The organism is Paenibacillus sp. 01T424, assembly GCF_056398745.1.
In genome coordinates this window covers 1-57,671 of the sequence record NZ_JBFTPZ010000031.1, presented here as the reverse complement: position 1 = coordinate 57,671, position 57,671 = coordinate 1, and the positions used below count along the sequence as shown (strand labels likewise).

Annotated in this window: 52 protein-coding genes (1 of these 52 running past the window's edge); 6 read left to right on the top strand and 46 right to left on the bottom strand. The window is 46.1% G+C overall.

What is annotated here, in order from left to right:
• The 15 genes from AC1DPK_RS22465 to AC1DPK_RS22395 form a co-directional block, all read right to left on the bottom strand.
• On the bottom strand, nucleotides 1-529 hold the 5' portion of the coding sequence (locus AC1DPK_RS22465) for a sulfite oxidase-like oxidoreductase (protein ID WP_477511686.1). Its footprint begins 146 nt before the window's first position; 529 of the gene's 675 nt are visible here — the first part of the coding sequence; the start codon lies at nucleotides 527-529; the stop codon falls past the left edge of the window.
• A gap of 61 nt (nucleotides 530-590) precedes the next feature.
• The gene (locus tag AC1DPK_RS22460) at nucleotides 591-1,514 is read right to left on the bottom strand and encodes an ABC transporter permease (RefSeq protein WP_076270797.1); all 924 of its coding nucleotides are present in this window, start codon (nucleotides 1,512-1,514) and stop codon (nucleotides 591-593) included.
• Nucleotides 1,515-1,516: 2 nt separating this feature from the next.
• Nucleotides 1,517-2,566: an ABC transporter permease gene (locus tag AC1DPK_RS22455; RefSeq protein ID WP_076270798.1), complete on the bottom strand. Its 1,050-nt coding sequence runs from the start codon at nucleotides 2,564-2,566 to the stop codon at nucleotides 1,517-1,519.
• Entirely contained in the window at nucleotides 2,559-4,058 is a 1,500-nt protein-coding gene (locus AC1DPK_RS22450; RefSeq protein WP_475447458.1) for an ABC transporter ATP-binding protein, read from the bottom strand. The genes AC1DPK_RS22455 and AC1DPK_RS22450 overlap by 8 nt, the downstream gene beginning before the upstream one ends.
• Before the next feature lie 116 nt (nucleotides 4,059-4,174).
• A complete protein-coding gene (locus AC1DPK_RS22445) occupies nucleotides 4,175-5,212 on the bottom strand; it encodes a BMP family lipoprotein (RefSeq protein ID WP_477511685.1) in 1,038 nt (345 codons plus the stop codon).
• A 145-nt stretch (nucleotides 5,213-5,357) separates the two neighbouring features.
• Complete coding sequence (locus tag AC1DPK_RS22440; protein ID WP_076270801.1) at nucleotides 5,358-5,801, bottom strand: MarR family winged helix-turn-helix transcriptional regulator; 444 nt, start codon at nucleotides 5,799-5,801, stop codon at nucleotides 5,358-5,360.
• Nucleotides 5,802-5,997: 196 nt separating this feature from the next.
• Nucleotides 5,998-6,891 carry an urease accessory protein UreD gene (locus AC1DPK_RS22435; RefSeq protein WP_477511684.1) on the bottom strand — a complete coding sequence of 298 codons (894 nt, stop codon included), beginning with the start codon at nucleotides 6,889-6,891 and terminating at the stop codon, nucleotides 5,998-6,000.
• Nucleotides 6,891-7,619: an urease accessory protein UreG gene (gene ureG, locus AC1DPK_RS22430; protein WP_441912557.1), complete on the bottom strand. Its 729-nt coding sequence runs from the start codon at nucleotides 7,617-7,619 to the stop codon at nucleotides 6,891-6,893. The genes AC1DPK_RS22435 and ureG overlap by 1 nt, the downstream gene beginning before the upstream one ends.
• Before the next feature lie 25 nt (nucleotides 7,620-7,644).
• A complete protein-coding gene (locus AC1DPK_RS22425; protein WP_477511683.1) occupies nucleotides 7,645-8,337 on the bottom strand; it encodes an urease accessory protein UreF in 693 nt (230 codons plus the stop codon).
• 42 nt (nucleotides 8,338-8,379) lie between these two features.
• Nucleotides 8,380-10,095, bottom strand: coding sequence for an urease subunit alpha (gene ureC, locus AC1DPK_RS22420; protein WP_477511682.1), 1,716 nt, complete (start codon nucleotides 10,093-10,095; stop codon nucleotides 8,380-8,382).
• Nucleotides 10,092-10,460 carry an urease subunit beta gene (locus tag AC1DPK_RS22415; protein ID WP_477511681.1) on the bottom strand — a complete coding sequence of 123 codons (369 nt, stop codon included), beginning with the start codon at nucleotides 10,458-10,460 and terminating at the stop codon, nucleotides 10,092-10,094. Before AC1DPK_RS22415 ends, ureC begins: the two co-directional genes overlap by 4 nt.
• 93 nt (nucleotides 10,461-10,553) lie before the next feature.
• Nucleotides 10,554-10,856: an urease subunit gamma gene (locus tag AC1DPK_RS22410; protein WP_441875885.1), complete on the bottom strand. Its 303-nt coding sequence runs from the start codon at nucleotides 10,854-10,856 to the stop codon at nucleotides 10,554-10,556.
• 216 nt (nucleotides 10,857-11,072) lie between these two features.
• On the bottom strand, nucleotides 11,073-12,041 hold the full coding sequence (locus AC1DPK_RS22405) for a D-alanyl-D-alanine carboxypeptidase family protein (protein ID WP_477511680.1): 969 nt from the start codon (nucleotides 12,039-12,041) through the stop codon (nucleotides 11,073-11,075).
• 96 nt (nucleotides 12,042-12,137) lie between these two features.
• Nucleotides 12,138-13,232 carry a sensor histidine kinase gene (locus AC1DPK_RS22400; RefSeq protein ID WP_441875879.1) on the bottom strand — a complete coding sequence of 365 codons (1,095 nt, stop codon included), beginning with the start codon at nucleotides 13,230-13,232 and terminating at the stop codon, nucleotides 12,138-12,140.
• Entirely contained in the window at nucleotides 13,222-13,926 is a 705-nt protein-coding gene (locus AC1DPK_RS22395) for a response regulator transcription factor (RefSeq protein ID WP_339207922.1), read from the bottom strand. The genes AC1DPK_RS22400 and AC1DPK_RS22395 overlap by 11 nt, the downstream gene beginning before the upstream one ends.
• A 242-nt stretch (nucleotides 13,927-14,168) precedes the next feature.
• On the opposite strand from AC1DPK_RS22395, the gene ilvD reads away from it, so the two are divergent.
• Entirely contained in the window at nucleotides 14,169-15,854 is a 1,686-nt protein-coding gene (gene ilvD, locus AC1DPK_RS22390; protein ID WP_076270807.1) for a dihydroxy-acid dehydratase, read from the top strand.
• 176 nt (nucleotides 15,855-16,030) lie between these two features.
• Here ilvD and AC1DPK_RS22385 read toward each other — a convergent pair whose 3' ends face one another.
• Nucleotides 16,031-17,422, bottom strand: coding sequence for a polysaccharide deacetylase family protein (locus tag AC1DPK_RS22385; protein ID WP_477511679.1), 1,392 nt, complete (start codon nucleotides 17,420-17,422; stop codon nucleotides 16,031-16,033).
• 166 nt (nucleotides 17,423-17,588) lie between these two features.
• Between AC1DPK_RS22385 and ytvI the strand changes: the two genes are divergently transcribed.
• Nucleotides 17,589-18,752 carry a sporulation integral membrane protein YtvI gene (gene ytvI / locus AC1DPK_RS22380; protein ID WP_441875872.1) on the top strand — a complete coding sequence of 388 codons (1,164 nt, stop codon included), beginning with the start codon at nucleotides 17,589-17,591 and terminating at the stop codon, nucleotides 18,750-18,752.
• Between the two features lie 68 nt (nucleotides 18,753-18,820).
• Here ytvI and AC1DPK_RS22375 read toward each other — a convergent pair whose 3' ends face one another.
• The 15 genes from AC1DPK_RS22375 to cymR form a co-directional block, all read right to left on the bottom strand.
• Nucleotides 18,821-20,884, bottom strand: a complete 2,064-nt coding sequence (locus AC1DPK_RS22375) for a peptidoglycan D,D-transpeptidase FtsI family protein (RefSeq protein WP_477511678.1) — start codon at nucleotides 20,882-20,884, stop codon at nucleotides 18,821-18,823.
• A 208-nt stretch (nucleotides 20,885-21,092) separates the two neighbouring features.
• Entirely contained in the window at nucleotides 21,093-23,309 is a 2,217-nt protein-coding gene (locus tag AC1DPK_RS22370) for a methyl-accepting chemotaxis protein (protein ID WP_477511677.1), read from the bottom strand.
• Between the two features lie 198 nt (nucleotides 23,310-23,507).
• Entirely contained in the window at nucleotides 23,508-24,770 is a 1,263-nt protein-coding gene (locus tag AC1DPK_RS22365) for a peptidase U32 family protein (protein WP_339207918.1), read from the bottom strand.
• 175 nt (nucleotides 24,771-24,945) lie between these two features.
• Nucleotides 24,946-25,878, bottom strand: a complete 933-nt coding sequence (locus AC1DPK_RS22360; protein WP_441875863.1) for a peptidase U32 family protein — start codon at nucleotides 25,876-25,878, stop codon at nucleotides 24,946-24,948.
• Between the two features lie 55 nt (nucleotides 25,879-25,933).
• Nucleotides 25,934-27,040: an endolytic transglycosylase MltG gene (gene mltG / locus AC1DPK_RS22355; RefSeq protein ID WP_441875860.1), complete on the bottom strand. Its 1,107-nt coding sequence runs from the start codon at nucleotides 27,038-27,040 to the stop codon at nucleotides 25,934-25,936.
• 217 nt (nucleotides 27,041-27,257) lie between these two features.
• Complete coding sequence (locus tag AC1DPK_RS22350; RefSeq protein ID WP_054027280.1) at nucleotides 27,258-27,569, bottom strand: DUF1292 domain-containing protein; 312 nt, start codon at nucleotides 27,567-27,569, stop codon at nucleotides 27,258-27,260.
• Nucleotides 27,569-27,865 (bottom strand): DUF1292 domain-containing protein, encoded by a 297-nt coding sequence (locus tag AC1DPK_RS22345; protein ID WP_076270813.1) that lies wholly within the window; start codon nucleotides 27,863-27,865, stop codon nucleotides 27,569-27,571. The genes AC1DPK_RS22350 and AC1DPK_RS22345 overlap by 1 nt, the downstream gene beginning before the upstream one ends.
• 8 nt (nucleotides 27,866-27,873) lie before the next feature.
• Nucleotides 27,874-28,290 carry a Holliday junction resolvase RuvX gene (ruvX, locus tag AC1DPK_RS22340; RefSeq protein WP_076270814.1) on the bottom strand — a complete coding sequence of 139 codons (417 nt, stop codon included), beginning with the start codon at nucleotides 28,288-28,290 and terminating at the stop codon, nucleotides 27,874-27,876.
• A 121-nt stretch (nucleotides 28,291-28,411) separates the two neighbouring features.
• Nucleotides 28,412-28,678, bottom strand: coding sequence for an IreB family regulatory phosphoprotein (locus AC1DPK_RS22335; RefSeq protein ID WP_076270873.1), 267 nt, complete (start codon nucleotides 28,676-28,678; stop codon nucleotides 28,412-28,414).
• A 50-nt stretch (nucleotides 28,679-28,728) separates the two neighbouring features.
• A complete protein-coding gene (gene alaS / locus AC1DPK_RS22330) occupies nucleotides 28,729-31,362 on the bottom strand; it encodes an alanine--tRNA ligase (protein WP_477511676.1) in 2,634 nt (877 codons plus the stop codon).
• Between the two features lie 355 nt (nucleotides 31,363-31,717).
• The gene (locus AC1DPK_RS22325) at nucleotides 31,718-32,788 is read right to left on the bottom strand and encodes an AI-2E family transporter (protein WP_076270816.1); all 1,071 of its coding nucleotides are present in this window, start codon (nucleotides 32,786-32,788) and stop codon (nucleotides 31,718-31,720) included.
• 155 nt (nucleotides 32,789-32,943) lie between these two features.
• Complete coding sequence (locus AC1DPK_RS22320) at nucleotides 32,944-33,141, bottom strand: hypothetical protein (protein WP_054027275.1); 198 nt, start codon at nucleotides 33,139-33,141, stop codon at nucleotides 32,944-32,946.
• Nucleotides 33,142-33,154: 13 nt separating this feature from the next.
• The gene (locus AC1DPK_RS22315) at nucleotides 33,155-33,691 is read right to left on the bottom strand and encodes a PRC-barrel domain-containing protein (RefSeq protein ID WP_083682557.1); all 537 of its coding nucleotides are present in this window, start codon (nucleotides 33,689-33,691) and stop codon (nucleotides 33,155-33,157) included.
• Nucleotides 33,692-33,708: 17 nt separating this feature from the next.
• Complete coding sequence (locus tag AC1DPK_RS22310; protein ID WP_339207912.1) at nucleotides 33,709-34,863, bottom strand: cysteine desulfurase family protein; 1,155 nt, start codon at nucleotides 34,861-34,863, stop codon at nucleotides 33,709-33,711.
• 12 nt (nucleotides 34,864-34,875) lie between these two features.
• Nucleotides 34,876-35,295 (bottom strand): cysteine metabolism transcriptional regulator CymR, encoded by a 420-nt coding sequence (cymR, locus tag AC1DPK_RS22305; RefSeq protein ID WP_054027272.1) that lies wholly within the window; start codon nucleotides 35,293-35,295, stop codon nucleotides 34,876-34,878.
• A 201-nt stretch (nucleotides 35,296-35,496) separates the two neighbouring features.
• On the opposite strand from cymR, the gene mnmA reads away from it, so the two are divergent.
• Nucleotides 35,497-36,630 (top strand): tRNA 2-thiouridine(34) synthase MnmA, encoded by a 1,134-nt coding sequence (gene mnmA / locus AC1DPK_RS22300; protein ID WP_441875841.1) that lies wholly within the window; start codon nucleotides 35,497-35,499, stop codon nucleotides 36,628-36,630.
• 71 nt (nucleotides 36,631-36,701) lie between these two features.
• Here mnmA and AC1DPK_RS22295 read toward each other — a convergent pair whose 3' ends face one another.
• The gene (locus AC1DPK_RS22295) at nucleotides 36,702-38,042 is read right to left on the bottom strand and encodes a hemolysin family protein (protein ID WP_441875838.1); all 1,341 of its coding nucleotides are present in this window, start codon (nucleotides 38,040-38,042) and stop codon (nucleotides 36,702-36,704) included.
• Between the two features lie 376 nt (nucleotides 38,043-38,418).
• On the opposite strand from AC1DPK_RS22295, the gene AC1DPK_RS22290 reads away from it, so the two are divergent.
• Nucleotides 38,419-38,988 carry a copper resistance CopC family protein gene (locus AC1DPK_RS22290; protein WP_430057775.1) on the top strand — a complete coding sequence of 190 codons (570 nt, stop codon included), beginning with the start codon at nucleotides 38,419-38,421 and terminating at the stop codon, nucleotides 38,986-38,988.
• On the top strand, nucleotides 38,988-40,073 hold the full coding sequence (locus AC1DPK_RS22285; RefSeq protein ID WP_076270821.1) for a copper resistance D family protein: 1,086 nt from the start codon (nucleotides 38,988-38,990) through the stop codon (nucleotides 40,071-40,073). The genes AC1DPK_RS22290 and AC1DPK_RS22285 overlap by 1 nt, the downstream gene beginning before the upstream one ends.
• Before the next feature lie 97 nt (nucleotides 40,074-40,170).
• Here the strand turns inward: AC1DPK_RS22285 and AC1DPK_RS22280 are convergent, their stop codons facing one another.
• The 14 genes from AC1DPK_RS22280 to AC1DPK_RS22215 form a co-directional block, all read right to left on the bottom strand.
• Entirely contained in the window at nucleotides 40,171-41,478 is a 1,308-nt protein-coding gene (locus AC1DPK_RS22280) for a replication-associated recombination protein A (protein WP_076270822.1), read from the bottom strand.
• 317 nt (nucleotides 41,479-41,795) lie between these two features.
• Entirely contained in the window at nucleotides 41,796-42,551 is a 756-nt protein-coding gene (locus AC1DPK_RS22275; protein WP_430057769.1) for a tRNA threonylcarbamoyladenosine dehydratase, read from the bottom strand.
• A gap of 29 nt (nucleotides 42,552-42,580) precedes the next feature.
• Entirely contained in the window at nucleotides 42,581-44,401 is a 1,821-nt protein-coding gene (gene aspS, locus AC1DPK_RS22270) for an aspartate--tRNA ligase (RefSeq protein WP_477511675.1), read from the bottom strand.
• A 28-nt stretch (nucleotides 44,402-44,429) separates the two neighbouring features.
• The gene (hisS, locus tag AC1DPK_RS22265; RefSeq protein WP_339207883.1) at nucleotides 44,430-45,695 is read right to left on the bottom strand and encodes a histidine--tRNA ligase; all 1,266 of its coding nucleotides are present in this window, start codon (nucleotides 45,693-45,695) and stop codon (nucleotides 44,430-44,432) included.
• Nucleotides 45,696-45,882: 187 nt separating this feature from the next.
• The gene (locus AC1DPK_RS22260) at nucleotides 45,883-46,035 is read right to left on the bottom strand and encodes a hypothetical protein (RefSeq protein ID WP_179089913.1); all 153 of its coding nucleotides are present in this window, start codon (nucleotides 46,033-46,035) and stop codon (nucleotides 45,883-45,885) included.
• A 332-nt stretch (nucleotides 46,036-46,367) separates the two neighbouring features.
• On the bottom strand, nucleotides 46,368-46,538 hold the full coding sequence (locus AC1DPK_RS22255; RefSeq protein WP_477511674.1) for a hypothetical protein: 171 nt from the start codon (nucleotides 46,536-46,538) through the stop codon (nucleotides 46,368-46,370).
• 92 nt (nucleotides 46,539-46,630) lie between these two features.
• Nucleotides 46,631-47,074 carry a D-aminoacyl-tRNA deacylase gene (gene dtd / locus AC1DPK_RS22250; protein WP_477511673.1) on the bottom strand — a complete coding sequence of 148 codons (444 nt, stop codon included), beginning with the start codon at nucleotides 47,072-47,074 and terminating at the stop codon, nucleotides 46,631-46,633.
• Nucleotides 47,075-47,128: 54 nt separating this feature from the next.
• Nucleotides 47,129-49,309, bottom strand: coding sequence for a RelA/SpoT family protein (locus tag AC1DPK_RS22245; RefSeq protein ID WP_076270827.1), 2,181 nt, complete (start codon nucleotides 49,307-49,309; stop codon nucleotides 47,129-47,131).
• Between the two features lie 198 nt (nucleotides 49,310-49,507).
• Nucleotides 49,508-50,038: an adenine phosphoribosyltransferase gene (locus AC1DPK_RS22240; protein WP_076270828.1), complete on the bottom strand. Its 531-nt coding sequence runs from the start codon at nucleotides 50,036-50,038 to the stop codon at nucleotides 49,508-49,510.
• A 22-nt stretch (nucleotides 50,039-50,060) separates the two neighbouring features.
• Nucleotides 50,061-52,079 carry a single-stranded-DNA-specific exonuclease RecJ gene (gene recJ, locus AC1DPK_RS22235; protein ID WP_477511672.1) on the bottom strand — a complete coding sequence of 673 codons (2,019 nt, stop codon included), beginning with the start codon at nucleotides 52,077-52,079 and terminating at the stop codon, nucleotides 50,061-50,063.
• A 32-nt stretch (nucleotides 52,080-52,111) separates the two neighbouring features.
• Nucleotides 52,112-53,029, bottom strand: coding sequence for a cation diffusion facilitator family transporter (locus AC1DPK_RS22230; RefSeq protein ID WP_477511671.1), 918 nt, complete (start codon nucleotides 53,027-53,029; stop codon nucleotides 52,112-52,114).
• Between the two features lie 182 nt (nucleotides 53,030-53,211).
• Entirely contained in the window at nucleotides 53,212-54,126 is a 915-nt protein-coding gene (gene secF, locus AC1DPK_RS22225) for a protein translocase subunit SecF (protein WP_339207880.1), read from the bottom strand.
• Complete coding sequence (gene secD, locus AC1DPK_RS22220) at nucleotides 54,116-55,348, bottom strand: protein translocase subunit SecD (RefSeq protein WP_441912583.1); 1,233 nt, start codon at nucleotides 55,346-55,348, stop codon at nucleotides 54,116-54,118. Before secD ends, secF begins: the two co-directional genes overlap by 11 nt.
• Before the next feature lie 82 nt (nucleotides 55,349-55,430).
• A complete protein-coding gene (locus AC1DPK_RS22215) occupies nucleotides 55,431-55,670 on the bottom strand; it encodes a post-transcriptional regulator (RefSeq protein ID WP_076270832.1) in 240 nt (79 codons plus the stop codon).
• Nucleotides 55,671-55,891: 221 nt separating this feature from the next.
• Between AC1DPK_RS22215 and spoVB the strand changes: the two genes are divergently transcribed.
• Nucleotides 55,892-57,469, top strand: coding sequence for a stage V sporulation protein B (gene spoVB, locus AC1DPK_RS22210; RefSeq protein WP_477511670.1), 1,578 nt, complete (start codon nucleotides 55,892-55,894; stop codon nucleotides 57,467-57,469).
• The last annotated feature ends 202 nt before the right edge of the window (nucleotides 57,470-57,671 follow it).

Below are 57,671 nucleotides of genomic sequence, written 5' to 3'. Positions count from 1 at the left end.
CTCTAATCCACTTTGCGCTTTTCCAAAAATACAAATGAGGAACGAGCATCCGCATCGGCCAGCCATGCTTGTCAGTCAGCGGCTCACCGTCAAATCGATGCGCAAGCAGTACATTATCGTGCAATAAATCCTCAAGCGGCACATTCGTGTCATAGTCCTCATCTGCATGAAACATAACATATTTGGCATCTGGCTTAACACCCAGCAAAGGCAGCAAGTCCTTGAACTTAATGCCTTCCCATTCTGTGTCCAGCTTCGACCAGCGCGTTACACAATGAATGTCGCACTTCGTTTGGGTTTGAGGCATAGCAAGCAGCTCTTCGAAGCTGAACGTACGCTCCTCCTCTACCTCGCCGAATACTCGCAGCGACCAAGTGTTGATGTCATAGGAAGGAACCTCTCCCTCATGCAAAATCGGAAAACGCTCGGTCATCGTTTGACCAGGGGGAATCCGATGAGCGATCTCGGGAGCAAGCACCGTCTGTTTAATGCTATTCACTTTTTTGAGACGTTCTGCTTTTTTATGCATCTCGTATACCTCCAAATTCCATTCCTTGCTGATTCATTTCAAGCTATTAAGCATCTCAGCTCTACCTGGAGCTCTCATTCGACTTGCGAGCTTCCTGCATATAACCTTTATCTTTAAAGAACAACATAGCGAGAATCGTAACGATATAAGGCAGCATCATCGTAAAATGAGTTGGCAGCGCGAAGCCCTGCAGCCTGATGCTGAGTGCATCCATAAATCCGAACAGCAAGCTCGATGCCGCAACACCGATTGGATTGGATTGGCCTAACATCGTTGCAACGAGCGCAATGAAACCTCTACCGGAAGTCATTCCCTCTGTAAACATAGTGACATTGCCGAGCGACAGCTGCGCGCCTGCTAACCCGCACAGAGCGCCGCAGAGCAGCACTGCTCCATATTGAATGCGGGTTACCTTGATGCCTAAGCTTTTGGCTGCTGTTGGATTCTCTCCAGCTGCCAGCAAGCGAAAGCCCGTAACCGTTTTGAACAAAAACAGCTGCAGCACAATAACGAGAATGATGGACAAGTATACCAGCGGGGAATGCCCGGATAAAACTTCTCCGAACCATGGAATATCCTTTAACAATGGAATATCCCATTTAGGCAGACCAATCATATCCTTATTGTAGTATGCGCCTTTCACATCAAAGATCGCACGCAGTGAGAATGTCGTCAGTCCAAGCGCCAGAAAGTTAAGCGCAATACCAACAACGATAACATTCGCTTTCAGATGAATACTCATAAAACCGAACAACACTGAAAACAGGAGTGAGCATAATACCGCAAACAATACGGCTGCGAATACATTTCCGGTGAAGTGGTTGCCTACAATCCCAGAAAATGCACCGATCAATACTAAGCCTTCAAGGCCTACATTAAACAAACCAACACGCGCGCATATTGCGCCGCCGAGTGCCGCAAGCAGAATTGGTGTAACCATACGAAGCGTCGAGGCATACAGCGAGACATCTAATAAAAAATCCATACTTATGACCTCGCCTTCCTGCGTTTAATGAACGAATATGTGAACTTAGCAGAAACGAACAAAATGAGCACCGCTTGAATAATGCTGGATACCTCCAGCGGAACATCTGTATTCCGCTCCATGCCCATACCGCCAGTCTGCAGTGCAGCAAGCAAAATCGCTGCTACAGCCGTACCGAGCGGATGCGATCCGGCAAGCAATGTGGCCATGATACCCGACCATGCGTAACCTGGAGAAGTCAACGCGCCGTCCAAATAGCGGTACTGCGTGCCGAGCACTTCAACGGAGCCAGCTAGTCCAGCAAAACCTCCGCTGACGAACATGCTGATAAGCATCATTTTTCCACGCTGCACGCCGCCATAGCTCGCAAACAACGGATTGCCGCCAAGCATTCTAATTTCATAACCCTTAACGGTATAGCGCATGAACAAGAAAAGCAATATTGCTCCGACTACAGCGATAATAAATCCGCCATGAAGGCTCATTCCTTTAAACAGCTTCGGCAGCCATACGCTTTGATCAAGCATAACCGTCTGCGCCATTGCAGCAGAGCCTGTACGATCCTTGAGCGGATACGATACAATATACCCTGCAAACAACGTTGCAATATAATTGAGCAATAATGTGGTAATGAGCAGATTCATTCGAAATCTAGCATCGAGCCATCCTGCGAATGCCGACCATATTCCCCCGGAAATAATTCCAGCTATAATAGCAGCTACGAGCTTAAACCAACCTGGCCCCGGCAAATAGATTGCCGTTACCGCTGCGCTTAGAGCGCCTAATACCATTTGGCCTTCTGAGCCCATATTAAAAAATCCAGCACGGAATGCCAGCGCCACCCCTAGACCAATAAGGATAATAGGCGTTGCTCTACTGAGTGTATTCGTAAAAAAATAAAAGCTGCCGAAGGCGCCCTTCCACATTTCCGCGTATGTCTCCATTACGGAGCCTCCGACGATAACAATGGCAATCGCACCCGCTGCTAAACCGATGATAACAGCCAAAAGCGGCTGTAACAGCGAACGTCCGAATTGTACCAGCTTATCCAACCGCTTTTCCTCCCGCCATTAACAAACTAATTTGCTCTTCTGTAGCTTTGTCAGCATCCAGTTCCCCTACGATCTTACCTTCATACATGACCAACACCCGGTCAGATAGCTTTAAAATTTCAGTCAGCTCTGATGAAACAAGCAATATCGCTCCGCCTTCATCCCGCTTCTTTAGAAGCTCGCCGTGTATAATTTCCATTGCGCCGACATCAACGCCTCGCGTTGGCTCCGCTGCGATAAGAAACGGCGTCTTCTGCGCAAGTTCCCGTGCAACGATAAGCTTCTGTAGGTTTCCGCCGGATAAATACTGAGCTTTTGTAGATAAAGAGCCTGTTTTTATCCCAAAGCGTGTCACCCACTCGCCTACCATCTGACGAATGCTCGTCCCATTCAATACACCAAGCTTTTGATGCTTGTCAGCATGTCCCATCAAGCCATTCTCCGTAACGGTCGCATCCTTCGCAACGCCCCACTGGTAACGGTCCTCAGGAATATGAGCAAGCCCGCTTTCACGAATATCGCCAACTGGCGCACCGGTCACATCTTTACCCAGCAGCTTGATTGTGCCGGCTCCGGGTTTCATTAAACCAGATATCGTCTGCAATAACTCGGATTGACCATTGCCAGAAATACCCGCGATCCCCACAATTTCGCCTCCATTGACATGAAGGCTAATATCGCTAAGAAGCGGCTTCGCTTTGACACCAGGAATAGAAACATTCGATACCTCAAGAACAGGCTTGCCTCTGCTCACCTTATTTCGTGATATATGTACTAAATCCCGGCCTACCATAAGCCGTGACAAATGTTCCGCATTCGTGTCTTTCGCTTCGACTGTCCCCGTCACCTTGCCATCTCGAAGGACGGTAACACGGTCAGCAACTTCCATAATTTCTTGCAGCTTATGACTAATAAGAATAAAGCTTTTGCCCTGCGCGGCTAATCCTTTAATCGCAATGAGCAGCTCTTTCACTTCGAGCGGCGTCAAGACGCCAGTCGGCTCATCCAAAATAATAACTTCAGCGCCCTGATAGAGCACTTTCAATATTTCAACGCGCTGCTGCATGCCAAGCGAGCAATCTGCAACTTTCTTCCAAGGGTCTACCGGCATGCCATAAAGCTTGCCGATTCTTTCCACCTCTGTGGCAGCTGCCTTACGGTCAAAACCTACCCCTTTGGAGGGCTCGCGCCCAATAACGATATTTTCGGCAATCGTAAACGTCGGGAATAACATGAAATGCTGATGAACCATTCCAATCTTATGCTTAATCGCATCAGCTGGGTTCCCGAACGAAACCGGCTTGCCGTCAATGCGAATTTCACCGCTAGTTGGACTTTCCATCCCGTACAGAATACGCATTAACGTCGTTTTTCCTGCACCGTTTTCACCTACTAAGGCATGAATTTCTCCTTTTTGCAGCGAAAACTGAACATTGCTATTTGCGGTTACGCTCCCATATGACTTCGTAATGCTGTCCATTTGCAGCAACATACAAAAGCTCTCCCCTTTCAATCCCGATATAAACAAAAAAACCGCTCCCTCGATTACAGAGGAAGCTTCTAGGCAACAAGCAAGCCGGCTGCATGGGTAGCAGCCGGCCTGTTGTACTATTGAGCTAGCGGATTAACTACTACGATTTTACCAGATTTAATGTCTTCTGCGATAGCTTTTACTTTATCGACATTTTCTTGGCCAATAAACGGGCTAAGCGTTGATTTGCTGTCTCTTGTTACGAAAGTCAAGCCTACGCCGTCTTCTTTCAAGCCGTAGTCTGCAACGCCGAATGCAAAGCTGCCATCAACGAAGCTTTTCACTGTTTCGTAAGCAACTGCATCCGTACCTTTCAATTGTGAAAGCACGATATGCTCTGGATCTTCATCCGTACGGTCTGTATCTTGACCTGAAGTGAAGAAGCCTTTTTCTTTCGCTGCGTCAAACACACCATTGTCGCCAACTGCTGCCATACCTGCGATAAAGTCAGCGCCTTTGGACTGTTGAAGAAGCGCAAGCTCTTTACCTTTAACTGGATCCGTGAAGCTGCCTACATAGTTGATAAGGAATTGCGCATCTGGATTTGTGCTTTTCAGACCTTGTTCAAATCCTGATGTATATTTGCTAAGAAGTGGAGCGTCCATTGCAACGACTGCACCCACAATATTTGTTTTAGTTGCAAGACCTGCAAGTGCTCCCATCAAGTAGGAAGCTTCATGCTCGCGGAAGTTAACGCTGCGAACGTTTGGAAGATCAACTACAGTATCGATAACTGCAAAAGACTTGTCCGGATTTTCAGCAGCCACTTTCTTAAGTGCATCTTCTGCTTGGAATGTTGCTGTAATAATCAAGTCGTAATCTTCAGCTAYAGTTGCACGAAGATTTTGTTCAAAACCCGCTGGGTCAGTGGACTCAATTGTTTTCACTTCAGCGCCAAATTCGGAGCCTGCTTTTTTGAAGCCTTCATCCATCAATACAAAAAACTTGTTAACGCCAATTTTTTCGGGCAATACAAGAGCGATTTTTTTCTTGTCCGCTTTGTCGCCTGCACCGTTATTCGCTGCGTTTCCTGGTTCATTTTTGTTAGATCCGCAAGCTGCAACAATCGCAACCATTAGAAACAACGATACCGCCAAAGCAAAAACCTTTTTCATCGTAATCTCCCCTAAACAATTGAATGTATTAATTCCTTTTAATCCTAGTTGTTTTATCGGATTTTGTCAATCTTTTTCGATTCGACAAATTTCTAGTTTATTCTACACTAAATTCATCCACAATAATAATAAAATATGAAATTAGTCACGAATTTGTAACATCCGATTCCATATTACGACTCATTTGCTCAAACAACTGAACACCTTGCTCCATATCTGCTATCGACATGCCATCGAACAGCTTAAGCATCAGCTTCGAGCGTATCGTCTCAATTAAATGGATGATTTCCAAGCCCTCTTCCGTAATTTCGAGCATCACGACACGCCGATCCTTCTCGCCGCGTTCGCGCTTCACATACCCAAGCTCTATCAAACGATCAGCAATTCCAGTAACTCCCCCACTAGTGATGAGCAGCTGCTCAGCCAAAGCTGATGCTTTCTGTGGTCCTGATTTCCCTAAAATAATTAACATTTTTCCATGGGTCATGCCTAAGCCATGCACATTATAGGTGTGCCATTCGGTGTTTATTTGTCTTCTCACTTGACGAAATGATTCGTCCAGCCGCCTCATTAATTCTTGTCTTTCCATATTTGAAGCTTCCAATTGATCACCAACCTATCTACTTTCTTTAGTCCATACTGTTGTTCATATTATACCTTCCCTTTCTTTGTTTAACTAACGTTCTGCACGAAATAAATATGAAACCTTTTTGATTTAGCACAAAAAGACCAACCCAAGGTTGCAGGTTGACCTTTTTGTCTGAAAAAGTATAAAACTGCTTGATCTATCCTTGCAAAAATCGCAGCGGCGGCTTGCCAAGCAGTCCCATTCGCGCAGTCTGCCACAGCTCTTGCATTAATTGCTGCAGCGGCCATGCTGCCGTTGATGCTGCGGACACCGCAACACCGTAACGATAGGTCATAGACGCTCCGCCAATTACTTTATGAGCCTCGGGAGCTTCGAAGCTGTCCAGTTTCTCCTGAAGCTGCTCCAGATGGCTGCTGTTGACACGATCACTGAACACATAAAAGGTAGCCCAGTGCGTCATCTCATCCCAGCTGCCAGGCGCAGTTATAACTTGACTGCCTGGCACTACTCGCTGACGCTGCGAGAAGATAAGCTCTTCACCATAATGAACGGTTAATGAATTGCTGTATGAGCGATAGTCGAAGCGTTCGCCGCGAAGCGTGCGACCTGGACAAAGGACGTCGGCTTGCAGCCAAGCGGACCCTTTTTGCAGTCGAACCTGAGTATCGTTTCGAAAGGCTGCTTCCTTATATAGCATAATGGGCTCCGGCATATGCTCGACGACTGCATCTGCCTCTAGTTCGAACAATTGCTGCATCGAAGATTCACTGTTAGGTAAACTAGGATGCACCTTCGTATAAGATTGGTTCGTAATCATGACATGAGAGTGCTGCTCGGCTGTCCATTCCAGCTCATACCGGTCACCGCTGAGCAGGCCAGGTGAAACATCCATTACGATTACGCCCAGCTGACCATCCAGTGGAAAAGCTTTGGCAATCTTTATCGGAGCGGTATGATATTTATTGCCGATTAACGTTTGACCGAGGCGGCTGGCAAACGTTGCACGCAGTACGGATGTCCTTACCTCTCCCACTGCATTATCCTCGTGCCGAATGGCTGCAGCCTCTGCACTGCTTTGCTCACGCCTCATTAGGAAGCTGTGTGCCGCTTGTCATCAGGTATGCTCGTAAGCTGGATCACATGGGAGTGTTCCGTTCCGCGCGCATGTGCTACCTCATGTGTAAGCCAATTCACAATCTCATCCACGCCATCGCCGCCAAACAAATTAGAGAAAACGAAAGGACGCTCCCCGCGCATCTTAATTGTGTCAGCTTCCATAACTGCGAGACTCGCTCCTACATACGGCGCTAGATCGATTTTGTTAATGACAAGCAGGTCCGAGCGCATAATGCCAGGTCCGCCTTTGCGTGGAATCTTCTCGCCTTGGGCAACATCGATAATATAAATAAAACGATCGACAAGCTCAGGACTAAACGCCGCAGCAAGATTATCTCCGCCGCTCTCAATGAAAATCAGATCCAGATGGTCAAAACGCCGCTCCAGCTCCTCGATAGCTTCAAAATTCATCGATGCATCCTCTCGAATGGCTGTATGCGGGCACCCGCCAGTTTCAACACCGATAATACGTTCTTCCGGCAGCACACCCGTATTGAACAAAATACGAGCATCTTCCTTCGTGTAAATATCGTTCGTAATGACAGCGAGGCTGTATTTGGTATGAAGCTCACGCGTTAATCGTTCAACAAGCGCTGTTTTTCCTGAGCCTACTGGTCCCCCGATACCGATACGGATCGGCCTTGAGCTGTCTATTGCCGGGCTTTCCCATTCCTGATGCGTATGTCCTTGTCCTTGGCACATTTTTCATTCCTCCATTAATTTATAATTAAGACATAAATAATCGCGAATATAACCTCTCGTGGCGCATCATCGCCATCTCCGCCATCGGCATATTAGAATAGGCTTGTTCCGGATCCGTCGCACGCACGATTTCCAAAGCGTCTGTTGTTAGCGGTATAAGCCTTGCGATCAACGATTGACCCTCCGTCTGTCCCATCGACATCAGCCGCAGAGCGCTGTTGACGCAAGTTACGATGCAAGTATACAAATAGCCTTGGATCGCTTTCTCCTCCGATATGCCAAGCACCCAGCAGGCATAGCCGTGCGAGAGAGGATGGGAAGCAAAACAATTCCCTGCCTTCATTGCTTCCAGTAAAGGCGACCAATCCAGCTGCGGATGTATAGCTGCTGCAAGCTGAAGCAGCCGCCGTCCCATTTTCTCTACGCCGCTGCGTGTTTCTGATGCGACCCTTTGCAAATGAACAATCCGCTCAATCGCCCACACCTTCTCCCAATTCCCTTTTGGCGCATCCCTATATACGGCCTTGATCACCATCGCATCCGAGCTTGCCCAGCTTTGCAAAAGCATGGCTGAGGCATAATCATAGAGCTGAGCAGAACGATTCATACGGCCATCTTGAACCATGGTCTCAAGTCCGAACGAATGCGAGAAGCCGCCGATCGGCAGTGCTGAATCGAGCAGCTGCTGCATAGCCAGCCATTTCATATCATCATTCAATTTTTCGCTCGACCTCCTGTCCTCCATGGCCGCAGCGCGCAGCTAAAATAAGAAATAACGCTGCCCCATCGGCAGCACCTCAGCTGGCTCGCAGGTCACATGCTCGCCATCTACCAGAACATGATAGGTTTCCGCGTCAACCTCAAGCTTAGGCGTTGCATCATTGTGGATCATATCCTTCTTCGTTACGCTGCGGCAGCCTTTTACTGGTTCAATACGTTTCTGCAGTCCGAGCTCCTTCGCAACCCCGAGGTCATAGGCTGCCTGAGATACAAACGTAATCGAGCTGCTAAACACCAGCTTCCCAAAAGAGGCGAACATCGGCCGACCGAACACAGGCTGCGGTGTTGGGATGGAAGCGTTTGGATCACCCATCTGCGCAAATGCGATGCTCCCGCCCTTCAGCACGAGATCCGGCTTGACGCCAAAAAACATCGGATTCCAAATGACAAGATCGGCGAATTTGCCCACTTCCAGCGAACCTACCAGATGAGAGACTCCATGCGTGATCGCAGGATTAATCGTATATTTGGCAATGTAGCGCTTAATACGGAAGTTATCATGCTGTTCATTGTCGGGAAGGAGCGGTCCTCGCTGCTTTTTCATCTTGTCTGCCGTTTGCCATGTGCGGATAATAACTTCTCCTACGCGCCCCATCGCCTGTGAATCGGAGCTAATCATGCTGAATACGCCCATATCATGCAAAATATCTTCCGCTGCAATCGTCTCCGGCCTAATCCGAGAATCAGCGAATGCAACGTCCTCAGGAATGCTGCTGTCCAAATGGTGGCAAACCATCAGCATATCCAAATGTTCTTCTATCGTATTAATTGTAAAAGGACGAGTAGGGTTCGTGGATGACGGCAAAACATTCATCTCACCCGCCGCGATGATGATGTCTGGGGCATGACCGCCGCCCGCGCCCTCGGTATGATAAGTATGAATCGTTCTTCCGCCTATGGCCGCAAGCGTATCCTCAACAAAACCTGCCTCATTCAGCGTATCGCTGTGGATAGCAACTTGAATGTCATACTGATCTGCGGCTTGCAGGCAAGCGTCAATTGCTGATGGTGTTGTTCCCCAGTCCTCATGCAGCTTAAGCCCAATGGCTCCCGCTTCAATTTGCTCAATGAGCGGAGCGGTGAATGAAGCATTGCCTTTACCCGTAAAGCCGATATTCATCGGAAAATGTTCGGCTGCCTCCAGCATGCGCCGCATATGCCACGCGCCAGGTGTAACCGTCGTTGCATTGGTTCCTGTTGCCGGACCTGTTCCGCCGCCGATCATCGTCGTGACGCCTGAGGAGAGCGCCGTTTCAATTTGCTGCGGACAAATAAAATGAATATGCGAATCAATGGCTCCTGCTGTTACAATCTTTCCTTCACCGGCAATAACCTCGGTACTTGCGCCAACAATCATATTCGGGTGCACGCCGTCCATTATGTCTGGATTTCCGGCTTTGCCGATGCCAACGATAAATCCATCCTTTAGGCCGATATCCGCTTTCACAATGCCGGAATGATCGATAATAACGGCATTCGTAATCAATGTATCCAGCACACCCTCATCACGCTGCGCGCCGCTCGACTGCCCCATGCCATCGCGTATAACTTTGCCGCCGCCGAACTTGCATTCGTCGCCATACACCGTGTAATCATGTTCAATCTGTGCCCATAGCTCCGTATCTGCCAGCCGAATGGCATCACCCGTTGTAGGGCCAAACATGGCCGCATAGCTGCGTCGATCCATCTTAGTCATTTACCTTCGCCCTCCCAAGCCGCAAGTCGTTCGCGAACAACATCTGGCAGCCTGCCGTTCTCCGCTTTCCCTTGGCTGAGACCATTAAGTCCATAAGATTGCTTTTTACCACCCAGCTCAACGACGGTTATAGGCTTCTCCTCACCGGGCTCGAAACGAACCGCTGTCCCTGCTGCGATGTGAAGACGCATCCCGAAAGCTGCCTCGCGATCAAACCTCAATGCACGATTCACTTCAAAAAAATGAAAATGAGAGCCTACCTGAACCGGTCTATCTCCAGTATTTACTACAATTAACTGCTTCGTCATTCGTCCGGCATTTAATTCAATTTCACCGTCAGCCGTTCGATATTGTCCAGGTATCACAGGCCATTCTCTCCTCCTCTATAAAGCTGATCGTTCACATACCACTTTCTATATCAAATGAAATGATGCCCATAGCCGTTTTACTTATCGTTATCAAGTTATCGGGTCGTGAATGGTAACAAGCTTCGTTCCGTCTGGGAAAGTCGCTTCCACCTGAACCTCGTGAATCATTTGCGGTATGCCAGTCATGACTTGATCTGCATTCAAAATTTTTGTTCCAAATGCCATTAGCTGTGCAACGGTCATTCCATCACGAGCGCCTTCCATAATTTCAGAGGTGATTAACGCTATGCTTTCAGGATAATTAAGCTTCAAGCCGCGATTCATTCGTCGTCTTGCCAAATCTGCAGCGATCGTAATGAGCAGCTTTTCTTTTTCACGTTCGGTCAATTGCATATACTCACCTCTTTATCTGTATTAGTTTTATTATAAACAGCAAATACGGGTTCGTAAATCATTTAATGTTAGTTTTTGTGACATAAAAACAAAAAGTCCAGAAAAAGCGACTCGCGCTCGTCCTAGACTTAACATGACAATAACACAATTATTGCGATGAGAATAATCGACTATTTTCTGCATCATTCGAGAAAAATAGATTTAACTCTACCTTATTTATCCTACTTTAAAGCCTAGTTTGCTTTGGACATGCCCCATCACGCTCTCCAAGCCGCTTAATTGAAAACCGTATTCAAACAGCTTCCCTGTTTCCGTGAATCGCTGCTCTGGCGTCTTCGCCCCCATAATGACGGATACAAGCCGTTTGCCATCCTGCTTCGCAGTACCTGTAAAGCAATAGCCAGCCTGCACGGTATAACCTGTTTTCAATCCGTCATTGCCCGGAAATGCATACGGCATGCCGCTTAGCATCATGTTTGTCGTCTTCAATCTTTGCGAGGTGCTCGCAAGCTTCACGCTATTGCGGCTGGAAACATCGACTACCTCAGGATACTTCTTCAGTAAATAGGCAGCTAGTGCTGCTGTATCCTTAGCTGACATCATGGTATCCCTGTCTGAGGAAGCAGCTTCGAACGGAAGCAGATCCTCATGGCTTAGGCCCGTTGCATTCGCAAAGACGGTTTGATTGGACAAGTCCAGCTTAGCAGCCCGATTGTTCATTAATTGAACAAATGCAGCCTCACTGCCGCTAACATGCTCTGCAAGCGCTACTGCCGCATCGTTCGCGGAATGAATCGCCATCGCTTCAAAAAGCTCTCTAACCGTATAGGTCTCCCCCGCCGCAAAGCCTATTTGGGAACCTGGCACCTCTGCAGCATAAGCGCTGGTTTTCACTTGTTCTTTCCAATCAAGCGTACCTTCACTTGTGAGATCTAATATGATAAGCTCTGTCATCAGCTTCGACATGCTTGCAGGCGGCAGCGCTTCATTTGCATTTTTTTCGTAGAGCACTTCCCCTGTATTGAGATCTATTAAAATAGCCGAGCTAGAATCCAATTGCAAATCAGCTTTAGATGGGCTGCCTTTTAATGAAATGACGTAAAAGACACTGACGATCACTCCAATTGCGGTTAGAAGCCACAAGATTGTACCTCCACGTTTTCTTCCATACGTTTCTTGCTGCATAAAAAACGATCCCCTTTCACTGTCTCTTCTATACAACCAAGTATAGGAGAGTCAGTTTAAGGAGACCGTAAACAAACCATAAGAAACCCTTAATTATTAATTAATAATCGGCAATGTTATACGGAATGCCGTTTGCTCCGAATCACTCGTAACCGAAATCGTACCTTCATGCTTTTCAACGATGCCTTTGACAATGGCAAGCCCTAAGCCGGAACCGCCAGACCACTGTGTTCTTGATTTGTCTACGCGATAAAATCGTTCAAAAATATGAGGAATGTCCATCATTGGAATCGGTTCACCAAAATTAATAACCTCGATAACGGCTGCACTGCCCTCCAACTGAACAGTCACAACGACCTGTTTGCCGTCTCTGCCGTAATTCATGGCATTCACTATCAAGTTTTCGAATACACGCACAAGCTTGGCTGCATCTCCCTTGATCATGACTGACGTTTTATCTGTCACCAGCTTGCTCTGCATTCCCGCTTCCTCCAGCGGCAAACGAAACTGCACAAGCAGCTGTCCGAGCATTTCGATTAAATTAAAATTCGTTACTTTAAGCGCAGTCGTATCATGCCTCATTCTCGTATATTCAAAAAGATCATTAATGAGGACATTCAGCCGCATCGATTTTTCATAAGCGATTTGAACATAGTGGCGCAGCTCTACCTCGTCTCGATAACGATCCTGCTCAATAAGTCCCAAATACCCAAGCACTGACGTTAAAGGTGTTCGCAAATCATGGGAAACGTTCGTGATCAATTCGTTTTTGGTTTGCTCTGCCTTCCGCTCTTCCACGAGCGCATGATGGAGCCTTCCTGCCAAGCTGTTCATATTGGCTGCCATAGGACCAAATATATTTCTTTTCCGCACTTCGATTTTGTAATCCATATCATAGGTACCGTCAGCAATGCCGCGAACCGTCTTATTCATTTGACCGAGATAATGAAATAAGCTCCACTGGAGAATGATGTAGTAAAAAAGAGACATTACAATGCCCGCAGCACCATACACAAGCCGTCGATCAAACCTATCAATGAATTGATAAAAAACTCTCATTGGCCTTACATTATCGATAAGCCACATTCCGAACCCTAATAGGATATACAGTGAAAAGGCCGCTAGCACGGCGCTTATCGCGATATTCAGCAACGAACGGAAGACAAGCTTTAATGCAATGTTATCCTTCAATTTTATAGCCAACCCCCCAGACCGTGATGATCATCTTATCTCCAAGCTCCTTCTCCAGCTTATCTCTGAGCTTGCTAATATGGACCATTACCGTATTGTTGGAATCAAAATATTTTTCTTTCCACACCTGCTGGAAAATATCCTCCGCACTAAACACGCGACCAGGCTGGCCAGCGAGCAAATGCAAAATGCCGAACTCAGTAGAAGTTAGATGCAGCGGATTGCCGTCTATTTCAGCCGTATGGCTCAGCTTATCGATCCGCAGCGGTCCAAGGCGAAGTTCCTTATCTAGTCGCGCCCCGTTATTCGCACTTGCTTGGCCGCTGTACTGATAGGATCTTCTCAGTAAAGAGCGTACCCTAGCCACAAGTTCAAGCGGATTAAACGGCTTGATCATATAATCGTCTGCACCGGTCATCAGCCCCATAATTTTATCCATATCCTCTGCTTTTGCACTGAGCATTAGAATAGGGACCGATTGATCGCGTCTGAGCCGCCTCGTAGCTTCCAGCCCATCCATATTCGGCATCATGATGTCTAAGATGACTAAGTCAAACGGATCTCGCGCATAAGCAAGCAGCGCCTGCTCCCCGTCATACGCCTTTTCGGTAATAAACCCTTCATTTTTCAAATAGATCTCTATAAGATCGGCAATTTCCCGCTCATCATCAACAATTAATACTCTTCTTTCCAATTTTAAGCGCCTCCTTATTCATCTTCAAATTATTCTCATCGTTACCAATGAGCATACTATACATGAATAACCTGCATCATGTCCTATTGTTTCACGGAATATCACAATGTTTAAGCCATTTTTAATGTTTTTTTAACATTTATTTGCGAAACGCCTTTCGGCCCTCCGTTATAGCCAACGCCTGTCCGTTGTGATAAAATCGAGAGTATTGATATTTTAATAAGCATATAGGGGGAACTTACATGGCGGCCAAAAGAATGCGTTCAGACATGATCAAAAAAGGATTCGACCGCGCACCGCACCGCAGCTTGCTTCGCGCCGCAGGCGTAAAAGAGGAAGATTTCGACAAGCCGTTTATCGCGGTTTGCAACTCGTATATTGATATTATTCCTGGTCACGTTCATCTACAGGAGTTCGGCAAGCTCGTTAAAGAAGCGATCCGTGAAGCTGGCGGCGTTCCTTTCGAATTTAACACAATCGGCGTTGATGATGGTATTGCAATGGGTCACATCGGTATGCGTTATTCACTTGCCAGCCGTGAAATTATTGCCGATTCCATTGAAACAGTCGTAAATGCTCACTGGTTTGACGGTATGGTTTGTATTCCGAACTGTGACAAAATTACACCGGGCATGATCATGGGCGCACTTCGCGTCAATATCCCGACTATGCTTGTAAGCGGCGGACCTATGAAAGCCGGTAAAACATCCGATGGTCGTTCGATTTCACTCTCCAGCGTATTTGAAGGCGTAGGCGCTCACCAAGCTGGTAAAATCAATGACGATCAACTGATGGAGCTTGAACAATTCGGTTGTCCGACTTGCGGCTCTTGCTCCGGTATGTTTACGGCAAACTCCATGAACTGCTTGGCAGAAGGCATGGGACTTGCAATGCCTGGTAACGGCACGATTCTTGCTGTTTCTCCAGAACGCAAAGAGTTCGTTAAAGACGCTGCTCGCCAATTGATGAAAATCATCGAGCTAGGCATCAAACCTCGCGACATTGTTACAAAAGATACAATCGACAATGCATTTGCTCTAGATATGGCAATGGGCGGCTCAACAAACACAGTTCTTCACACGCTAGCAATCGCGCATGAAGCTGGAATCGAGTACCCAATTGAGCGTATTAACGAAGTAGCTGAACGCGTACCGCATTTGGCAAAAATCGCTCCTGCATCCGATTATCACATTGAAGATGTGCATAATGCAGGCGGCGTAAGTGCTGTCCTTAATGAGCTATTCAAGAAAGAAGGCGCATTGCATGGTGACTGCATCACCGTTACTGGCAAAACGCTGCGTGAAAATGTTATTGGCTGTGAAATTCAAGACACCGATGTTATTCATACCATCGACAACCCGCATACAGAACGCGGCGGTTTGGCTGTACTATTTGGTAATCTGGCTCCACACGGCGCTATTATCAAAACAGGTGCAGTTGACAAGTCCGTTGGCGGCTACCACAAAGGTCCTGCTATCTGTTTCGATTCCCAAGACGAAGCGCTTCACGGCATCGCTAACGGAAAAATCAAAGAAGGTCATGTCGTAGTCATTCGTTACGAAGGACCACGCGGCGGCCCTGGTATGCCAGAAATGCTTGCACCAACTTCGCAAATCGTAGGTATGGGACTCGGCGCTAAGGTTGCCCTCATTACAGACGGACGTTTCTCCGGCGCATCTCGCGGCATCAGCATCGGCCACGCTTCTCCTGAAGCAGCTGAAGGCGGCCCTATCGCTTTCGTACAAGACGGCGATATCATCGAGATCGACATGAACAACCGTACGATGGATCTTCTTATTAGCGACGAAGAGTTCGAGAAACGCCGTTCCGAATGGAAAGGCTTCGAGCTGAAAATTAAGCGCGGCTACTTGGCTCGCTACGCTCACCTTGTTACATCTGCCAGCACGGGCGGCGTAATGAAAATGTAGTTATCGCCTTCAGCATCCTCTGGATGCTGAAGAAGCTTTGAGCAAAAAATATAAGGTAAGTTAGAGGAAGTGATTTCCTTCCTTATATTAAAACAAAAGGAGTGCAGGCTGGAAACAGCCTGCACTCCTTTATTTATTTAACATTCATTTGGATAAATGTCTTTTATATCTCAACATTAAATCGCTGTTGTTTTTGTACCTAACTGCGCAGCTTCGTCGGCTGCTGCGTTTAAAGTTCTCTCTACTGTCTGGCTTATATCTTGAATCATGTTCAGCTGTGCCGTTGCATAGGACCTAATCGTTGCGACGGGCATTAACAGCATACGCGGCGAGATCAGTTCTCTTTTCTTCTTGCTCTGAGAAGTCTGCTTCGTGTTCGTTAATACTTTAATCAATACACGCAAGTACACACGCGATGATCTGGCAAACCAGCCCTCAGGCAGCTGAAATATTTCAAATCCTAATCGATCAGCCCCGCGATGGATCATTGTAACCCCATATACCGCTTTGATGTCATTCGCATCTGTATCTTCAGCAAGCTGATTTGCGAGCAGCGGAAGAGCTTGCTCCACTTCACGCAGCATGCGAATACCTGTAGCTACAGGGGATTTTGAGGTTGCTGCAATCATCGACAATTTCTTGTTGTCAAAATGCAGTTCTGCAATACGGTCTCCCTTTGAGACGCGTCCTCCCTCTGCTAATTCAATGTCCTGGCCAGTGTATGTGGTCACCCGGTAATGAAACGCTGCATCCTTCACATCTCCTACGGTCTTCAGACGGAATACGACGTGAAACAGACGCTCCCATGTCAGCCAAAGCGATATCATCGATTTCTTCAAGAGTGATGTATGAGCAGCACGCGCTGCTTCAGATCGCTTCATCATTTCTTCAATGCCAACAAAGCGGAAACCTTGCTTCGTACCTTCTTCTAAGTAAGCCTCAAGTGCCGTAAGCATATTTCTCGGTGCATCCTTGTCCGCCCCAAAGGTCATGCCACAATCATGCAGCAGAATGACTTCACCTGGCCGAAGCTTTTTCATCATCCGGTTTTTCAATCGTTCTGACCCTAAACGAATCCGCCAATCACCGAACATTGCCGACCACAAAATAATTTGCAAATGGCCTAAGTTCGCATAATCGAATACATTTACGATTCCCCATGGCGGGCGATAATAAGTCGATCGCAATCCTGTAGCTTGCTCAATAATGTCAAGCGTACGATCGATTTGGCGCTTAACCGTCCTCGGACGCATTAACCAGTTCGATTTGTGAACGTAATTATGGACACCAATATTGTGACCCTCATCCTTCATCCGCTTCAGCAGCTCTTCTTGTCCCTCAGCATGTGAGCCGACAACAAAAAAGGTTGCCTTCGCATTGTAGCGGGCAAGAAGATCGAGCAATTGCGGCGTATAAATCTCATCTGGCCCATCATCGAACGTTAAAGATATTTCGTTTCCCACACGGCCCTTCTTAAAAACACGAAAGCCAAAAGTACGGCTAATGAGGCCAGGAAGAAACGCATAGAAGGATGCTACGTATAATCCCCATAACAGCAAATTTTCCATTTTGTTTTCCCCACCGTTATATGATTTAGTCGACGAATAAATAGCGGTACAAAACAACAACAGTAGTATTAATTGTAGCATAACGCAATTAAAAATAGGCATCTTTTTAAAAACTATAGTACAATCTTTATGGAAATATGAATATGGAAAAAGAAGGAGAAACATTATGCTGCCCTTTTACAAAAAGTATTGGCGAACCGCCTTTGACATCGCACTCATTGCACTAACTGTCTATTTAATTATGTTTTCATTCAGCTATTTGTACCGAATCGCAACGCCTATATTTTTATCCTTTCTCATTTTCTTATGTATCGAGCCGCTGGCAAGGCGTCTAAATAAGCTTGGCATGAAAAAATCGATCGCTTCCGGCATTTCGATTCTGCTATTCACTTTAATTTTACTTACCGCCTTCTCAGGCGCTGCTTATCTAATTACGAAGCAAGGAACTGAGCTCGTTAACAACTTCCCGAAATATCAAGAAATGCTCGCTGTTCAAATCGCTAATCTGACAGAAGAGGTGCAAACCAGATTTGGGAATCTGCCCGCAGATTTGGATTTGGTTCAGCGCTCCAAAGACCTCATTGAAGGTGCTTCTTCAACCTTGGCATTGTTTGGAAAGACTGTACTGCTTAGCATCATCGGGTACGTCACATCCTTCTCAACTTTCATCTTTAATTTTGTAGTCGGGATTATATTAGCTTATTTCTTAAGCATCGAAATTACGACTTGGAAAAAGACGGCCGAGGACAAAACGCCAAACACCTTCAAAACGGCATTTTTCTTCCTTAGAAACAATGTATTTAAAGGAATCGCGTTATATATTAAAGCGCAAGCCAAGATGATTAGTATCACCTTTGTCGTTATTTTGATCGCGCTCCTTCTGCTGCGCGTAGAAAATGCTTTTGTCATAGCAGTCGTATCCGCTATCTTCGACATTTTGCCGCTGCTAGGCGTAGGCACTATTTTTATCCCATGGATTATTTACTTAATTATTGTCGGCAAAGTCTCGCTTGCCATTTGGCTGTCCGTCCTCTTTCTCGCAGTTGTGCTTACACGCCAAATTCTTGAACCAAAAATTACAGGCGACTCCTTAGGCGTATCCGCCTTTACAATGCTCGCTTTCATGATTGTATCCTTATCGCTTTTTGGCGTCGCAGGTGTCATATTATCACCTATTCTTATGATCTTAATCAAAGCGCTGTATGATCAAGGGTATCTCCACCGCTGGATTCATGCTCCGCAGGGGGAATACGACAACCCTCCGGACAAGCCGGACGACGCTGATAGTATATCGGTGAAAATAAATAACAAGGACATCAAGGAACAATAATACGCAAATAAAACAGAGCCACCCCATTGCAAACGAACGTTGATTCGTCTGCAATGGGGTGGCTCATTTTATTTGGAATGGCGTGCGGCGATATCCATGACGCCGCGAAAGAGCTTAGTCGCCTGGTGCGAGCTTCCAGGCGGCTTGTTCTCCACGAGGACGGCTACCGCGTATCGTGGAGCTTTGACCGGGCCGTAGCCCGCAAACCACTGGTGGTTGCGGGCGATTCCGGCCTGAGTCGTTTCGGCGGTGCCGGATTTGCCGGCAATCGCCCACAGCCCTTGGCGGATCGATCGACCGGTTCCATGGTCGACGACCGCCTGCATGCCGCGCAGCAGCGCATGCGCCGTGGCCGGTTTAATCCGGCCACGGATCGCTTGCGCGCGCTGCGCGGGCAGCTTCACCATCCGCTGGCCGTTGGCATAGCGGATTTCACTCACTAGGCGCGGCTCCATTACGCGCCCCTCATTCAGCAGCGTTACAATCAGATTTGCCGCTTGCAGCGGCGACATCCTTACATCACGCTGCCCAAGCGCGCTTTGCGCGAGCACGCCGCCATCGACGCCATCCAGCATGGCTGCTTCTTCCCGCGCTTGCTGCGCCGCGTCAAACTTCCCGCTCCGCTTCTCATTACGCTTGCCATTACCACTGCCATTACCCTTGCCACTGCCATTAATACTGCCATTACCGTTGCCATTTCCATTCTCATTGTCATTGCCACTGCCATTCTCATTCTCATTCACATGCCCATTCCCAATCTCATGTTCACTCTCGTGCTCATTCTCACCCATCTCAACGCCGTTATTCCAAGCGAGCTTACTCTTAACGGCTGCAAACAGCTGTCCGCGATCTTCCTCCTCAAGCAGTCTCAGAGGCGATGTAAAGGGGCCAAAAGCTTCATCGCGATGCCAGCCCGCTTGCTGCCCTATCCCGAGCAAACCCGCGGTCCGCTTCAACTGCCTAGCTTCAAGCCGCTCAGCCAGCGTTGCAAACACAATATTGCATGATTGCGCCAAGCCCTCTTGGAGTGTCAAGCGGCCGTGTCCACCTTCCTTCCAGCAGGATAAGCCATATTTGCCGTATTCACCATTGCAAAAAAACGTTTCATGCTGATTCACTACACCCGCTTCCAGCGCAGCTGCTTCCGCAACAAGCTTGAACACAGAGCCGGGAGCGACTGCCTTGATTGCATGATTAGCCCACTCGCTGCCGTCGGAGCTTTGGAACTGTCCTGGCTTCAATTGCGGCCGTGATACCATCGCTACAATATCCGCATTGCTCGCATCCAGCACAACGATTGCTCCCTCTTGCAAGCCTTGTGCATCCACATACGCTTCGATTTCGTTTTGCAGCTGCAAATCAATCGTCGTCATCGCTTTAAGAGGATAATATCGATTGCCAGGCTGCGTAATCCGCATATCAAGGCCGTGCATAGGAGCATTACGTCCATCCAGGAAGTAGGAAACAGAAGTAGCCCCTACTCCATGCAGCAGCTTGTCCAGCGATTTCTCAAGACCCGACCCGCCAACCTGATCTACTAGCTTTCTTTTGCCACTTACGAGATCTTCCGCATGGTTAGTCTGCAGCCACTCAGGATGCTGGCTTGTAAAGCCAATCAGATGCTTCGCATCAAAATCCGGCAAATAGCGATTGCGATAAGGAAGCACACGTATACCGTTTAGCTCAAGTTTTTTTAGGCGGGTAATTTGATCATTTGTCAGTCGCAAAGGCGCTTGCATCCCATCAGCCTTCCAAAACACAGGCTCTCGCACAGCATCCCATTTCTGCTGCAGCTGCTCCGTGGTTACGCCTAGTAAGCGGCTAAGCTCAGCTAAACTCTTTTCTTGACCACGTAGCTCTGCCCGTACGGGAAATAAGGCAACGGCCGAGTAAGTTTCACCTGTTATCGGTTTTCCATAGCGATCATAAAAGTCACCTCTGCCTGTGTCCAGCACCAAGTTTCGTTGACGCTGCTGAACTGACAGCCGTTGCCATCCTCCCCGGTTTGCCAGTGGAGAAAGGACCGCTGAAGAAGAGCTTCCAGGGATCAATTGAATCCAAGCTAAGCGGCCAATATAAAACATCATTATTAAACTAATGAAACAAGCAGCCATAGTTATTCGTTTAATCATGTCCTGTTCTCATCCTGCGAAAGCTCCTTTTTAATGCTGCCTAATGTTTAATGAGCGCTGGAATCGTTGTTATACGTTCATTATCTCCTTCCGCGGCTCTCCTTCAAACATCCATTCTATTTTCTACAACAAAAAAAGAGCTGTTCAGCATTAACTGCCTGAATAGCTCTTCCTTCAAAATTATCAATTTAATAGGATACCGTGATTGCTAATTAATTTTAAATTTAGAAAGTGAATCCTTGAGCTCACGAGACACCGTATCCAGCTTCTCCGACAAGCGCACCATACCGTCGCTAATGCTTAACTGTTCTGTGCTAAGTGATGCGACTTCTTCTGATGTAGCGGAAGATTCTTCAGCTACTGCACTCACGTTAGTCATCGCTTCGCCTAATACGACTTGCGATTCATCCAATTGCCCGATTGAATCCGTAACAAGATCCAGCTTCTTAACTAGTTCTCCCATTTGGCCAGAAACGGTTAAGAAAATTTGATTCGCTTCTTTTACAGAACCGATTTGCTCTTGGAATAACGGATAAGCATCGGACAAAACATGAACGGTCTCGTCAATCTCGCCTCTAATTTTCTCCGTGATTTGACCAACAACGTCAATGGATTGGCGGCTTTGATCCGCCAGCTTGCGAATTTCATCGGCAACGACCATAAAGCCTTTTCCTGCTGCGCCAGCGCGAGCAGCTTCAATCGTCGCATTCAATGACAAGATGTTCGTTTGCTTCGTTAAGCTGTTGAGCACGTCTAGGATTTTTACGATTGAGCCCGTGCTTTCCTTCAAAGCATCAACCTTCTCTACCATAGAACGGGTCATTTCTTCTGTCATGCTCGTTTTTTGAATAAGTACGCCCATATAGTTTGTTCCTTGCTCACTTGCCTTCTCAACGGCTTGCGCAGAGTTCACCATTTGTTCGTTGGCTGCAATAACTTTTTTCATTTGAACATCGATGTTTCCTGTAAGGTCAGAACCTCGCTCCGCTTCAACAGCCAAGCTTGTTGCTCCTCCCGCGATCTCCTCTGTTGCGACTGCAATCTCCTTAGCAGAAATAGCTGTTTTCCGAGAAGCATCTCCGAGCTCAGTAGCTGTAACCAGTACATCCTCAGCTGATCTTGTCGTCTGTACTGCAAGAGCAGTTATTTGTGTCATCATAAGATTAAAGCTGTCGCTTAGCTCACCAATTTCATCTTGGCGTTTTTTCATGACAGATCGTACGGTCAGGTTGCCGCTTGCTCCTTCAGTCATTAGGTTGCGAAGCTTAACCAGTGGCTGTGCAATCGTCATAATTACGAGAATACCGATTGCAATTGCAATAAGTGCTGCGATAACTACCGTAATCCATGTCAAATTTTGAATCGCTTTAGCATCTTTTACTAGTTCTTTTACCGGTACCGTGCCTAGCAGCTTCCAGTTCATCGTTTCGAATGTTTTGTATGTAGCCAAAACCTCAGCACCGTTTGTCGTTTTCATTTTCGACGAATCCTCAAGCGCTTTATCGCCTTCGGTTGGGAATGTAATACTCGCTGGCTTGCCTACCAATTCTGGATCATTATTTGTAATATATTCACCGTTTGCATTCACGATTGAAAGCTGGCTTCCTTCACCAAGGTTAACTTCTTCGAAGCGTTTCGCAAGCGTCGAGGCTTGCACCTCCAGCAGCAGTACATAAGATGCTTCACTTGAAGTTATATCTTTAATGAGTCGACTCAAGCCTATAGTTGGCGCACCCGCTGGATCTGACATGCCTTCAGGCTGTGGCGGAATCCAGTTTGTTTTCCCCGCATTTTCGACAGTTTCCATAAACCATGCTGTTTTCATTAATTTCTCCGCAGTGCCGGTGGTTGCCCGGCCGGATGTTACAACCGTCAATTTCGGATTTACAGGCAGCAGCATCATGGAAACGATCGTATTATTACCCATAACGTAAGATTGCATTTTGTCGCTTAAATTACGCGATGCCTCAAACTTGCTGAAATCGTCATCGCCGTCAAGCATTTTCCTTACAATTTCATGGAAGCTTTTATCAATTAATATTTGCAGCGATAAATCTTCATACGTCTTGAAAATAACGTCCATATTGTTTGCAACCTGATTGATCGTTTGAAAGCTCGCTTCTGAAACTTTATTTTCAATAATCGACTTCGACTTTGAATAAGCCATTAGACCTACTGTCAATACACACGCGATAATACTGCAAAAGATAATCGTAAACAGCTTCGTTCCTACTGATTTAATCGGGCTTGACAGCTTTGTGCTTTTTACAGATAACGTCGCTGCCTTTGCTGCTTGTGATAAAGATTGCATTTTTGATGACGCTTTCATACTTGTACCTGACTTAATTTCGTTTGTGCTATTTTGCTCTTTTTCCTGTTTCTGTTTCTTTGTTTTCTTCTTTTTTTGTTCTTCTTGGTTTTCCATGAGGGAAGACACCGCCTTTAATATTGTAAGTCCAAAATAGTACGTTTGCTGCTAGCGCATCTTGCCGAAATATGTATTTACAGTAGATTTACAGTATATTATTTTATATCGACACATTCTTGTCATTTCATAATAATAAATACAAAAAAAAGAGTCTTATTTTCTAAAAAAATAAGACTCTAGTCATGTTTTGCCTATTTACTTCTTCCCGATCTTCTTTCTCATCATATCCATCGGTTTAACCGGCTTTAACGTACGAATGCGAATATGCTGCAAAGGATGGCGAGCCGCTTCAAGCGCATTGCCATCTGTATCCGTAATTTCGGTTACTGTTTGCTTGAAAAAAGTACCCTTCGGACCAACAAATTCGATTTCTTGTCCGAGTTTAAAGTGATTGCGCTGCTGCACGATCGCAAAACCCGTTTTATCATTATAATCTACGACTACTCCAGCAAAATCATATGGCGCTGCTTTTTCCTCTGGCTCATAAATATGATCCTCCGCACCCGGTGTATCAAGGAAAAATCCAGTGTTTAGCGGACGGTTGGCAGCCTTATTTATCTCATCCACCCATTCCTGCTTCAGCTCGAAATGCTCAGGATCAGCGAAATACGCATCAATCGCTTGACGATAAACATTAACGACTGTCGCCACATAGTGAATGCTTTTCATTCGTCCTTCGATTTTGAAGCTGTCAACGCCAACTTCGATAAGCTCCGGCAAATATTCAATCATGCATAGATCTTTAGAGCCCATTGTGAACTTATCTTCTTCTTCCGGGTACATTGGCATATCGTCAACAAACAAATCGTATTTCCAGCGACATGACTGACAGCAGCCTCCACGATTGGAGTCACGATCCGTAAAATGATTAGACAACACGCAGCGACCAGAGAAAGATGAGCACATCGCACCATGAATAAACGCTTCGATCTCAATATCAACATTTTTTTTTATTTCTGCAATGTCTTTAAAGCTCGTTTCACGGGCCAGCACAACGCGCGGCAAGCCTTCTTCCTTCCAGAACTGCACAGCCTGCCAATTCAGCGTAGATTGCTGCGTGCTCAAATGAACCTCAAGCTTAGGAGCTACTCGCTGCGCCGTTTCAATAATGGCAGGATCTGCGGCAATGATAGCTGAGATTCCTGCTGCTTCTAGATTGCGCAAGTAGTCTTCAAGTCCCTCTACATCCTCATTGTGCGCATATATATTTGTCGCGACAAACACCTTTGCACCATAGCGGTTGGCGAACTCAACGCCTTCCTTCATTTCTTCAAAGCTGAAATTGTCTGCATTGGAGCGCAAGCCATACTTTTGACCGCCGATATAAACCGCGTCAGCTCCGTAATGAATCGCAAATTTCAGCTTCTCTAAATTTCCGGCTGGTGCGAGCAGCTCCGGCTTGTCCAGCCGATGGCGTTTGCCTTGATAGCGAGGTGTCGTCTTCTCAATTGTTGTCACTATGTGTACCTCCTAAGTTTTGCGAAGCAAAACTCACTTCGTAAGCATTAACTTTGGTTTTGCGAAGCAAAACTCACTTCGTAAGCATTAACTTTGGTTTTGCGAAGCAAAACTCACTTCGTAAGCATTAACTTTGGTTTTGCGAAGCAAAACTCACTTCGTAAGCATTAACATATTAATAGACTTGCTCTTTGAAGAAGAAGCCAAAACTCAGCTCTCGCTGCGGATTCTGGACTTTCTTAATCGCGTCAAGCCATTCCTCTTGGAAAATGTAGCCCTCTGGATCAGCCAAATAGGCATTGATTGCTTGCCGATATGAGCGCACAACAATTTCGTTGTACTCGGTAGATTTCATTAATCCCTCAATCTTCAAGCTGGTTACTTTAGCATCCAGCAGCTCATGAAGGTTCTCTACCATACAAACATCATCCGAGCTCATAATATGAGTGCCGTTCGCATCTTCGTAGATTGGATAACGCTCGTCCTGCCGCTCCGCTTCCATCACATAAAGCCCGCGATCCTTGTCTTTCTCCGGAAGCCGATCCGTCTCCGACTGATGCTCCATATAGCTCTCTACAAGCGAACGCTTTGAATGATAAATATTCGTCATCCCATGCACATGTACTTGAACCTCAAGTTCTGTACTAGCCGTTGTCTCGCAAACCTGATCCATATTGAGTTCGCGTGCGAGCACATATCTAGTCGCACCTCTGCGGCCCCAATAATTAGCTGTAACATAATTAGTTGAGGTCATTTCGGCATTCCAGTGCAGCGCCATGCCTGGGGCATGCAACCTAGCAGCCATTAAGACCGCAGGGTCGCCGAATACTAGTGCATCAACGCCAGCTTCAGCAAGCGAGGATACATAATCATTTAATGAATCCGCTGCTTCATTATCCATAAGATTGTTAAGGGCAGCATAGATTTTCACACCCTTAGGCTTAGCGAGCTTTACGGCCTGCGCTATCATTTCTTTGTTAAACTCTCCTGCTAATCGCATACCGTAGCGTGCTTCGCCAATGACAAAAGCATCCGCGCCTGCTGCCATGAGCCTCTCCAGCTCTTCTATAGATGCAGCGGTAGCTAACAATTCCGGCTTGTACGCCATACTTGATCCTCCTTAAAAACACCGTGAAGCTTCGTTTCCTATCTAATCGTTATGACTACCCAGCCGTCTGATTACTTTTCTCGATGTTTTTCAAATGCTCTTTATATGTTTTTGCGAACAAATGAGTCTGACTTCCATCCTTCTTGGTTACATAGAAAAAATATTCCGTATCTTCCGGATATATAGCCGCTTCAATCGACTTAAGACTTGGACTTGCGATAGGTCCAGGCGGCAAACCTTCTACCTTATACGTGTTATAAGGACTGTCTACGAGCAAATCCTTCTCGTAAAGACGTTCCTTTGGCTTATCTAATGAATATTGAACGGTAGCATCAATTTGCAGCTTCATGCCATCGGCAATCCGGTTGTAAATAATGCCCGATACGAGAGCTCTTTCCTCGTCCACAACGACTTCACGCTCTACAAGCGACGCGATTGTCAGCATATCATGAAAGGACATTTTTTTCTCTTCAAGCACTTCCATCCAGCCCTCTGGAAGCTCAGCAAGCTTCCGGTCGAGTTCAAGCGCCATCCGTTTAATAATATCTTCTTCTGTGCTTTCTTTTTTCATCTCATACGTTTCAGGGAACAAATAACCTTCAAGACGCTGATGCAGCTTATCGTTATTGGGAATGGAGCGAACAGCCTCCGCATCACCCCAATTGTTTTCCGATGCAATTAATCCAATAAACTTTTCTTTGTTGATCAATTTCTCTTGAGCAAGCTTGTCAGCAATTTGCAATACGGTAAAGCCCTCAGGAATCGTGAATCGAATCGTTTCTGCTTCTACGGTGTCGCCAGCATTTAGCTTGGCTATAATGGCTTCATTATTCATGCCGGGGTTCAGCTCATAAAGTCCCGCCTGAAAGCGGCCGCCTTGATCCTTAAGCTTCAAGTAATATTTAAATATAAATGCATTTTTAATAATCCCTTGCTCTTCCAGTAATTCTGCAACCTCATTCGCTGATGTTCCTCTTGGAATATCAATCTTCTGAACCGCACCAGCAGCTGTTGGCTTCAAGCTGCTCCACACATATAAAGCAACGCTTCCAGCACCTATAATCATAATTCCTAACAAGCTTAAAATAACCCATAATGTAATGCGGCTTTTCCTCGGTCCCGATGATGATTGTTGCTCAAGGTGCTGTGATGACTTGTCCAAAATTAGACCCCCTTTTTTATAATGCATCATTTTCGGTATATCGATTTGCGCAGGCGAAATGGCTGAGACCATCCTATGGTGGCTCAGCTGAAAATGCTGTTAAACAGGTCAATGAAGAGAATTACAACCGCATGTTTGAGTAATTAACGCTAAACATGGAACAAAAGAGCGGTTATTGGCCGCTCTCTCGTTAGATGCATATACATTAGACGACGTTTTATGGACGCTCGTCAGTAGCAAACAATAAATCATCGTACGCTTCTGATGCAGCTTCCCACTCTTCATCGTTTTCGATGTTTTCCAGCTGCGGTTCACCATCGACTTGAATGACGCGGAATAGCTCAACATCATCCTCGCCACGCATCGGATCCGATTGCAGGGCTGCATAAATGCGATCCCCTAGCTGAAACTCAGCTTTAATATCGTATACCTCTACGCTGCCGTCATCTGCTTCAAGCTCAATTTCATTGCCGAATGCCGCTCGTAGCGTATTCAGCTTCTTAGGTGCTTCATGCTCTGTGCCGGACATTAATTTTCTTCCTCCATCTCACCAAGGAGAGTGTTGAACGTTTCCTCAACCATATTCCATTCTTCTTCATCTTCAATGGTATACAGCTTCAGGTCATCGCCTTCTTCTTCATAACGGAAAGCATATACTTCATCTTCCTCGTCATTTTCTCCATGAAGCGGAACTACCATCATATATTTCTGATCGGAACCATCAACTTCAAATTTCATGATGACTTCGAATTCCTCTTCGTTTCCTTCTTCATCCGGGATATAAATAATTTCCGGCTCTTCGAATTCCAACTCTTCATTTGTCATGTTTACCCTCACCTTTTCGCTTTAGAATCGAGATAATTTTGCAAAATAAGCGTTGCCGCCATTTTGTCTATTACAAGCTTTCGCTTCTTCCGGCTGACGTCCGCTTCAATAAGCGTTCGTTCGGCAGCTACCGTTGTCAGCCTTTCGTCCCAAAGGTGAACAGGTATGTTTAGTTTCTGCTTAATCTGTTCTGCGAATTCTATACAAATTTCTCCACGTGGACCGATGGTGCCATTCATGTTTTTTGGAAGACCAACAACAATTTCACTAACCTCATGCTCCTTAACCAGATCGGCAATGCGGTCAAACTCACTATGGTCTCGCCTTCGTTCAATAACACCAGTTCCTTGCGCGGTCCAACGAAAAGCGTCGCTGACAGCAACTCCTATGTTGCGGTCACCGTAATCAAGTCCCATCAATCTCATGTCTTGTCCGGCTCCTGCCTCATTAGTTAAAATATAAGAATTTATAAGTTTATCTGCTTATAAACTGCTTATATTTCTCTGCGAAACGATAGCTAAGCCTCCTAAGGGGGGCTTTAGCCGTTTACGCTTGTTGTTTCTTATGGTTTAGATAAAACCGGACAAGCTCTTCGATTAATTCGTCTCGTTCCTTCTTGCGAATTAAACTCCTGGCGTTGTTATGCCGCGGAATATACGCGGGATCTCCGGACAGCAAATACCCAACGATCTGGTTAATCGGATTATACTCTTTCTCTAGAAGCGCTTCATGCACGGATAGCAGAATGTCTTGAGAAGATTCAACCCCCTCCGCCTTCACGTTAAATTTCATTGTTTTGTCCATGGAACTCATCGCCAGCACCTCGCTTTCCAAACCGCATTTCAATGAGATATACACTCATATCATATCACATTTGTTTGATTAAGAACTAGTTCTTCTGTAAGTTTCAATGCTTCATCCAACTTCGTTGTGTCTTTTCCGCCTGCTTGCGCCATATCTGGGCGTCCGCCGCCGCTGCCGCCGCAATGAATTGCAGCTTCTTTTACAATTTTGCCCGCATGGAAACCTTTTTTAATTAAATCTGCAGAAACGGCAGCTGCAAGGTTCACTTTGTCATCCGAAATCGCACCAAGCACGATAACACTTGACTCCAGCTTCAGCTTCAATTCATCAACTATGCCGCGAAGCGCGTCCATTGAAGGAGCATTCACTTTTGCGCAAAGGACAGTAATGCCATTCACTATTTTCGCGTTTTGCTCAAGTGATCCTGCTTCGATCCGGCTCAGCTTCGCTTGAAGTGATTCATTCTCGCGAGAGAATTCCTTCACTTGACCGAACAATGCTTCAATCCGTTTTGGCACATCATTTGCATTTGATTTCAGAAGTGCAGCCGATTGCTTAAGCAGGTCAAGCTGACCATCTAAATAGTTATACGCATGTTTACCCGTAACGGCTTCAATTCTTCGAACACCCGACCCAATACCGCTCTCGCTTAACAGCTTGAACAATCCGATTTGCGATGTATTGCTTACATGACAGCCTCCGCATAGCTCCAAGCTATAGCTGCCAACTTGAACCACACGAACCTCATCGCCGTATTTCTCGCCGAACAACGCCATCGCGCCCATCGCTTTAGCTTCATTCAATGATTTCGTTTCGATGGATACTGGAGTTCCGAGCCAAATTTGCTCATTGACGCGGCGTTCAATCGTCACTAGTTCTTCAGCAGTTATACTGCCAAAGTGCGAGAAGTCGAAGCGCAGGCGTTCAGCCTCTACCGAAGAGCCCGCTTGATTGACATGATCGCCAAGCACTTCTTTGAGCGCTTTATGAAGCAAATGCGTTGCCGTATGGTTTTTGATAATGTCATCGCGTACAGCTCTAGCAACGCTCGCCTCTACTGCTTCACCTGTACGAGCAGTACCTGAGGTAACAACAGCATGATGGACGCTTTGACCGTGCGGTGCTTTGGTTACTTCTTCAACCTGCAGCGTAAAGCCGTTGCCCGTAATCGTTCCTGTATCTCCGATTTGTCCGCCGCTTTCTGCATAGAAAGGTGTCCGATCCAATATTACAACGACTTTGCTGCCTTCTGGAGCCRATTCAACCAACAGATCCTCATGAACAATGGCAATGATTTTGGACTCAGTTACCAGTTCATTATAGCCAACAAACTCACTTTTAACCGTGAAATCGCCGAGCGGTCCGCCTTGAACCTTCATGCTTCCAGTATCTTGGCGAGCTGCGCGGGCACGGTCGCGCTGTGCTTCCATGGCTGCGTCGAATCCAGCACGATCAACCGTCATTCCATTTTCTGAAGCAAAGTCCTCCGTCAAATCGAAAGGAAAGCCGTAAGTATCATACAAGCGGAATGCATCATCGCCATTAATCTCTTTTTGGCCAGCTTTCGTACCAGCAGCTACCAGATCAGACAGCATAGATAGTCCATCGGACAATGTCTCATGGAAACGCTCTTCTTCCGTACGGATAACCCGCTCGATAAATTCACGCTTTTCTACAACCTCTGGATAATAAACGCCCATAACTTCGCCAACAATTGAAGTCAGCTCATGCAAAAACGGACGGTCGATTCCGATTGTTTTTCCGTAACGAACAGCTCTGCGAAGCAAACGGCGAATGATGTAGCCACGGCCTTCGTTAGAAGGCATTACGCCATCACCTACTGCGAACGCTACTGTACGAATATGATCGGCAATAACTTTAAGCGCAACATCATGCTCTTCATTCACTTTGTAGCTTACTTTCGCAATTTCACAAGTGCGGTCGATAATTGGACGGAATAAATCCGTATCAAAGTTCGAATCCACATCCTGCAATATAGAAGCAAAACGCTCAAGTCCTGCACCTGTATCGATGTTTTTGATTGGAAGCGGCGTGTAGCTGCCGTCTTTATTATGATTGAATTGTGAGAATACAACGTTCCAAACTTCTAGGAAACGCTCGTTCTCACCGCCTGGCCAGCATTCTGGGTCCGAAAGATCGCCATATTTGTCGCCGCGGTCATAGAAAATTTCTGTACAAGGTCCGCAAGGGCCCTCGCCAATATCCCAAAAATTTTCTTCCAGCTTATAAATCCGTTCAGCAGGAAGGCCAATTTTCGTATTCCAGAACTCGAATGCTTCTACATCTTCTGGATATACCGTTACCGACAAGCGATTAGGATCAAAACCAATCCATTTTGGCTCAGTCAGAAACTCCCATGCCCAAGTAATAGCTTCTTCCTTGAAGTAATCACCGATCGAGAAATTGCCCAGCATCTCGAAAAACGTATGATGACGGCGGGTTTTGCCTACGTTTTCGATATCATTCGTACGAATGCACTTCTGTGAATTCGTAATACGCGGGTTTTCTGGAACGATGCGTCCGTCAAAATAAGCCTTTAGCGGCGCCATACCTGCATTAATCCATAGCAAGGACGGGTCATTATGCGGTACAAGCGATGCACTTGGTTCAATTTTGTGGCCTTTGCTTTCAAAAAATGCAAGCCATTTTGCACGAATTTCACTAGCTTTCATTAGGATGAGCCCCCTTCAAATGATAAAACACAAAAAAAGCCCCTGTCATTGACAGGGACGAATAGAATCGCGGTACCACCCTGGTTATTGCCTCGCTGCAAACAGCTAGAGCAATCGCCTTCATTAGACATTAACGGGTCCAACCGGTGAAGTTCATTCACACTCCGAAAATAGCTTTCGGCCACTCTTCGTTATAAAAGCTCTCTCAACCGACGCGGCTGCTTATCGAAAAGCAAATGCGAAGAAGCTTTCTCTCTGGCTAACGGGCATTGGCTTACTTCATTTCATCAACGATTTATTCCCTTATAATTGACACTTGATTATTTTAAAATTATAGCCACAGCCTATCCGCCTGTCAAATAATCTTTCTTCGCACGTAGTAGGCGAACATATGCTGAATGATCACTTTGCAGGCTGCAAAAATAGGAACCGCCAAAATCATGCCAACAATGCCTGCAATCTCCCCTCCGACCAGCAATGCAAAAATGATCGACAAGGGATGCATATGGAGCGTACGGCCTACCACCTGTGGAGAGATTACGTTGCCTTCGAGTATTTGGCACAGGGTGTTGATAATCGCGACAAGGATGACCATCTTAATGGAAACCGTAGATGCCATTAGTATTGCAGGTGCGGCTCCAAAAAAAGGACCGAGATACGGAATGACATTCGTTATCGCAACGATGCCGGCAAGGAGCAGCGCATAAGGCATACCGATCAACAGGTACCCGAAATAAGCAAGCACGCCAACGATAATACAAACCAAAAACTGTCCGCGAATATAGCTGCCGAGTGCCGTATCGATATCTTTAAGCAGCCTGACCGTGTTTTTGCGATGTGATTTGGGTACATACGTAATGACCGTTCTTTCAAACACATCAAAATCCTTTAATATATAGAAGGCGAGAAACGGAATAATGAACGCGATAAACACTGCATTTAACATGGACCCAATATTGTTAACAAAGTTGAACAAACTCTCCGACAGCTTTTTTTCCATATGCAAAAGTGACTTATTAAGCCCGCTTCGAATACTCTCCGGTAAAAAAGAAGTGTTGTTAATGTCCGTGACGATATTTTGAGCACGCATGGAAAGCTCAGGCACATGACGATTGATTTCCTGTACTTGTTCGATGAACATTGGAATCAAGTTAACGAGAATCACCGTAATGACTGCACAAAACACTGCATATATGAGCAGCACGGCAATCGTCCTAGGAACCTTCCGGTCATGCAGCATCGTAACGATCGGATTCAGCACATAAGAAATTATCATCGCGATTATAAATGGAGCAAAAACGGCTTTTACAAACACATATACGTTCACAATAAGCGGCTTTATAAGCAGCATAAGATAAATCGCAAGCAGACCCAATATGATGTAAACCAGCCAGACAAACAGACGGTTCTTCGTAAAGCGCTCCACCGTCCTCACCCCCGAACTTTCTTTATCCGCTTCGCTCTTAGCAAGACAAGCCGAACTAGTTCAGTATATGTACAAGCGCCCTAAATCATCCTATAACAGCAAAAAAAAGACGGCCGAAGACCGTCTTTTGATATTCAAGTTTATAGCAACGCACGTCAGTTGACGTGAACTTGTGTAATTTCTTCCTCAAAGAACAAGTCGTCGAGTGAGCTTAACGTGCCATCCTCTTCCACTTGGTAAACCGACATTTTGTCGCCGTTAACCGTCAGTTCAATGAAGCAGCCCCAGCAATAAAACTGGTGGGAACCGATCTTTCCGATATCTTTCGAATTACAATTCGGACATCTCATCATCTTTCATTTCTCCCTATCCTCTGAAATTGGAAGCTGCGACAGGCTCCAATTCCGCTTCACTGACAGCAGGAACAATAATCGCGTCTTCCCCGAGTAATACGCTATCCGGATCACTCGGCGCCTTCAGCCATCTGCGCCCTTCCATCAGATCCGAAACAAAACCGTCCGTAAGCTCGTAGCCTATTATTTGTGTACCCTCTTTTGGGTAAAAATAAACATCCGACACTCTGCCAAGTTGAATACCTTGTACAGTTACGACGGGCAGATCCTTTAATTTCACTAATCCTGTGTCATAAGAACGTAGCAATTGCTTCGACTTCATCCGAACGATCGCTGCTTCACTTGCTATAATAACGGTGTCCTCTCCGCAAGATATCACGTGAGTCCACTCCACTATTTTTACGGAGGAAGCAAACCACTTGGGACAATCGAGTATTAGCCCTTTCAGCTGCCAATGCTCATCGAACCAGGCGTCCTTGACAGTTCCAACAAGTTTGCCGGAATGGATAACGATTACGGGTAGTCCAATAAGCCGTTGAAGTTTGATCACGCTTAGCTGGAGTCCTCCTAGTAGTTATTACGAATACGCCTCACGATTGTTCCAACTTTTTGTGCGGCATCTTCTAATTCCTCCAAAGTATTCCCCAAACCAAAGCTAAATCTTACAGCAGAATTAATTTGTTCCTCGGGCAATTGCATTGCTCGAAGTACATGTGAGCGTTCAAGCGCGCCGGAGGTACAAGCAGAACCGCTTGCTGCTGCGATACCTTCCATATCCAAATTCATGAGCATCGTTTCCGTATCGACACCAATAAAGCTGATATTTACGATATGCGGCAAATAGTGCTGCTCCGAGCCATTTATAACGATAGGCACTTCAACATGGTTGTGAAGCAGTTCTATCCATCTCTTACGAAGCTCGTCCATAAAAAGTTGCTTATTTTCTCGCTCGTTCACACAAATGTCAACTGCGGCAGCAAACCCGACGATCCCCGCAATATTTTCTGTCCCTGCACGCCGCTTTCTCTCTTGAGATCCACCATGCTGTAGAGCGTCAATCGGCGTACCGTTAGCCACATAAAGTGCGCCAACACCTTGAGGACCGTTGATCTTATGGGCGGAGAAGCTCATCAAATCAACTGGCAGCTCATTGAGCCTATACTCGAATGAGCCCAAAGCTTGAACTGCATCCACATGAAAAACAGCACCGCCAGCTCTAGCTATGCGCCCTATTTCTTCAATCGGCTGAATCGTTCCAACCTCGTTATTTCCATGCATGATGCTAATAAGGCCTGTTTCTGGGGTCATGGCTTCTTGAACAAGCTCTGGTGATGTTCGTCCAAAGCTATCAATAGGTAGTACGGTTAGGGAGAAACCTTCTTCCTTAACCAGCCATTCGCATGTATGAAGAACAGCGTGATGTTCACCCGCTGAAGTTATAATATGTGATTTGCCTCGTTTACGCTGTGCTCTAGCAGCCCCAATTAGAGCGGCATTATCGCTTTCCGTTCCACCTGAGGTAAATAATAATTGTCCCGGCTTGCAGCCTATTGCTGCTGAAATGAGATCTCGTGATCGATTTAACTGATGCTTGGCCGCTCTTCCAAAAGCATGCATACTAGACGAATTGCCGCCGGAGCCTTGCATTACCTCAAGCATCGCTTGGATGACTTTCGGATGCATAGGTGTAGTGGCGGCATGATCAAAATAATGATTTGTCATAGGTCGGCTTCCTTAAATATAGAACATATAGCTATCAGGTTTGCCAGCATCTTCGAAATTAATTAGATCTGCAAGCGTAGTCGAATCTAATACTTCTGCAATACTGTCTCTAATGCGCAGCCAAAGCTGACGTTTAGCCGGATCGTCTTCTTCYGTAAAGTCTACAGGCGAAATCGGGCCTTCAAGAATTCGAATAATATCCCCAGACGTAATTGTTTCCGGATCCTTCGATAAAATATAACCGCCATAAGCTCCGCGAATACTTTTCACAAGACCAGCATTTCTAAGGGGTGCTACTAATTGCTCCAAATAGTGCTCGGAAAGCTGATTTCGTTCAGCGATACTCTTGAGCGAAGTCGGGCCTTCACCAAATTTAGCCGCAAGCTCCATCATAATTGTTAAGCCATAACGGCCTTTCGTCGATATTTTCAAAGTGGCACCTCTTTTATTGTTTTTAGTATTGATTTATGATTGTGTCTTCCTCATTGGTTGTTAATTCTCTGTATTCCCATTTCACTTATATGTTAACATATCGAGCGGGCGGAGTGTGCAAAAAGGTTGACATCTTCATGAAAAAGTTTGCAGCCTATGTTACAATAATAAATGTTTGATTCAAGCAAGGTGGTGTTTACGATGGAAAAACCAAAAGCTTCGACAAGAGTTGTCGTCGGGATGTCAGGCGGCGTCGATTCCTCCGTCACTGCACTGCTGCTAAAGCAGCAAGGGTATGACGTTGTCGGCATTTTTATGAAAAACTGGGATGATACCGATGAATTCGGTCATTGCACGGCGGAAGAGGATTCTGAAGATGTACGCCGCGTATGTGAACAAATTGGCATTCCCTACTATACCGTGAATTTTGAACGGCAATATTTTGACAAGGTATTCACTTACTTTCTAGATGAGTACAAGCGCGGGCGTACGCCTAACCCAGACGTTATGTGCAACCGCGAGATTAAATTTGGCGACTTCCTGCAGCGCGCCTTGGAGCTTGGAGCGGATTATTTGGCAACAGGCCATTATGCTCAAGTAGAACGTACCGAGGATGGCACAACGAAGCTCATTCGCGGAGTCGATTCAAATAAAGATCAGACGTACTTCCTTAGTGCTCTTAATCAGAAGCAGCTGGCTAAAGCGATGTTCCCGATTGGGCATCTGCCGAAGCCTGAAGTACGCCGAATTGCTGAAGAAGCTGGCCTTTATACCGCTAAGAAAAAAGACAGCACAGGCGTTTGCTTCATCGGGGAACGCAATTTCAAAACCTTCCTTAGCGGCTATCTTCCCGCTCAAGCCGGCGATATGATTGATATTAGAAACGGCGAGAAAAAAGGTCGTCACGACGGACTGATGTATTACACGCTCGGCCAGCGCCAAGGACTTGGCATTGGCGGATCAGGTTCCGGCGAGCCTTGGTTCGTAGCGGACAAGGATTTGGAGAAAAACATTCTTTATGTTGTACAGGGAGAGCAGCATGCCAGCCTTTACTCTGAGAGCTTGACGGCAACTGGAATGAACTGGATTCTACCAGTAAAAAGCGGAGATACCATTCGCTGCACCGCCAAATTCCGTTATCGCCAGCCCGATCAAGGCGTCAGCGTAACGATTGGCGAAGATGGAAACGCGCATATCGTGTTTGACAAGCCTCAGAAAGCCATTACACCTGGACAAGCTGTCGTACTCTACGACGTCAACGTTTGCCTTGGCGGAGGCACGATCGATAAAGTTAAGAAAGTCGATCCTGCTGCTGATTTTGCAAAGCGAGCATAACAACACGAAAAGCTGCCTGAAGCATCCGCTAATGATGCATTAGGCAGCTTTTTTGATTAAAACGTTCATTTTCAGCCAAAATATTGGCCGTTCTGTCCTTTTTTTCTCTCGCCAATCTTTCGAATCAGAAGCCTGGAGATCCGAAGATGATCCGTCTCTTCAATAATGAATTCATATTCTCCAGCGTGATCGACACGCTGATTATTGACAGGAGGTATGTTTATTTTGGAATACATCCAGCCCCCGATTGTATCATAATCATCCGTTTCGATATCGAGATTGAAGAAGCTGTTGACTTCCTCGATCAGCATGAGACCGCTAATGGAGTAGGTATTGTCGTCTTTTTTCTCAAGAGGCTCTCGTTCCTCGTCAAATTCATCTTGAATTTCGCCGACGATTTCCTCCATAATATCCTCCAGCGTTACTAAGCCGGAAGTGCCGCCGTACTCGTCAATCAAAATAGCAATTTGCGACTTTCGTTTTTGCATCAGCTTCAGTAGTGTACTAATTTGCATCGATTCGGGTACTGTCGTAATCGGTCTCGTAATTTGCCTTATATCCTGCAGATTGTGCATCGTGTCCTTCAGTAAATCCTTGATATGCACGAACCCAATGATATTGTCCTTGTCATTCTCACAAACCGGATAACGCGTCAGCATTTGCTCCAGCGCAATTTTTTTATTGTCGGCTAAAGTGCAGCTTGTATTCAGGCATATCATTTCTGTTCGAGGAATCATAATTTCACGCGCATTCGTCTCGGCAAAATCAAAAATGTTATCAACAAGCGTTAGCTCCATATTATCTATTAAACCGTTTTTGTGGCTCTCCTTCATCAAAATCCGAATTTCATCCTCCGTGTGCGCCGAATCCTTCTCGGTCACAGGCTCAATTCCAATTTTTCTAAGAAGCAAATTGGCTACCCCGTTAAATAACCAAATAAAGGGAAACATAATCTTATAAAAACAAACGAGCGGCAACGCTGTCAATCGCGTAATGGATTCAGCTTTGCGGATTGCAATCGTTTTTGGCGCCAGCTCTCCAAGTACTATTTGCAGCATCGTAATGAGAATAAAGGCAAGCAAAAATGAAAAGGTATGAACAAACCATTCACTGCGAATGCCGATGAAAGCCATAGCAGGCTTGATCACATTTGCAATAGCTGGACCGCCAACCCATCCGAGGCCAAGCGAAGCAAGCGTAATACCAAGCTGGCACGCAGATAAATAAGCATCTAAATTGCCTGTCATATGAGAGGCAAGCTTTGCTCTCGAATCACCATCTGCGATTATTGTATCTAAGCGGCTTCCTCTTACCTTCACCATTGCAAACTCGGCAGCAACAAAAAAACTGTTCATCATGATAAAAACAAAAATAAGCAGCAGAGACAAGCTGGTCGGTAATGGGTCAATCACTGGATTCCTGTCCTCCGCAAGAAATGAAACGGGATGCGATGACAGGTGCACCTCCTTTTGGAACAAAGATACGGCAATCTTTGTGTAGTGTGAGATCTCTCCTAGATGACAAACCGCCGCGTCAAACGGTAAAGCATACGAGCCATACCGCTCTCAAGACTGTAATTATGTCTATTCGCCATAGGCTAGCACTTATACGCGGATTTCCAGTCTTTCTAAGCGTTTTTTATAGGAAGCATCAAACGATCTTCAACAAATGTTCACTAAGCCGCAATGAATTGATCATTTTATTTGGCGCAACAGCGAATTGGAATCTGTTATAATGCAATGAGCTTACTAAGTAGGCTCGTTACAAAAATATGTAGGAGGTTTAAAAATGAAACGAATATTGCTTATTTTTCTTGCCGCTCTATGGCTCGTTCCGGGCGTAGCGATGGCCCATTCCAAACTAGAAAGCGCGGTGCCTGCGCGAGATGCGACGGTCGCTGCCTCACCAGAGCGTATAGAGATGACATTTAACACAAAGATCGAGAAGCTTAGTAATTTTAAAATATTAAATGCTGCTGGCGAGGAAATGGAAAAAGAAAAGGTCGAGGTTGACGGCATGACAATGACCGGATCAGTACCTAATGCTTTGCCTAATGGTATTTATACAGTTAAGTGGGTCATTATCGGAGCGGATGGTCATTCGGTGGAAGGCGATTATTCGTTTACTGTAGAAGCGCCTGTTGTTACTGAACAACCAAGCGAAGAACCAACAGCTACAGCTACTGAAGCACCAGCAGAGACAACGGCTCCTACTCCTTCTCCTGATGCTAGCACTAATACTGACGGAGGAAGCAGTGAAGCTACAACTAATGATGCTGGGACAAACTATACTCCTTATGTCGTTATCGGTGTCATTATCGTAGCAGCAGTTCTCTTATTCATGCGGAGGCGCAAATAATGATCTATATCAGCGAAGGCCTTCTATACATTTGCTTCGCCATTTTAACGGGCACCTTTCTATTGCGGCTTGTACCGGAGGACAGAAGGCCTTCCGTTCATGTACCGCATGGCCTGCTGCTCGCATGCGCAGTAGCAATACCGTTCTTATCCTACGTTCCTATTCATAAGCTTGCTATCGTATTTGCCAAAGATTTTGACATGAGCTACGGCGCTATTTTAAAGAGCATCCTGCTCGATGTTAATACAGGCAAAGCGTGGGTATGGACAACCATCGGATCAGCTGGACTCGCTTTTCTACTAGGGCTTAAAGCATTCCGGGGCGATAAGCATATGCCTAAGGTAGCTTTGTTTGTTACCTTTTTGCTAATTGTGTGGCTGGGTTATGCAGGACATGCTTCATCCTTGTATGGATTTAAAGGTTTAATTACACATTCTGCTCATTTTCTCGCAGTCAGCGTATGGATCGGCATTTTGTTTGTGATCAGTTGGTTTTCCAAAGACGATGCCAATTGGAATGCATTTCTGCGTTGGTTTTCGCCAGTAGCCATCGTTTCTGTTGTTGTAACGCTTCTTGCCGGCATTACGCTTATGTCATTCACAACTCCAGAATATGTAAACTCATGGATGCTTCCCTACGGTCAGATGCTGCTGATTAAACATCTACTGATTTTGCCTCTACTGCTGTTTGCTTTCTCAAATGGCTTCGGATACAAAAAAATAGCAAAAACCAATCCGAATTTCAATCCAAGACGCTGGCTAAAAGCAGAAAGCTTCATTGCTTTGCTCGTGCTTGCAGCCACAGGTGTGCTTGGTCAGCAAGCACCACCGCATAAGGTGAAGGAGACACTGCAATCGGAATCACCTTCTCCATTTTTCACTTCAATTTACAAAGGAAACTTCAGCCCTGACATCAGCTTGAAATTCACGCTGAACATGGAGTGCCTGCTTATGCTTGCGGCAGCTGCACTAATGGCGGTCGGTCTGCTTTGGATGTATCGCGTAAATAAGCTTATGCCAGCTTTTGTAATGGGTATTTTGACAGTGGTATTCGGCTATTTCGGCCTGATGTTTGCGATTGCTTAAAAGAATAACAAGAAAAACTCCTGCTAATATGGAGGTAAGCTTAGGAATGAGCTTACCTCCATCAAATTAGCAGGAGTTTTTTTTATTAATTTTCTTATCATTTACCTTGGCGTTTTTGCTGATTTTGCCTTATTTTATCTTCCATCCCTTGCTCGGTAGCCTTATAAAAGGTCATTCCCCCAAGCGTATTCGGCAAATATTGCTGCTTTACATAATGGTTCGGGAAATCATGCGGATATTGATACCCCTCGTGGCCAAGCTGCTGCGCCCCTTTGTAGTGGGTGTCGCGCAAATGCAGCGGTACCTCTGCACCGCCTGCTCGCTCGATTGCCGCCTCTGCATTGCCGATTGCAATGGCAGTAGCATTCGACTTAGGACTCTCTACCGCGAACAGAATCGCTTGTGAGATGTTATATTTCGCTTCAGGCCAGCCTATCTTATGATAGGCATCCATCGCTGTAACCGCTTGAATCATTGCTTGTGGATTAGCAAGTCCAATATCTTCGCTGCATGCCACAATCAGCCTGCGGATAAACGTCATCGGGTCCATGCCCAGCTTCTCCACAGCATATAAAAACCAAAATAACGCTGCGTCGCTTGAACCTCTTACACTTTTGTGAAACGCCGACAGCACATCATATTGTGTAGATAGGTCTGCGCGAATGGACGGCTTCCTTATGGACTCTTGAGCCACCTCAAGCGTCAACCGGACAGAACCATCCATCTCAGACGGCGTTGTCACCGCAGCCAGCTCAAGCGCATTAAGCGCCCTGCGGATGTCTCCGCCAGCCATTGCAGCGATATGCCGCAGCGCATCCTCATCTACTTGCAAATCCATAAAGCCTAAACCCCGCTCACGATCGGCTAGTGCTCTTATCATCGCCTCATAGGCGTGCTCCTCGCCAAGCGCTTCGAGTTGAAACAAGGTTGAACGTGACAATAGAGCCCCATTCACATGATGAAATGGATTTTCTGTTGTCGCCCCTATAAAAATAATAATGCCCTGCTCGACAGCAGGAAGCAGCGCATCCTGCCTAGCTGTATTAAAGCGATGCACCTCATCTAGAAAAAGCGTCGTCTTCTTGCCGTACATCGCTTTGTTGGTACGAGCCTGCTCGATAACTTCACGTACATCCTTTACCGACGCATCTACCGCGTTAAGCTTCACGAACTCGCCTGCTGTCCGCAAAGATATAATATGTGCAAGCGTCGTTTTACCGCAGCCCGGCGGACCATACAACAAAATTGACGACACTTGATCGCCTTCAATAGCCCGCCGCAGCAGCTTACCCGTTCCTACTATATGCTCTTGCCCGATATATTCGTCTAATGTTTGCGGCCGCATGCGATCTGCAAGCAGCCTGGCGCGAGGCGCTTCTTCCTCTTGATATGAAAATAAATCCATTCTGCTCCCCAACCTTCTGCCATCTGTTACTCCGATCATAGCATACAAGCACATTTGTTCGCCAGAAATGATGTGCTTGTATGCTAATCGCCGAAGCGTCAACGGCTTCGCTGCCCTTTCTGCTGCTATGATGAATCGATTTATTTTGTATTTCAGACAAATTGGAAGCAAGTTCATTCCTTTTTATGCTAGCATCATATAAAATAGCCGATTTGTAAAAAAGCTGAAGACGCTTTTTTTCAAATCGGCTATTGTTTTGCTTCTTATTTGTCGAGTGGAGATCTATGGCCTCTCACCAGCTTACCGACAGTTATCGTTTACACCTCAATGCCGCCAGCAGCAAGCAAATCCTTCACGACGACACTAACCATGATCAGACCCGCTACCGGCGGAACGAATGCATTGCTGGCCGGAGGCTGCTTCGCTTTGCGAATGTCAGGCGCATTCTCGGGAACGATTTTTTTCGTAACATCCTCACGCGGCTTCATTGGCAGCTCCGTTGAGAATACTACCTTAACGCCGCGTTTAATGCCTTCCTTACGAAGTTTAGTACGGATAACCCTTGCTAAAGGATCGGTATGCGTCTGCGAAATATCGACAACCTGAAATTTCGTCGGGTCCATCTTGTTCGCTGCGCCCATACTAGAAATAATCGGAATTTTTCTTTCGAGACATTGCTTGATCAAATGAATCTTATACGAAATCGTATCGGACGCATCAACAACATAATCAAGCGGATACTCGAAAAACTGTTCAAACGTTTCTTCCGTATAAAACATGCGTAGCGCAATGACATCACATTCGGGATTAATGAGTTTAATCCGGTCACGCATAAGCTCTGATTTTACTTGCCCCACTGTCGTTGTGAGCGCATGAATCTGACGATTAACGTTCGTAATATCTACAACGTCCTTGTCAACGAGTATAATACGTCCAACTCCGGTGCGTGCAAGCGCCTCAGCTGCAATGCCGCCAACGCCTCCGATGCCGAGCACGGCAACCGTGCTCCCCTTCATTAGCGCTAGCCCCTCTGGCCCAATAGCCAGCTCTGTTCGTGAAAATTGGTGAAGCATCCGGCCGCCGCCTCCTTCGTATTGATTGCTTATTTTTCGCTAGTTTCTGTTGCTGCAGTTGCTGCTGCCGCTGCAACTGGTTGCTTCGGTTTAAGAACTGTACGGATATGCAATTGCTCAAGCTGCGAAAGCTCGACCTCGGACGGCGCATCGCAGAGAAGATCTGTTGCACTTGCCGTTTTTGGGAATGCAATCGTCTCACGCAAATTCGTGCGGCCTGTAAGCAGCATCACCAGACGGTCGAAACCAAAGGCAATACCGCCGTGTGGAGGCGTTCCATATTCAAATGCATCCAGCAAGAAGCCGAATTTCTCTTGTGCTTCTTCCGCGTTAAAGCCAAGCGCTTTGAACATTTGCTCTTGTACTTCACGCTTGTAGATACGCATGGAGCCGCCGCCTACTTCATAGCCGTTCAGAACTAGATCGTATGCTTGTGCGCGAATTTGACCTGGATCCGTATCGAAGAAATGAAGGTCGTCTTCATTCGGACGCGTGAACGGATGGTGTTCTGCAACATAACGCTTCGCATCCTCATCCCATCCAAGCAATGGGAAGTCTACAACCCAAGCAAACTTGAATTTCGATTCGTCGATCAAGCCTAGATCTTTACCAAGCTTAGAACGCAGGTTGCCAAGTACATCGCAAACCACTTTTTTCTTATCAGCAGAGAAAGTCAGCAAATCTCCGTCTTCCACTTGTAGACGCTCTGTAAGAGCCGCAATTTCTTCCGGTTTAAGGAATTTAACGATCGGCCCGCGCCATTCGCCATCCTTCACTGTGATCCAAGCTAGCCCTTTACCGCCGTAACGAGCAGCGAACGGCTGCAAGTCATCAAGTTCTTTGCGGCTCCAGCTTGCACAGCCCTTAGCGTTCAACGCTTTAACAACGCCGCCGCCTGCTGCAACGCTTGCGAATACTTTTACATCGCTAGTTGAAACGATATCGGTAATATCTTTAATTTCTAGGTCAAAACGAAGGTCCGGTTTGTCGGAGCCGTATTTGTTCATTGCATCTGCATAAGTGATACGTTGGAACGGAAGCTCAAGCTCTACGCCAACTGTTTCTTTCAGAAGCTTAGCTGTCAGCTCTTCCATCATAGCAAGCAATTGATCTTGCGAAAGGAAAGAAGTCTCGATGTCGACTTGCGTGAATTCCGGTTGACGGTCTGCACGAAGATCCTCATCGCGGAAGCAGCGAGCGATTTGGTAGTAGCGTTCAATACCGCCAACCATTAGAAGCTGCTTAAAGATTTGCGGCGATTGCGGCAATGCAAAAAACTCACCTTCATGCACACGGCTTGGCACCAAGTAATCACGCGCGCCTTCAGGCGTGCTCTTCGTTAAAATTGGTGTTTCTACGTCGATAAAGCCTTCTCCGTCTAGGAAATCGCGGAAAACCTTTGCTGCTTTCGAACGAAGCAACAACGTTTTTTGCATTTCTGGACGACGCAGGTCAAGGTAACGATATTTCAAGCGAAGCGACTCGTCTACTTCTACGCCATCCTCAATTGGGAATGGAGGCGTTTTGGCAGCGTTCAACACTTCAATTTTTGTAACACGAACTTCAATTTCACCGGTAGCAAGGTTAGCGTTGTAAGTTTCAGCATCGCGCTCCACTACTGTTCCTTGAATGGCAAGGACGAACTCATTACGAGCACGGTCAGCGATCGCTAGTGCGTCACCAGAGAAATCTGGGTTGAATACCGTTTGTACAATACCAGAACGGTCACGAAGATCGATAAATAGGACACCGCCAAGATCGCGGCGACGTTGTACCCAGCCGTTTAGAATAACTGATTGACCAACGTCCGCTTTCGTTAAGCGGCCGCAGTGATGTGTTTTTAACAACATTGTGTTCATTCTCCTCGTTTAGTTAGATTTATTTTTGTGTAGCAAACGAACTATTAATTTCTTCAGCGAGCTTATCCAGTGCAACAACACGCTGTTCGCCTTTTGTCATGTCTTTCAAGGAAATCTCGCCGCGCTCAAGCTCATCGTCGCCTAGTATAGCGGTAAAACGGGCTTGAAGACGGTCTGCCGACTTCATTTGCGCCTTCATTTTACGACCAAGATAATCGCGCTCTGCACGTATGCCTTGCTGTCTTAGCTGGTAAACGAGCTTAGTTACCTCACGCTCTGCAGCTTCGCCAAGCGCAACCACATACACATCGATTTGATTAAAAACCGGTAATTCTGTTTCTTGATGCTGAAGCAGCAAAATCGTTCTTTCAAGACCTAAGCCAAGACCGACTCCCGGCTGGTCAGGACCGCCGATTTCTGATACTAGGCCGTTATAGCGACCGCCGCCGCCGACAGTATCGATCGTACCGATACCCTCTGCCTTGTATTCGAAGGCCGTATGGGTATAGTAGTCGAGTCCGCGAACGAGGCGATGATTGATTTCATAAGGAATGCCCATGTCGCTCAAATACATTTTTACTTTATCAAAGTGAATTTGGCATTCCTCGTCCAGGCTGTCCAAAATTGACGGCGCATCCGTAAAATGCTCTTGATCGACCTTGCAATCAAGCACGCGCAGCGGATTGCGATCCATCCGTGATTGGCAATCCTTGCAGAGCAGCTCACGCTTAGGCTCTAAGAAAGCAAGCAGACGCTCGCGGAACACCGCACGTACAGCCGGTGTGCCGACGGAATTAATTTCTACGCGTACACCTTTTAGACCCACCTCTGTATAAAAGGTATAGCCAAGTGCAATGACTTCTGCATCTATAGCTGGATCAACCGAACCGATAGCCTCAACGCCAAATTGATGCAGCTGGCGATAACGGCCTGCCTGCGGGCGCTCATAACGGAACATCGGACCGATATAATACAATTTAGACACGTCTGGCTCGCCGTACAGCTTGTTCTCTACGTAAGACCTTACTACGCCTGCAGTTCCTTCCGGACGAAGCGTCAGACTGCGATTGCCGCGGTCTGTGAAGGTATACATTTCTTTCTCAACGATGTCGGTCGTTTCACCGACGCCCCGTTGAAACAGCTCAGTGGATTCAAATATCGGCGTACGAATTTCTCGGAAATTATAACGCTGACAAATATCCCGAGCCTTCTGCTCCACATACTGCCATCTCTCTACCGCGCCAGGCAAAATATCCTGTGTGCCCGGCATTTTCTGAAATGCCATTGAATAACCCCTCCTGCCCTCATAATAAACGGGTTAAATTTCGGAAAACGCAAAAAACTCCCGTTCCTAATAGCTTGCGCCATAAGGGACGAGAGTGAATCTCCCGTGGTACCACCCACATTTCGAGCCTRCATCCTATGCGTTCGGCTCGCTCAAAGACGGTTAACGTCCGTCATCCGCAGTCCAGCTACTGTGCATTAGCTGCAAGCCTAATTGCTTGCTGCCATCTGCCGTTCACCGTCTGTTCTCCGGGAAGTCTGTTCATTCTGCCAATATAAGGACGCTTGCAGCCAAGTGACGTCCCTCTCTGAATATAAGGCGTAGAATTACTTTGTCCCATCAACGAATCCATATCTATACTGAGGACTAATTTTACCTCTGACTAAGATTAAAGTCAAGATCGAACTGCCCAAGCAACGCCATACTGTTTAAAATAGGCAGAAAAAAACCTACAAAACGTATTTGTAGGTCCAAAAGTAAAATATATTTTAAAAAGGGGGTCGAGTACTATTATAGGTCAATGATATTAAAAAAAAGTTAGAGATTGATTACAGTAATATTACAATTTCGAAAGCGTTTTAATGGATACTTTGTGTAGATGCTATTTTCTCCATTTGTTTATTTCAAAAGATAACCGCCCCAGCTCTCGGCTTGGGCGGCGGTATGCTTATGCTATAGTTGACCCGAATTTTCGCGGCGCGGGTGCTGCGGGAAACCCGCCCACTCCTCCGCTGCTTCCATATCTTCCTCAAGCTCTGCAAAAATTTTAGCTTCTCTGCGATCGGAATGAAGCAGTCTGCGAGATGATCGTTCCATCCCTTGTTCCTTGCGTGATTGGTGCATTCGCGGTTTACCTCCAATATGGCATACTGCTTGTACAAGCTTCTAATGATGCGTGCACAGCCTACACTATATTGTTTCCCGCGTTGCCTTAGTTAAATACGGCTATCCAAAATTAACGTTATAGGCCCGGAATTCACGAGCTCCACGTCCATCATCGCACCAAAACGCCCCGTTTCCACGACCAATCCGGTGGAACGAAGCGTCTCATTAAACAAATCATACAGCTGCTCTGCTTGCTCGGGTCTGGCGGCTGCCATGAAGTTAGGGCGTCTGCCTTTCCGGCAGTCTCCATACAGTGTAAACTGAGAGACCGAAAGCAGCTGCCCGCCAACATCTGAAATAGAATGATTCATTTTGCCTGACTCATCCTCAAAAATACGCAGGTTAGCTACCTTATCAGCCATCCATTTGACATCCGCTTCTGTGTCCTCATGCGTCATGCCTACAAGAAGCACAAGCCCCGAGTCAATTGAACCTACTATTTCACCCTCAATGACTACCTTTGCTTGTTTACTGCGTTGTACGACAACCTTCACTGCTCAAAAACCTCCGATATTCGTTTTGATCTCGATGCCGCAAGAGCAAAACGTTTATTGCATAATCCGTTGAACAGAATAAATATCCTGCACTCGTTTGATTTTCTCAACAACCGAAGTAAGGTGCTCGACATTGCGGATAAGCACCGTCATATGAATATGCGACATTTTGTTTTTTACAGAACGTCCGGTTACAGCTGAAATGTTCGTCTTGCTTTCGGATACCGCCTGCAGCACTTCATTCAGAAGGCCTCTGCGATCGTGTCCGGTTATTTCGATATCGACGCTGTAATTGGCATCAATATTATCTTCCCACTCTACCTCTATTACGCGTTCGCCCTCTTCGCCCTGATCGCCGAAAGGAATGTTCAAACAATCCATTCGGTGGACTGAAACGCCGCGCCCTCGGGTAATGTACCCGATAATCGCGTCTCCCGGTACAGGGTTGCAGCAGCGTGCAAAACGAACGAGCAAATTGTCGATGCCCTTCACAGTCACGCCTTGATTCGGACGTGATTTGCGATTGCCCGGCGATTTTATTTCCTTGATTTCGCTTGTAAGCTCAATCTGGCTTGCCAGTTCGGCCTCTCTGCGCATCTTCTCGGTAAGCTTCGTGCAAATTTGTGCAGCCGTAATTCCGCCAAAGCCGATTGCGGACATCATATCCTCAATATCGTTAAATGCGAACTTCGCGGCAGCCTCCTGCAGCTTATCTTCCTGCAGCCATGCGGAAGGCTCAAGTCCTAAACGCTTCAGCTCACGCTCAAGCAGATCCTTGCCTTTTGCTACATTTTCTTCGCGACGCTCTTTCTTGAACCATTGCCGAATTTTGCTTCTAGCGTGTGAGGACTGCGCAATTTTCACCCAATCCTGACTTGGTCCATAAGAATGTTTCGACGTTAATATTTCAACAATATCCCCGGTTTTGAGCTTATGGTCAAGCGGCACAATTCGACCGTTCAGCTTCGCGCCAATCGTTCGATTGCCCACTTCCGTATGAATCCGGTAGGCGAAATCAAGCGGTACAGAACCAGCTGGCAGTTCAATGACTTCACCGCTAGGCGTAAATACAAATACGAGATCGGCAAAGAAGTCCATTTTTAGCGACTCCATAAACTCCGACGCATCGCGCGCTTCATGCTGAAGCTCTAAGATTTCTCGGAACCATGACATTTTATCTTCAAAGTTGCCGCCTGGTACAAGCGAACCCTCTTTGTAAGCCCAATGTGCCGCAATTCCGTATTCTGAGGTGCGATGCATTTCCCAAGTACGAATCTGTACCTCTGTAGGCTCTCCATTTGGCCCTATAACGGTCGTATGCAGCGATTGATACATATTCGCCTTCGGCATCGCGATATAGTCCTTAAAGCGACCAGGCATCGGTTTCCAGAGCGTATGAATAATTCCGAGCGTAGCATAGCAGTCCTTAATATTATCAACGATTATACGAATAGCAAGCAGATCATAAATCTCCGTAAACTGCTTGTTGCGATCGGTCATTTTTTTGTAAATGCTGTACAAATGCTTAGGGCGACCAGAAATATCACCTTCAATACCCATTTCTTCGAGCTTCTCGGTAATCCGGGAGATGACATCGTCAATAAACTGCTCGCGTTCCGCACGCTTCTTCTTCATCAGATTGGCGATACGGTAATATTGCTGCGGGTTCAAATAACGAAGAGCAATATCTTCCATTTCCCATTTGATAGCTGAAATACCGAGGCGATGAGCAATCGGACAAAATATTTCCAACGTTTCATAAGCGATACGACGCTGTGCTTCTTCCGATTGGAACTTCAGCGTGCGCATGTTATGAAGCCGGTCAGCCAATTTTATCAAAATGACGCGAATGTCCTGAGCCATGGCGACAAACATTTTACGATAGTTTTCGTTTTGCTGCTCTTCTTTAGAACGAAATTGAATTTTTTCGAGCTTCGTTAGACCGTCTACCAGCATCGCACAAGTTTCGCCAAATTTCGCACGCACCGTCTGCAAATCAACAGTTGTATCCTCAACGACATCATGGAGCAATGCTGCGATAATGGACAGCACGTCCATTTGCATATCAACAAGAATATCCGCCACCGCTACGGGGTGCAGAATATATGGCTCTCCCGATTTCCGTACTTGTCCGTGATGGGCTTGCTCCGCAAAGTCATAGGCTTCCTGGATGCGTATAAGGTCCTGCTCTTTCATATAGGCGGATGCCTTCTCGAGTAAATGCTCAATGCCCATGAAACGTCCCTTTCTGATTACACTCCTGGCGGATCCCATTCATGCGTTTTCCGAGTTTTTATAATATTATGCCTGTAATCACAGTACCGCGTCAACTACCAGAGACCTCCAGCAATAAAATAAAACCGCCTGGCCTTCTCGCAAATTGCGAATAAGGGGGATAGGCGGTCATTTTATAGAGCAATCTTGCTGCTTGAATTATGAGTAAGTCATTAGTGAGAATACGTCGATTCCTTTAAGCTTCTCACGGCCAGTTAAGTATGCAAGCTCAATTAGAAAAGCTGCACCTACTACTTCACCGCCAAGCTGCTCAATCAAATTGATCGATGTTGCGATCGTTCCGCCTGTTGCAAGCAGATCGTCAGCAATGAGTACGCGTTGGCCCGGTGTGATTGCATCCTTGTGCATAGCCAGTTTATCCTGTCCATACTCCAAGTCGTAGCTTGCTGTAATCGTCTCGCCCGGCAGCTTGCCGCTTTTGCGAATCGGAGCAAAACCTACGCCTAGCGCAATCGCCAGCGGTGCGCCTACTACGAAGCCGCGAGCTTCTGGTCCTGCAATGACGTCAATTTTCATATCCTGAACAGCAACTCGCATCTCTTCAATCGCAGCACGATATGCTCCTCCGTCTTTCAGAAGCGTCGTAATATCTTTGAAACGGATACCTGGTTGCGGGAAATCTGGAATTACCCGGATGTAATCTTTGAAGTTGTATTGTGTGTTGGACACTTGAGGTCAACCCTTTCCATTTCTAACTATTCATTATAATTTGTGTTGCTTCAAATTGTGCTTTTGCTTCTCTATAACGTTCAGAAGTAGCTAAATCACGTTTCTGAGGTGAGGCTGCTGCCTGCATCAAACCATTGTCTCGGTTAATAAATTGCAGCTCCTCGAATACTGCCAGCATAAGCTCAACCGTCTCTAAGGATAAACCACTTTGCTTCGATAAGCGAGCATTTAATCCTTGAAGCGGAACTTGCCCCAGCTGTTTCAACAGTTGATACACTTTGCCGAATTGCTCGCGCTCTGGAAATTCGACAGCAGCAGGATCAAAATGCACATCATGCAGTTGAAGCTGAGGTTTGCGCTGCCCATTCCACTCATTAACAGATAATTCCCCGACAACATCTATTTTGCTGCCCGGCTTTAATCCTTCTGCTAGCATTCCCATACTGAAGCCGATACCGTCTAATAGACGACGGCCGCTTCCTAGAGATAGCTTTAAGTGTCTTGACTCCTTGCCTATCGTACGACGATCTGCAAGCTCCGTTTTCTGAAACAGCAATCTTGGCGATGGATTTCCCATCCCGAACGGCTCAAGCTGTGAAAGCTCGGTAATCGTATCGAGAGTGGCTTCGCTAACCGAGCATACAAGATCAACAGACGTTTTGGGAATCCAATCGTCAGCGCTCAGCCATTCAGCAGCCAGCTCGCCAAGTTTCTGTTCAAATTCAGATAGTCGATCGCGATGAAGACTCATTCCAGCAGCGGCCTGGTGTCCTCCGTAATGATCGAGCAGCTCGTCGCAAGCTGTAAGGGCTGCATGCAGGTCGAAGCCTTCTATGGAGCGCGCAGAGCCTTTACACATCCCTGTCTGCTCATCTATCCCAAGTATAATAACAGGCTTATAATTGCGTTCAAGCAGTTTGGAGGCAACGATACCGATGACACCAACGTTCCAGCCTTCACCTGAGAGCACAATAACTGGCGGAGGTGATGCATTCGCGGCTGCAGCATCGTCGCATTTGGTCTGCCACTGCAGCTCGGCTTCCTTCACGATACTCTCCACTACGCGCTGCCGTTCTTTGTTCAAACTGTCCAGTCCGATTGCAGTCAAAATCGCATTGTCATAATCGTCGGTTGTGAGCAGTTCGACTGCACGTTTCGCATGATCGAGCCTTCCAGCTGCATTGATGCGCGGTGCCATTCCAAAAGCAATGCCAGTCGCAGTAATGCTGTCCAGCTCAATGCCGCCAGCCTCTGCCAGCGCTCGGAAGCCTACTCCTGCATGATTTTTCAATCGCTCTAAACCACAGCGAACAAAAATACGATTCTCATCTTTAAGAGGCATTAAATCTGCTACTGTTCCAAGACTCACAATGTCGGCCCACTCAAGCGGAGGGCGCTCTAATAACGCATGTGCCAACTTGAATGCAACGCCTACGCCCGCAAGCCCTTTGAACGGATAAGTGCAGCCTTCTTGCTTCGGATTGACAACAGCTGCTGCATTTGGAATTTGCTCAGGCGGCTCGTGATGATCAGTAACAACGACATCAATCCCGAGCTGCTTCGCATAATCAATTTCTTCAACAGCGCTGATGCCCGTATCAACCGTAACAATTAAACCGATGCCCTCTTCAGCAGCCAGCTCAATCGCTTTTTTGTTTAATCCGTAACCTTCCAAAGCACGATGAGGAATATAATAATCAAAATCATAATTTAATGATCGGAATAAATGTACCAATAAAGATGTGCTTGAAACGCCGTCCGCATCGTAATCGCCATAAATCCTTATTTTCTCATTGCTGGCTGCTGCTCGCTTTATTCGTGCAACGGCAGCCTCCATTCCAAGCAATAAATAGGGATCATGAAAATGCTCCACCCCGCCTCGCAAAAAACGTTCAGCCGCTTCGGTATCATCAAAGCCGCGCTGCACGAGAAGTCTCGCTACTAGCGGCGGCAAATTAAGATTCGCTGCCAAATCCTTCGCTTTTGCTTCGTCGTCCGCAGACCATGGCGCTACAGCCCATCTTGTCTTCCTTTGAATCATGCTGCTTGCTCCTCTCCTGCTGTTTGCTGTTCTTATTGCAGCAGTGTCGGCATCTGCTCCTGATTCGGATCATGATTAGACTTATAAGGATAACCAGGATCATAAGGCTCAACGAAAATCGATACATCCATGACATGTATAAAACGTTTCATGACGAGCTGCTTTACCCTTTTGGCAATCTCTTGACCCTCAAGAACAGAAATGCGTGGATTTACACTAATAACCATTTCTGCAATGACATAATGACCATGCTCTTTCGCTCGCAAGGTTTGCACAGTAATGACTCCATCAACACGTTGAATAAGCTGCATCAGCTCATCCGGATTTTCCTCTGAAGTCTTGCTATGTTCATCTTTTCGCATAAAGACTGTAGCCATTCTGTAGCCGTTTACGATAACAATGACCGCAATAACGATCGCTGCCGCCGGATCAAAATAATAGAGCACCGGCACATTCAGCATTTTGCCAATAATCGCTCCGCTTGCGCCCACTAATGCTGCGACTGAACAATAAAGTCCTGTCATTCGATCCTTCGATGAAAAAAACAGCTGCTGAACGATTAGAGCAAGCGCGATGGCCACTGCCGCACTCCAGTGCGGAGCGGTCGTTACACGATCAGAAAGGTCTCTAATGGCAGATATACCGATTTCGAGCCCAACGATGAGAAGGACGACTGACAACAATATCGTTGTCGCCGTCTCTCCTCTTAAATCTACTGGTACCGCTTTGGCACCCGGGTTTGCCATTTTCCGCTGCCGGCTTGCCCTCAAACCTGAAAGGGCAACAACTCCTGCAGCGACCTCAGCCGCTGTTCGAAATGCATCCGCGAGCAGCGCTTTGCTTCCTGACAACCATCCTATTACACCTTTAAATAGAGCCAGCAGCATGTTTCCCCATAAGCCGGCCCAGCTTGCGGACTCTGCTTTTACATATCGCTGTGTGGTTGACATTTATACCTCCTAAAGGTTTTGCGCATGCAAAACCACTTCGTAAGCATCTACTTAGGTTTTGCGAATGCAAAACCTACTTCGTAAGCATGTACTTAGGTTTTGCGAATGCAAAACCACTTCGTAAGCATCTACTTAGGTTTTGCGCATGCAAAACCACTTCGTAAGCATTCAACTGCTTATAGTTAAGCTGTTTTCTTAACAACAGCCTTTGGCTTTTGTCTGCCTTTAAGCATTAGCCATAGCGGGCTCGCGATACAAATGGACGAGTACGCACCGCTTGTAAGACCAATGATTTTTGCAAGGGCAAATAGCTTGATTGACTCGCTTCCGAAGATGAACAAACAAACTGCAACGATAAGCACTGCTAATACAGTATAGATATTACGCGCCATTGTTTGCCAGATACTTGCGTTAACCATCTCAGCGAGCTGCTCACGGTTTTTATATTGACCAAACCGAAGATTTTCACGAATCCGGTCAAAAATAACGATTTTATCATTGATAGAATAACCGATCGTTGTCAACACCGCCGCAATAAACGGAAGATCAACTTCCAGACGGAATATCGAGAACAACGCGACAACGACAAAGGCGTCATACAAAATCGCAATGTTCGCAGCTAGTGCAAAGCGCCATTCAAAACGAATCATGACATAAATCATAATGGCTACGCTGGCAATCAGTACTGCCCAGATCGTTTTGATCCCAAGCTCCTGCGCCATGTCCGGCGATACGACGTTAACCTCAGCCGATACTTGATCACCATACTTCGCTTTAAATAAGTCTTGAATTTCAGTGATTTTGGTTTGTGTAAGCACTTCGTCAAAACGAGCCGTTACACGTTCTTCACCTGTACCACCAACTGTAGGCGTGATGCCTTCGATTCCTGCTTTCACAAGAATTTCTTTCGCATCCTGTTGGGTTACTGCTTTGCCTACTGAAATATCCATATTCGTACCAGCCTTGAAATCAACACCGAAATTAAGGCTGAAAAAAAGCAAAGACAAGATGCCGATTACGGTTAACGTGATCGAGAACAGAAAGAACTTATTGCGGTTCCCGATGAAATCATAACGAATTTTTGTATTAAAGTTCACGGATTTCTGCCTCCTTCACACCATAGTAGCTTGGTTTTGTAAACAGGTTGCTCTTAATAAGGAGCATAATTAAAAAGCGGGACAAGAAGATGTTTGTCAGCATACTTACCAAAATACTGAAAATCATCGTCAATGCAAAACCACGAATCGCTCCATTACCGATAAAGTACAATACTGCACTTGAAATGATGTTCGTAATGTTCGCATCCATAATGGTACGGAATGAGTTTTTCGATCCAGCTTTAAGCGATGAAAGCAAGCTTTTCCCGCTTCGAATCTCTTCCTTAATCCGCTCATACATGATGATATTCGCATCAACCGCCATACCTATACCTAGCACAAAGGCGGCTATTCCTGGGAGTGTTAGGGTCGCATTCATTAAGTTAAATACTACGATCAAGAGCCAAGTATAAGTAATTACTGTAATACCAGCTACAATGCCTGGAATACGGAACAAAATAACAAGGAATATCAAAATAATGACTGTTCCGATAACACCCGCCTCAACGGTGTCTTTCAAGGAAGCTAGTCCTAGTTTAGCGCCAACGCTTTGCGTATATTTCTCAGTGAGCTTGAGAGGCAATGCTCCGAGATTAATCATATCGGCCATATCTCTCGCTTCATTTACGGTATATTCACCCGTAATTGTAGCTGATCCACCTGAAATCGGTTCTCTTACGGATGGTCTGGAAAGCTCTTTATCATCGAGATAGATCGCTAAATACGAACCGATCAACCGTGTCGTAATTTCCTCGAATTTTTTCGCATCCTTAAGTTCGATTGTAACAAAAGGTTTGCTTAAGTTGTCATAACCAACACCTGCACCATTTTGCTTAAAATCGCTGCCGTCCAGCTCGATCTTGCCGTCAGGTCCGCGGAACGTTAAATTAATTGGTTTGGCAAGAATGTCTCTTACTTCATTCTCGTTCGCAACTCCTGCAAGTCTCAAACGAATGCGGTTTGAGCCTTCAGTTGTAATCTCCGGCTCTACAATACCGAGTTCGTCAATCCGCTTTTCTAAGCTTTTTGCCGTTTCCTTTAGTGATTGCGGTGTTACAGCTTCTCCACCTTCAAGCGGCGTAGCTTCGTACAAAACCTCAAATCCGCCTTTCAAATCAAGGCCTAGCCTTACGTCTTTCACTAGCGATGGGCTTGTCCAAGCGATAACGCCAAACATAATGACTACGATCGCAAGGAAGGCAATTATTCTCTTCCCGAACATACGTCTAAATCCCCCTTATGATCTCAATATTCCTATTATACAGACGGGACAAAATCGAGTCAAAAAAAAAGAAACCGTCAATTTAAAATTGGGTTCCTTTGTATGCGCTTATCGTCATGAAATTCATAAATTTCATAACTTTTAAAGATAAAATATCATTTACTAATTCATGTAGTTCGGGCTGTCCCGACTTGTTATATTTCTGGCTAACGCATTCCCAAACCTCTTGACCCGTTACATGTTCGTAGCCAATGAGATGAAATTCCTCCGCTTTGCTGTTGCATAGCTCCTCGATCATACGATTTAATTCTTCGTCTGCCATGCTGCGCCTCCCAAAAGCTTATGACATAAAGCTGTATCCCATCTATTCGCTGTTCCTCTGCCTTTTTCCTGCCCGCTTCACTGCTAATCTATAAATTCACTGACATGGAACTGGACATGCCGCGCATAAAGATGATAGTACATGCCTGTCTAAAGACTTCGACTCACATCAGTAGAAGGCAGCATTTGGTTATTCCATGATAGAGAAGAGGGTTCATCATAATGACAAAACGATCGGATCAAACAAAGCAAAACTTTATAAAAGGAGCCATGATATTGCTTGCCGCAGGTTTAATTAACAGGCTGCTTGGTTTCATTCCTCGCATTGCACTCCCCCGTATTATGGGGGCAGAGGGTGTAGGATTATACCAGCTGAGCTATCCGTTTCTAACGGTCATGATAACCTTAATCACAGGAGGCATTCCGCTTGCCGTTGCCAAATGGATTGCTGAAGCAGAGTCGCAAGGTGATTCCAAACGAGTAAAGTATATTTTTCGAACAGCTATGCTCCTCGTAACTTCGCTAGGCATATTGTTGACCGCTCTCATGCTTCTTTTTGCACCTTGGATAACGAAGCATGTGCTGCCGGATGCCCGCGTATACCGCACCTTTATGGTTATGACTCCTATGCTGCTCATTATTGGCATATCATCGGTTTATCGAGGTTACTTCCAAGGCAAACAGAACATGATTCCCACCGCTGTATCTCAAATCGTAGAAACCTTGCTGCGCATTGTTGCATCGCTATCATTTTCTTTCATGCTCCTGCCTTATGGTCTTGAATGGGCGGCGGCTGGCGCCATGCTTGGAGCCGTGCTTGGAGAGATCGGGGGCCTCGCCGTACTGCTTTGGAAATACTACAGAGACAAATCCCGCATCAAACAAAAAGCTCTCAATCAGACAAATGAAAAATCAAACAAAAACATTCCTGTATTGCGAAAATTACTTAGCTTATCCATTCCCGTGACAGGCAGTCGATTGGTCGGCTCCTTCTCCTACTTGCTGGAATCCATCTTTACCGTCCGAAGTTTAGCAGCGGCAGGAATTACAACAGGCATCGCCACTGCGCAATACGGAGCATTGCAAGGAATGATCATACCGCTGCTTTTATTGCCAACTGCATTAACCTACTCTCTTGCGGTTTCACTGGTACCCTCCTTATCCGAAGCGGCTGCTCGCGGAGATCATGCGTTAATTCACAAACGACTGCATCAATCGATGAGGCTTGCACTTGTTTCAGGGGCGCCTTTTGTTGTTATTATGGCTTTGTTAGCTGAACCGATTTGCCGTATCGTTTATAACCATGCCGAAATAGCTCCGATGCTCCAGCTCATCGCTCCTGTTGGCATTTTCATCTATCTGCAGGCTCCCCTGCAAGCAGCACTCCAAGCACTAAATAAACCGGGAACGGCATTAATTAACACATTAATTGGTGCGGTGGTCAAGCTATTTCTCATCGTTCAACTTGCATCGAATGCTGATTTTGGAATATACGGTGCTTTAATCGCTATTAATGTCAATATCGTACTCGTCACATTATTGCACGGCATTAGCGTATTGCGGTTCATTGGCTTCCATATGAAAGTGCTTGATTTTGTAAAAGTTGGCACCGCTATGATTATTATGGGAGCTGCCGCCAGGTTTACGATGAATCATAAACCGCTCTCCATGGAATGGGTAAATTTACTTCTTGCATGCGCAGCTAGCATAATCATTTATTTAATTTTAATGATCGTAATGAAAATCATTGATCGCCATGATATGGCGCGTTTACCATTGCTCGGAGCTTGGTTTAAATAACAATGGTAAGGTCGTCGAATGATAAAAACCGCGGTAAAGAAAGGGATAAGCCCTGGGACTGACCCCATAACGTGAGACAAATCAAAACACCTTCAAGAAAATGCAACCATGTCGTAAGATATGGAGACAACCTTGGAGGTGTTTTTACGTTGGCAACAAGAGTAAGTTATCCAGTGGAAATAAAGGCAAAAGCAATTGAAAT

Excerpts from the sequence above, each read along its gene's own strand:
- ilvD (WP_076270807.1), top strand. The coding sequence starts at position 14,169 with ATGGCGGCCAAAAGAATGCGTTCAGACATGATCAAAAAAGGATTCGAC.
- AC1DPK_RS22320 (WP_054027275.1), bottom strand. The coding sequence starts at position 33,141 with ATGATGAGATGTCCGAATTGTAATTCGAAAGATATCGGAAAGATCGGT.
- AC1DPK_RS22285 (WP_076270821.1), top strand. The coding sequence starts at position 38,988 with ATGATCTATATCAGCGAAGGCCTTCTATACATTTGCTTCGCCATTTTA.
- aspS (WP_477511675.1), bottom strand. The coding sequence starts at position 44,401 with ATGTTGTTAAAAACACATCACTGCGGCCGCTTAACGAAAGCGGACGTT.
- AC1DPK_RS22410 (WP_441875885.1), bottom strand. The coding sequence starts at position 10,856 with ATGCAATTGACCGAACGTGAAAAAGAAAAGCTGCTCATTACGATCGCT.
- recJ (WP_477511672.1), bottom strand. The coding sequence starts at position 52,079 with ATGATTCAAAGGAAGACAAGATGGGCTGTAGCGCCATGGTCTGCGGAC.
- AC1DPK_RS22460 (WP_076270797.1), bottom strand. The coding sequence starts at position 1,514 with ATGGATTTTTTATTAGATGTCTCGCTGTATGCCTCGACGCTTCGTATG.
- AC1DPK_RS22345 (WP_076270813.1), bottom strand. The coding sequence starts at position 27,865 with ATGACAAATGAAGAGTTGGAATTCGAAGAGCCGGAAATTATTTATATC.
- AC1DPK_RS22290 (WP_430057775.1), top strand. The coding sequence starts at position 38,419 with ATGAAACGAATATTGCTTATTTTTCTTGCCGCTCTATGGCTCGTTCCG.
- AC1DPK_RS22215 (WP_076270832.1), bottom strand. The coding sequence starts at position 55,670 with ATGGCAGACGAAGAATTAAATCGTATGATCGAGGAGCTATGCAACAGC.
- AC1DPK_RS22335 (WP_076270873.1), bottom strand. The coding sequence starts at position 28,678 with ATGAGTTCCATGGACAAAACAATGAAATTTAACGTGAAGGCGGAGGGG.
- AC1DPK_RS22360 (WP_441875863.1), bottom strand. The coding sequence starts at position 25,878 with ATGGCGTACAAGCCGGAATTGTTAGCTACCGCTGCATCTATAGAAGAG.
- AC1DPK_RS22230 (WP_477511671.1), bottom strand. The coding sequence starts at position 53,029 with ATGTCAACCACACAGCGATATGTAAAAGCAGAGTCCGCAAGCTGGGCC.
- AC1DPK_RS22440 (WP_076270801.1), bottom strand. The coding sequence starts at position 5,801 with ATGGAAAGACAAGAATTAATGAGGCGGCTGGACGAATCATTTCGTCAA.
- AC1DPK_RS22260 (WP_179089913.1), bottom strand. The coding sequence starts at position 46,035 with ATGGGACAAAGTAATTCTACGCCTTATATTCAGAGAGGGACGTCACTT.
- secD (WP_441912583.1), bottom strand. The coding sequence starts at position 55,348 with ATGTTCGGGAAGAGAATAATTGCCTTCCTTGCGATCGTAGTCATTATG.
- hisS (WP_339207883.1), bottom strand. The coding sequence starts at position 45,695 with ATGGCATTTCAGAAAATGCCGGGCACACAGGATATTTTGCCTGGCGCG.
- spoVB (WP_477511670.1), top strand. The coding sequence starts at position 55,892 with ATGACAAAACGATCGGATCAAACAAAGCAAAACTTTATAAAAGGAGCC.
- AC1DPK_RS22405 (WP_477511680.1), bottom strand. The coding sequence starts at position 12,041 with ATGCAGCAAGAAACGTATGGAAGAAAACGTGGAGGTACAATCTTGTGG.
- AC1DPK_RS22280 (WP_076270822.1), bottom strand. The coding sequence starts at position 41,478 with ATGGATTTATTTTCATATCAAGAGGAAGAAGCGCCTCGCGCCAGGCTG.
- mnmA (WP_441875841.1), top strand. The coding sequence starts at position 35,497 with ATGGAAAAACCAAAAGCTTCGACAAGAGTTGTCGTCGGGATGTCAGGC.
- AC1DPK_RS22255 (WP_477511674.1), bottom strand. The coding sequence starts at position 46,538 with ATGCACCAATCACGCAAGGAACAAGGGATGGAACGATCATCTCGCAGA.
- ureG (WP_441912557.1), bottom strand. The coding sequence starts at position 7,619 with ATGTGCCAAGGACAAGGACATACGCATCAGGAATGGGAAAGCCCGGCA.
- AC1DPK_RS22370 (WP_477511677.1), bottom strand. The coding sequence starts at position 23,309 with ATGGAAAACCAAGAAGAACAAAAAAAGAAGAAAACAAAGAAACAGAAA.
- AC1DPK_RS22275 (WP_430057769.1), bottom strand. The coding sequence starts at position 42,551 with ATGCTTCACCAATTTTCACGAACAGAGCTGGCTATTGGGCCAGAGGGG.
- ytvI (WP_441875872.1), top strand. The coding sequence starts at position 17,589 with ATGCTGCCCTTTTACAAAAAGTATTGGCGAACCGCCTTTGACATCGCA.
- AC1DPK_RS22350 (WP_054027280.1), bottom strand. The coding sequence starts at position 27,569 with ATGTCCGGCACAGAGCATGAAGCACCTAAGAAGCTGAATACGCTACGA.
- AC1DPK_RS22310 (WP_339207912.1), bottom strand. The coding sequence starts at position 34,863 with ATGACAAATCATTATTTTGATCATGCCGCCACTACACCTATGCATCCG.
- AC1DPK_RS22450 (WP_475447458.1), bottom strand. The coding sequence starts at position 4,058 with ATGTTGCTGCAAATGGACAGCATTACGAAGTCATATGGGAGCGTAACC.
- AC1DPK_RS22435 (WP_477511684.1), bottom strand. The coding sequence starts at position 6,891 with ATGAGGCGTGAGCAAAGCAGTGCAGAGGCTGCAGCCATTCGGCACGAG.
- ureC (WP_477511682.1), bottom strand. The coding sequence starts at position 10,095 with ATGACTAAGATGGATCGACGCAGCTATGCGGCCATGTTTGGCCCTACA.
- AC1DPK_RS22375 (WP_477511678.1), bottom strand. The coding sequence starts at position 20,884 with ATGATTAAACGAATAACTATGGCTGCTTGTTTCATTAGTTTAATAATG.
- ruvX (WP_076270814.1), bottom strand. The coding sequence starts at position 28,290 with ATGAGATTGATGGGACTTGATTACGGTGACCGCAACATAGGAGTTGCT.
- AC1DPK_RS22385 (WP_477511679.1), bottom strand. The coding sequence starts at position 17,422 with ATGGAAAATTTGCTGTTATGGGGATTATACGTAGCATCCTTCTATGCG.
- AC1DPK_RS22245 (WP_076270827.1), bottom strand. The coding sequence starts at position 49,309 with ATGGGCATTGAGCATTTACTCGAGAAGGCATCCGCCTATATGAAAGAG.